At 69.4% G+C, this 55,021-nt stretch carries 53 protein-coding genes, 4 tRNA genes and 2 pseudogenes (1 of these 59 cut by a window edge); 22 read left to right on the top strand and 37 right to left on the bottom strand.

The genetic code is table 11. The features are described from left to right. Positions 1-182, top strand: the end of a protein-coding gene (locus DDF62_RS08570; protein ID WP_116488726.1) for an MFS transporter. It extends 1,078 nt beyond the left edge of the window; only the last 182 of its 1,260 coding nucleotides appear in the window; its start codon lies off the left edge, out of view; its stop codon occupies positions 180-182. Here the strand turns inward: DDF62_RS08570 and DDF62_RS08565 are convergent. The 6 genes from DDF62_RS08565 to DDF62_RS08540 all read right to left on the bottom strand — a co-directional run bounded on the left by DDF62_RS08565 (position 179) and on the right by DDF62_RS08540 (position 4,048). Then, a complete protein-coding gene (locus tag DDF62_RS08565) occupies positions 179-595 on the bottom strand; it encodes a type II toxin-antitoxin system VapC family toxin (RefSeq protein WP_116488725.1) in 417 nt (138 codons plus the stop codon). The genes DDF62_RS08570 and DDF62_RS08565 overlap by 4 nt on opposite strands. Next, on the bottom strand, positions 595-879 hold the full coding sequence (locus DDF62_RS08560; RefSeq protein ID WP_133244902.1) for a type II toxin-antitoxin system Phd/YefM family antitoxin: 285 nt from the start codon (positions 877-879) through the stop codon (positions 595-597). Before DDF62_RS08560 ends, DDF62_RS08565 begins: the two co-directional genes overlap by 1 nt. Positions 880-959: 80 nt before the next feature. Beyond that, positions 960-1,166 (bottom strand): DUF3126 family protein, encoded by a 207-nt coding sequence (locus DDF62_RS08555; RefSeq protein ID WP_101711814.1) that lies wholly within the window; start codon positions 1,164-1,166, stop codon positions 960-962. Between the two features lie 106 nt (positions 1,167-1,272). Continuing rightward, entirely contained in the window at positions 1,273-2,184 is a 912-nt protein-coding gene (locus DDF62_RS08550) for a LysR substrate-binding domain-containing protein (protein WP_116488723.1), read from the bottom strand. A gap of 349 nt (positions 2,185-2,533) precedes the next feature. Further along, the gene (cysE, locus tag DDF62_RS08545) at positions 2,534-3,364 is read right to left on the bottom strand and encodes a serine O-acetyltransferase (RefSeq protein ID WP_101716655.1); all 831 of its coding nucleotides are present in this window, start codon (positions 3,362-3,364) and stop codon (positions 2,534-2,536) included. Between the two features lie 72 nt (positions 3,365-3,436). Next, positions 3,437-4,048, bottom strand: a complete 612-nt coding sequence (locus DDF62_RS08540; protein WP_116488722.1) for an NUDIX domain-containing protein — start codon at positions 4,046-4,048, stop codon at positions 3,437-3,439. A 77-nt stretch (positions 4,049-4,125) separates the two neighbouring features. Between DDF62_RS08540 and DDF62_RS08535 the strand changes: the two genes are divergently transcribed. Further along, positions 4,126-4,740, top strand: a complete 615-nt coding sequence (locus tag DDF62_RS08535) for a nitroreductase family protein (protein ID WP_116488721.1) — start codon at positions 4,126-4,128, stop codon at positions 4,738-4,740. A gap of 145 nt (positions 4,741-4,885) precedes the next feature. Here DDF62_RS08535 and queF read toward each other — a convergent pair whose 3' ends face one another. Then, a complete protein-coding gene (queF, locus tag DDF62_RS08530) occupies positions 4,886-5,341 on the bottom strand; it encodes a preQ(1) synthase (protein WP_101716658.1) in 456 nt (151 codons plus the stop codon). Positions 5,342-5,409: 68 nt separating this feature from the next. On the opposite strand from queF, the gene DDF62_RS08525 reads away from it, so the two are divergent. Together DDF62_RS08525 and DDF62_RS08520 are read left to right on the top strand one after the other, a co-directional pair. Next, on the top strand, positions 5,410-6,231 hold the full coding sequence (locus tag DDF62_RS08525; RefSeq protein WP_165832207.1) for an SDR family NAD(P)-dependent oxidoreductase: 822 nt from the start codon (positions 5,410-5,412) through the stop codon (positions 6,229-6,231). A gap of 248 nt (positions 6,232-6,479) precedes the next feature. Next, the gene (locus tag DDF62_RS08520; protein WP_116488719.1) at positions 6,480-7,172 is read left to right on the top strand and encodes a TorF family putative porin; all 693 of its coding nucleotides are present in this window, start codon (positions 6,480-6,482) and stop codon (positions 7,170-7,172) included. A 78-nt stretch (positions 7,173-7,250) separates the two neighbouring features. Here DDF62_RS08520 and DDF62_RS08515 read toward each other — a convergent pair whose 3' ends face one another. The 11 genes and pseudogenes from DDF62_RS08515 to DDF62_RS08470 all read right to left on the bottom strand — a co-directional run bounded on the left by DDF62_RS08515 (position 7,251) and on the right by DDF62_RS08470 (position 17,240). Further along, a complete protein-coding gene (locus DDF62_RS08515; protein ID WP_116488718.1) occupies positions 7,251-7,904 on the bottom strand; it encodes a cysteine hydrolase family protein in 654 nt (217 codons plus the stop codon). Next, positions 7,901-8,962 carry an LLM class flavin-dependent oxidoreductase gene (locus DDF62_RS08510; protein WP_116488768.1) on the bottom strand — a complete coding sequence of 354 codons (1,062 nt, stop codon included), beginning with the start codon at positions 8,960-8,962 and terminating at the stop codon, positions 7,901-7,903. The genes DDF62_RS08515 and DDF62_RS08510 overlap by 4 nt, the downstream gene beginning before the upstream one ends. Before the next feature lie 78 nt (positions 8,963-9,040). Next, positions 9,041-10,330: an MFS transporter gene (locus DDF62_RS08505; protein ID WP_116488717.1), complete on the bottom strand. Its 1,290-nt coding sequence runs from the start codon at positions 10,328-10,330 to the stop codon at positions 9,041-9,043. Then, the gene (locus DDF62_RS08500) at positions 10,330-12,711 is read right to left on the bottom strand and encodes a TonB-dependent siderophore receptor (protein WP_116488716.1); all 2,382 of its coding nucleotides are present in this window, start codon (positions 12,709-12,711) and stop codon (positions 10,330-10,332) included. Before DDF62_RS08500 ends, DDF62_RS08505 begins: the two co-directional genes overlap by 1 nt. 158 nt (positions 12,712-12,869) lie before the next feature. After that, entirely contained in the window at positions 12,870-13,544 is a 675-nt protein-coding gene (locus DDF62_RS08495; RefSeq protein WP_116488715.1) for an RES family NAD+ phosphorylase, read from the bottom strand. Beyond that, on the bottom strand, positions 13,541-14,065 hold the full coding sequence (locus tag DDF62_RS08490; protein WP_116488714.1) for an MbcA/ParS/Xre antitoxin family protein: 525 nt from the start codon (positions 14,063-14,065) through the stop codon (positions 13,541-13,543). The genes DDF62_RS08495 and DDF62_RS08490 overlap by 4 nt, the downstream gene beginning before the upstream one ends. Before the next feature lie 189 nt (positions 14,066-14,254). Further along, positions 14,255-14,947, bottom strand: coding sequence for a GntR family transcriptional regulator (locus DDF62_RS08485; RefSeq protein WP_116488713.1), 693 nt, complete (start codon positions 14,945-14,947; stop codon positions 14,255-14,257). Between the two features lie 132 nt (positions 14,948-15,079). Further along, positions 15,080-15,234: pseudogene (locus DDF62_RS26625) on the bottom strand (hypothetical protein). Positions 15,235-15,241: 7 nt separating this feature from the next. Continuing rightward, the gene (gene map / locus DDF62_RS08480; RefSeq protein ID WP_116488712.1) at positions 15,242-16,072 is read right to left on the bottom strand and encodes a type I methionyl aminopeptidase; all 831 of its coding nucleotides are present in this window, start codon (positions 16,070-16,072) and stop codon (positions 15,242-15,244) included. 144 nt (positions 16,073-16,216) lie between these two features. Beyond that, entirely contained in the window at positions 16,217-16,930 is a 714-nt protein-coding gene (gene sfsA, locus DDF62_RS08475) for a DNA/RNA nuclease SfsA (protein ID WP_116488711.1), read from the bottom strand. A gap of 13 nt (positions 16,931-16,943) precedes the next feature. Continuing rightward, the gene (locus DDF62_RS08470) at positions 16,944-17,240 is read right to left on the bottom strand and encodes a hypothetical protein (RefSeq protein WP_116488710.1); all 297 of its coding nucleotides are present in this window, start codon (positions 17,238-17,240) and stop codon (positions 16,944-16,946) included. A 162-nt stretch (positions 17,241-17,402) separates the two neighbouring features. On the opposite strand from DDF62_RS08470, the gene DDF62_RS08465 reads away from it, so the two are divergent. Then, positions 17,403-18,164, top strand: coding sequence for a competence/damage-inducible protein A (locus DDF62_RS08465; protein WP_116488709.1), 762 nt, complete (start codon positions 17,403-17,405; stop codon positions 18,162-18,164). Between the two features lie 10 nt (positions 18,165-18,174). On the opposite strand, the gene DDF62_RS08460 is transcribed toward DDF62_RS08465, so the two are convergent. Next, positions 18,175-18,549 carry a helix-turn-helix domain-containing protein gene (locus DDF62_RS08460; RefSeq protein WP_116488708.1) on the bottom strand — a complete coding sequence of 125 codons (375 nt, stop codon included), beginning with the start codon at positions 18,547-18,549 and terminating at the stop codon, positions 18,175-18,177. A 105-nt stretch (positions 18,550-18,654) separates the two neighbouring features. Here DDF62_RS08460 and DDF62_RS26620 point away from each other — a divergent pair. From DDF62_RS26620 to DDF62_RS08440, 4 genes and pseudogenes are all read left to right on the top strand, one after another. Further along, a pseudogene (locus DDF62_RS26620) lies at positions 18,655-18,843 on the top strand (LuxR C-terminal-related transcriptional regulator); the annotation flags it as partial. 160 nt (positions 18,844-19,003) lie between these two features. Next, positions 19,004-19,375: a hypothetical protein gene (locus DDF62_RS26470; protein WP_279629663.1), complete on the top strand. Its 372-nt coding sequence runs from the start codon at positions 19,004-19,006 to the stop codon at positions 19,373-19,375. Between the two features lie 213 nt (positions 19,376-19,588). Next, a complete protein-coding gene (locus DDF62_RS08445; RefSeq protein ID WP_116488707.1) occupies positions 19,589-19,936 on the top strand; it encodes a hypothetical protein in 348 nt (115 codons plus the stop codon). A 73-nt stretch (positions 19,937-20,009) separates the two neighbouring features. Continuing rightward, positions 20,010-20,426, top strand: a complete 417-nt coding sequence (locus DDF62_RS08440) for a hypothetical protein (RefSeq protein ID WP_116488706.1) — start codon at positions 20,010-20,012, stop codon at positions 20,424-20,426. A 5-nt stretch (positions 20,427-20,431) separates the two neighbouring features. Here DDF62_RS08440 and DDF62_RS08435 read toward each other — a convergent pair. The 6 genes from DDF62_RS08435 to DDF62_RS08410 all read right to left on the bottom strand — a co-directional run bounded on the left by DDF62_RS08435 (position 20,432) and on the right by DDF62_RS08410 (position 26,300). Next, positions 20,432-20,518: transfer RNA gene (locus DDF62_RS08435), tRNA-Leu, on the bottom strand. A gap of 45 nt (positions 20,519-20,563) precedes the next feature. Further along, on the bottom strand, positions 20,564-21,328 hold the full coding sequence (locus tag DDF62_RS08430; RefSeq protein ID WP_116488705.1) for an SDR family NAD(P)-dependent oxidoreductase: 765 nt from the start codon (positions 21,326-21,328) through the stop codon (positions 20,564-20,566). A gap of 5 nt (positions 21,329-21,333) precedes the next feature. Next, the gene (gene hisD / locus DDF62_RS08425) at positions 21,334-22,659 is read right to left on the bottom strand and encodes a histidinol dehydrogenase (protein ID WP_116488704.1); all 1,326 of its coding nucleotides are present in this window, start codon (positions 22,657-22,659) and stop codon (positions 21,334-21,336) included. Positions 22,660-22,757: 98 nt separating this feature from the next. Further along, positions 22,758-23,318, bottom strand: a complete 561-nt coding sequence (locus tag DDF62_RS08420; RefSeq protein WP_116488703.1) for a helix-turn-helix transcriptional regulator — start codon at positions 23,316-23,318, stop codon at positions 22,758-22,760. Between the two features lie 198 nt (positions 23,319-23,516). Continuing rightward, a complete protein-coding gene (locus DDF62_RS08415; protein ID WP_116488702.1) occupies positions 23,517-24,572 on the bottom strand; it encodes an NAD(P)-dependent alcohol dehydrogenase in 1,056 nt (351 codons plus the stop codon). A 129-nt stretch (positions 24,573-24,701) separates the two neighbouring features. After that, entirely contained in the window at positions 24,702-26,300 is a 1,599-nt protein-coding gene (locus tag DDF62_RS08410; RefSeq protein WP_116488701.1) for a sensor histidine kinase, read from the bottom strand. A 68-nt stretch (positions 26,301-26,368) separates the two neighbouring features. Between DDF62_RS08410 and DDF62_RS08405 the strand changes: the two genes are divergently transcribed. Next, the gene (locus DDF62_RS08405; RefSeq protein WP_116488700.1) at positions 26,369-26,983 is read left to right on the top strand and encodes a response regulator transcription factor; all 615 of its coding nucleotides are present in this window, start codon (positions 26,369-26,371) and stop codon (positions 26,981-26,983) included. Positions 26,984-27,090: 107 nt separating this feature from the next. After that, entirely contained in the window at positions 27,091-27,480 is a 390-nt protein-coding gene (locus DDF62_RS08400) for a response regulator transcription factor (protein ID WP_116488766.1), read from the top strand. A 183-nt stretch (positions 27,481-27,663) separates the two neighbouring features. Here the strand turns inward: DDF62_RS08400 and DDF62_RS08395 are convergent, their stop codons facing one another. From DDF62_RS08395 to DDF62_RS08385, 3 genes are read right to left on the bottom strand one after another with little or no spacing between them, the layout of a single operon-like run. Continuing rightward, positions 27,664-29,661: a DNA/RNA non-specific endonuclease gene (locus DDF62_RS08395; RefSeq protein ID WP_116488699.1), complete on the bottom strand. Its 1,998-nt coding sequence runs from the start codon at positions 29,659-29,661 to the stop codon at positions 27,664-27,666. Continuing rightward, positions 29,658-32,741 carry an ATP-binding protein gene (locus DDF62_RS08390; RefSeq protein ID WP_244286755.1) on the bottom strand — a complete coding sequence of 1,028 codons (3,084 nt, stop codon included), beginning with the start codon at positions 32,739-32,741 and terminating at the stop codon, positions 29,658-29,660. Before DDF62_RS08390 ends, DDF62_RS08395 begins: the two co-directional genes overlap by 4 nt. Before the next feature lie 47 nt (positions 32,742-32,788). Beyond that, complete coding sequence (locus DDF62_RS08385) at positions 32,789-34,675, bottom strand: trypsin-like serine peptidase (RefSeq protein ID WP_244286754.1); 1,887 nt, start codon at positions 34,673-34,675, stop codon at positions 32,789-32,791. Here DDF62_RS08385 and DDF62_RS08380 point away from each other — a divergent pair. Next, entirely contained in the window at positions 34,674-35,231 is a 558-nt protein-coding gene (locus DDF62_RS08380; RefSeq protein WP_165832199.1) for a DUF1353 domain-containing protein, read from the top strand. The genes DDF62_RS08385 and DDF62_RS08380 overlap by 2 nt on opposite strands. A gap of 351 nt (positions 35,232-35,582) precedes the next feature. Here DDF62_RS08380 and DDF62_RS08375 read toward each other — a convergent pair. From DDF62_RS08375 to DDF62_RS08360, 4 genes are all read right to left on the bottom strand, one after another. Next, positions 35,583-35,659: transfer RNA gene (locus DDF62_RS08375), tRNA-Arg, on the bottom strand. 21 nt (positions 35,660-35,680) lie between these two features. Then, positions 35,681-35,757, bottom strand: a tRNA-Arg gene (locus tag DDF62_RS08370). A gap of 58 nt (positions 35,758-35,815) precedes the next feature. Next, on the bottom strand, positions 35,816-37,132 hold the full coding sequence (locus DDF62_RS08365) for an NCS2 family permease (RefSeq protein ID WP_116488697.1): 1,317 nt from the start codon (positions 37,130-37,132) through the stop codon (positions 35,816-35,818). 3 nt (positions 37,133-37,135) lie between these two features. Further along, positions 37,136-38,194, bottom strand: coding sequence for a purine nucleoside permease (locus tag DDF62_RS08360; protein WP_116488696.1), 1,059 nt, complete (start codon positions 38,192-38,194; stop codon positions 37,136-37,138). A 137-nt stretch (positions 38,195-38,331) separates the two neighbouring features. Here DDF62_RS08360 and DDF62_RS08355 point away from each other — a divergent pair, with 137 nt between their 5' ends. After that, positions 38,332-39,237 carry a 5'-methylthioadenosine/S-adenosylhomocysteine nucleosidase gene (locus DDF62_RS08355; protein ID WP_116488695.1) on the top strand — a complete coding sequence of 302 codons (906 nt, stop codon included), beginning with the start codon at positions 38,332-38,334 and terminating at the stop codon, positions 39,235-39,237. 212 nt (positions 39,238-39,449) lie between these two features. On the opposite strand, the gene DDF62_RS08350 is transcribed toward DDF62_RS08355, so the two are convergent. Further along, positions 39,450-40,412 (bottom strand): ABC transporter ATP-binding protein, encoded by a 963-nt coding sequence (locus DDF62_RS08350; protein WP_116488694.1) that lies wholly within the window; start codon positions 40,410-40,412, stop codon positions 39,450-39,452. A gap of 144 nt (positions 40,413-40,556) precedes the next feature. Between DDF62_RS08350 and DDF62_RS08345 the strand changes: the two genes are divergently transcribed. Beyond that, positions 40,557-40,838: a zinc-finger domain-containing protein gene (locus DDF62_RS08345; RefSeq protein ID WP_116488693.1), complete on the top strand. Its 282-nt coding sequence runs from the start codon at positions 40,557-40,559 to the stop codon at positions 40,836-40,838. A 15-nt stretch (positions 40,839-40,853) separates the two neighbouring features. Then, positions 40,854-41,285 (top strand): acyl-CoA thioesterase, encoded by a 432-nt coding sequence (locus DDF62_RS08340; protein ID WP_101711763.1) that lies wholly within the window; start codon positions 40,854-40,856, stop codon positions 41,283-41,285. Between the two features lie 128 nt (positions 41,286-41,413). Here the strand turns inward: DDF62_RS08340 and ggt are convergent, their stop codons facing one another. After that, complete coding sequence (gene ggt, locus DDF62_RS08335) at positions 41,414-43,171, bottom strand: gamma-glutamyltransferase (protein ID WP_116488763.1); 1,758 nt, start codon at positions 43,169-43,171, stop codon at positions 41,414-41,416. Positions 43,172-43,458: 287 nt separating this feature from the next. Here ggt and DDF62_RS08330 point away from each other — a divergent pair. Together DDF62_RS08330 and DDF62_RS08325 are read left to right on the top strand one after the other, a co-directional pair. Further along, positions 43,459-43,535, top strand: a tRNA-Arg gene (locus DDF62_RS08330). Positions 43,536-43,608: 73 nt separating this feature from the next. Then, on the top strand, positions 43,609-44,076 hold the full coding sequence (locus tag DDF62_RS08325; RefSeq protein ID WP_116488692.1) for a low molecular weight protein-tyrosine-phosphatase: 468 nt from the start codon (positions 43,609-43,611) through the stop codon (positions 44,074-44,076). A gap of 118 nt (positions 44,077-44,194) precedes the next feature. On the opposite strand, the gene DDF62_RS08320 is transcribed toward DDF62_RS08325, so the two are convergent. After that, the gene (locus DDF62_RS08320; RefSeq protein ID WP_116488691.1) at positions 44,195-44,836 is read right to left on the bottom strand and encodes a TetR/AcrR family transcriptional regulator; all 642 of its coding nucleotides are present in this window, start codon (positions 44,834-44,836) and stop codon (positions 44,195-44,197) included. 168 nt (positions 44,837-45,004) lie between these two features. Here DDF62_RS08320 and DDF62_RS08315 point away from each other — a divergent pair, with 168 nt between their 5' ends. From DDF62_RS08315 to DDF62_RS08295, 5 genes are all read left to right on the top strand, one after another. Continuing rightward, on the top strand, positions 45,005-45,184 hold the full coding sequence (locus DDF62_RS08315) for a hypothetical protein (protein WP_101716749.1): 180 nt from the start codon (positions 45,005-45,007) through the stop codon (positions 45,182-45,184). A gap of 58 nt (positions 45,185-45,242) precedes the next feature. Next, positions 45,243-46,418, top strand: coding sequence for an efflux RND transporter periplasmic adaptor subunit (locus tag DDF62_RS08310; protein WP_116488690.1), 1,176 nt, complete (start codon positions 45,243-45,245; stop codon positions 46,416-46,418). A gap of 165 nt (positions 46,419-46,583) precedes the next feature. Beyond that, a complete protein-coding gene (locus tag DDF62_RS08305) occupies positions 46,584-49,769 on the top strand; it encodes an efflux RND transporter permease subunit (protein WP_116488689.1) in 3,186 nt (1,061 codons plus the stop codon). A 146-nt stretch (positions 49,770-49,915) separates the two neighbouring features. Continuing rightward, on the top strand, positions 49,916-51,313 hold the full coding sequence (locus DDF62_RS08300; RefSeq protein WP_116488688.1) for an efflux transporter outer membrane subunit: 1,398 nt from the start codon (positions 49,916-49,918) through the stop codon (positions 51,311-51,313). Between the two features lie 195 nt (positions 51,314-51,508). Beyond that, entirely contained in the window at positions 51,509-52,159 is a 651-nt protein-coding gene (locus tag DDF62_RS08295) for a flavin reductase family protein (protein WP_116488687.1), read from the top strand. A gap of 18 nt (positions 52,160-52,177) precedes the next feature. Here DDF62_RS08295 and DDF62_RS08290 read toward each other — a convergent pair whose 3' ends face one another. Beyond that, a complete protein-coding gene (locus DDF62_RS08290; protein ID WP_116488686.1) occupies positions 52,178-53,350 on the bottom strand; it encodes a carboxynorspermidine decarboxylase in 1,173 nt (390 codons plus the stop codon). Positions 53,351-53,368: 18 nt separating this feature from the next. Further along, the gene (locus DDF62_RS08285; protein ID WP_116488685.1) at positions 53,369-54,574 is read right to left on the bottom strand and encodes a saccharopine dehydrogenase family protein; all 1,206 of its coding nucleotides are present in this window, start codon (positions 54,572-54,574) and stop codon (positions 53,369-53,371) included. Positions 54,575-55,021 lie beyond the last annotated feature (447 nt).

The raw sequence follows: 55,021 nt of genomic DNA, 5'->3' as shown, positions 1-55,021 counted from the left end.
TGTTCGGCTGGATCGCCGCCGGCCACCAGCTGGGCGCGGCGACGGCGGCGGTGGGCGCGGGCATGATCCGCGCCGCCCAGGGCCAGTACGTCCAGGCCTTCGTCATGGCGGGCGTGGCCGCCCTGATCGCGGCCGGCGCCTCGCTGCTGATCCGGCGCGAGGTGAAGGCGATGGCGGTCTAGCCGCTCCAGGGATCGAGCACGGGGCCGCCCCAGGCTTCGAAATCGCGAACGTTGCGGGTGACGAGAGTCAATCCATGCACCTGCGCCGTCGCGGCCAGGAAGGCGTCGATGGAAGGCATGGTCCGCCTGGCGTTCTCGGCGGCGCGACGGATGCGGGCGTGGGCCTTGGCGACTTCGACATCCACCGGCAGAAGCCGATCCGCCAAGTCGACGATCAGCTGATCCCGCCAAATCCTGATGCGATCAGCTTTGCGGCTGGGAGACACCCTTTCCAGCCCATAGCTGATCTCGGCGATGGTGACCGAGCTGACAAACACATGATCCGGCGGGCAGGCGCGGATCCAGGAGAGCACGGCTGCGTCTCCGCGATCCTTGAAGGGTTCACAGATCGCATTGGTGTCGAGCAGAAACATCAGAACTCGATAATCCGCCCGGGGTCCTTGTCTCGGGCGAAAAGTTCGTCAGCCTCTTCGTTGGTCAGAAGTCCACGAATGCTTGGATCCAGTAGAACGTCGATCACGGATCTCGACGAGCGCGGCGCGGCGGCGCGTAGCCGCTCGTACTCCTCGGCCGACAGCACGACGGCGGCGTCCTGACCATCGCGGGTCAGATGCTGCGGCCCCTGCGTGCGAGCGCGCTCGACCACTTCGCCGAACTTGGCCTCGGCTTCGGCCAGGCTCCAGGTCCCGTCAGGCATGACGCCCTCACCAAAGAAAACGACCACCCGGGCAGGATAGCCAGGGTGGTCGTTTTTTCAAAGCCGAAGGCGCTTTGGGCTTAGTCGAGGTCTTCGGCCAGGATGGCCATCTCGAACATGTAGGAGCCGTCCTCGTCCTCGTCCTGGAAGACGACGCCGATGAACTCGCCCTTCACTTCGACCTCGGCCGAGTCCTTTTGCTTCGGACGGGCCTTCACGGCGATGTGCGGGTTGCCGAAGGTGCGCTTCAGGTGGGCTTCGAGCTTGGCGATGGCGGCGGCGTCCACGGGGGGCTCCTGATCTCGTTGTTGGGCTTTCGCCCCCGTGGGGCGGAATGGCGGGAAACTAGAGGTCCACGGCGCAAAGTGTAAGGCCTTTTGCGCGGGCGCCCGATCAGGTCTGTTGAGAAAACGGCGGCGGCGACGCGGCTCGCCCCTGCTCGACCAGCCAGTCGCGAAAACGCCGGGCCCCGCGCGAGGCTCCCGAACGGGGCGTCAGGGCGCAAAGCAAGGTAGGCTCGGGAACCATGCCCAGCGGCGCGACCAGCCGGCCGGCCGCCAGGTCGCGCTCGACGAAGGCGTGCGGAACCATGGCCACGCCCAGCCCCGCCGCCGCGGCCTCGATCATGTAGAAATAGTGGTCGAATTCGCGCACCAGCCCGGCCGGCGGCAAGGCGACGCCCGCACGGACCGCCCACTGGTCCCAGCCGTGCAGGAAGGTGCGGGTATGCAGGCGCGGCAGGGACAGAAGGCCCTCCACGCTGGATGCCTTCGCCGCCAGGTCCGGCGCCACGACCGGACCGACGTGGGTGTCGAGAAAGGCCGTCGCCTCCCCGTCCGGCGACGGCGGACCGTCGGGGTCGCGCATGCGGATGGCCAGGTCGATCCCGTCGGCGCGGAAGTCGAACGGCCCGTTGGACTCGGCCACCCGCACCGGCGTGTCGGGAAAGCGCTCCAGGAAGTCAGGCAGGCGCGGGATCAGCCACTTCATGGCGAAGGTCGGCAGGCACGACACCACGGTCGGACGCGGCTCGTCCTCGGGCGGGCGCGGCACGGACTCCTCGAGGATATCGAAGGCCCGTGTCAGGCCCTGGGCCAGCTTCAGCCCCTGCTCGGTCATGGTCAGGCGGTTGCGCGGTCCTTCGGTCAGGGCGACGCCGAGATGGTCCTCCAGCTGGCGGATCTGGCGGCTGACCGCGCCGTGGGTGACGCACAACTCATCGGCGGCCATGGTCATGCGGCCGCGCCGGCCGAAGGCCTCGAAGGCGCGCAGGGCGTTCAGCGGCGGCAGCGGACGTCGAGCCATGTGACGAAACCTCACAGACCTCGACCGATAAGTCGTTAGCCGCGCCGGGGCAACCGCAGGATAAACGGCGCATGGACAGACAGCGGAAAATCACGCCGGCCCAGTGGGCGGCGGTCGCGGCGCTGTGGGCGCTGGCGGTCTACGGAATGACAGTGAGGCCTGAACCGAGGCTGGAGACGGCGCGGCTGGCGGCGTGTCGCTGAGCATCAACCATAACCGTAAAACCCCCGCGAAAGCGGGGGCCCAGGCTTTTTGTGCAATCAACGGCGCTTGACGATAAAACGCCTGGGTCCCCGCTTTCGCGGGGATTTTACGGAAGAAAAGGACTCTCTACGGGAGGGCGGAGCCCTCAAATCACGTAGTCGTACACCACGTCGGCCAGGGTGTGGTCCATGGTCCGGGCCGGCTCTTCGCAGGTGGGGCAGTTGACGATGCGGGCCGGCACGCCGGCGGCGGTGCAGTGAGCCGGGATCGGCTTGAGCACAACCGAGCCCGAGGCCACCTTGGCGTAGTCGCCGATCTGGATGTTGCCCAGCACCTTGGCGCCCGCGCCCAGCAGCACGCCCTTGCCGATCTTGGGGTGGCGGTCGCCGCGCTCGGCGCCGGTGCCGCCCAGGGTCACGCCGTGCAGCATCGAGACGTCGTCGCCGACCACCGCCGTCTCGCCGATGACGATGCCGGTGCCGTGGTCGATGAACACGCCCGCACCCACGCGCGAGGCCGGGTGGATGTCGACCTGGAAGACCTCGCTGGCGCGGCTCTGCAGGTAGAAGGCCAGGGTCTCGCGGTTGTTCTCCCACAGCCAGTGGGAGACGCGGTGGGTCTGCAGGGCCAGGAAGCCCTTGAAGAACAGGAACGGCTGGACATAGCCCTTGGTGGCCGGGTCGCGCTCGAACACCGCGCGCAGGTCGGCCTCGGCGGCGGCCACCAGGGCCGGATCGCTTTCGAAGGCCTCGGCGGCGAACTCGCGGGCGGTCATGGCCCGCATCTCCTGGTCGCCCAGCTTGCGGGCCAGCTGGAAGGTCAGGGCGTCGGCCAGATTGTCGTGGCTGAGAATGACGGCGTTGAGCAGCGAGGCCAGGGCCGGTTCGGCCTTGGCGGCATGTTCGGCCTGGTTGCGCAGCGCGGCCCAGACGGGCGGCGCGGCCTTATCGGTCACGACTTCAAGAGGCTTGGCCACGGGGCTCTCCCTTCCCAGCGGTGACTAGAGCATATTTATTCAAAACGCTCCAGCCGAACAGACGGCGCGCCGTTAACGCGCCAGGACGAGCGCGGCCAGATCGGCCGGCAACTCGCCCACGACCGCCATATGGTGCACCCGGAGCAGTAACGCCACCGTCAACGAGTCCGGCATTCGCCCAGCGACCGCCGCATCCAGCGCATCGGCGAACGGCACGCGGGCCACGGCCAGGTCCTCGGTGTCGTCCGGCTCGGCTGTGGTGGGCGAGAGATCGAGCGCCAGGAAGCCATGCGCGACCTCGTCGCTGATCGAGTTGGAAAGCTCCATGGTCAGGATCGGGCGCCAGTCGGCCGCCACCAGCCCGACCTCCTCGGCCAGCTCGCGCTTGGCGCCGTCCAGCGGATCCTCGCCCATCGGCGCCCCGCCCTCGGGGATCTCCCAGCTGTAGTTGCCGCGTGGAAAGCGCGCCTGGCCGACCAGCGTCACCGTGCCGTCGGCATGCAGCGGCACGACGCCGATCGCCTGGTTCTTGAAGCTGACCTTGCCGTACAGGGCCGGATGTCCGGTCGGCGCGACAGCCTGGTACTCGGTCACATTGATCCACGGATTGTCGTAGACCACCTTGGCGCTGGTGACGGCCCACGGCTCGCCATGTGGTTTCAGCCAGTCGAATTTCTCGGACATGCGAACGACTCGCGACTTGTGCCGGCCGGGGCGCGGCCATAGGTGACGTGCCTGTAGCGCGCTTTCAGGAGATCGTCTTGGCCGGTTCCATTCCCCCCGCCCCCGAATTCGGCGAGCCGATCGCGATCCAGACGGCGCCCGAGGTCCTGAACTTCCTGGCGCGCCGACGCTCGGCCTCGGCGATGGCGCTGCACGCGCCGGGCCCCAGCGAGAACGAATTGGCCGACCTGCTGCGCCTGGCCGCGCGCGTGCCCGATCACGGAAAGCTCTTCCCCTGGCGGTTCGTGATCCTGCGTGGCGAGGCCAAGGCCGCCTTCGCCGCCAGGATCGCGCCGCTGGCCGCCGACCAGGCCAACCCCACCAAGGCCACGGCCGCCATGCGCAAGCTGACGACCCCGCCCCTGGCCATCGCCGTGATCTCGCGTCCCGTGCCGCACGAGGTGCCCGAATGGGAGCAGGTGATGAGCGCCGGCGCCGTCTGCACCCAGCTGCTGCTGGCCGCCTCGGCCATGGGCTACGGCGCAAACTGGATCACCGACTGGTACAGCTTCGACCAGCGAGCGCTCGACATCCTCGGCGTGGCCGAAAACGAGAAGGTCGCCGGCTTCCTCTACATCGGCACGTCTGCGGAACAGCCGCAGGAACGCGTACGGCCGGACGTGGCGGCGATCACCAGCGAGTGGGCGGGGTAAGCAGATCCTCCCCCCGAAGGGGGAGGTGTCGGCGAAGCCGACGGAGGGGGTAGTGTCCTCCCCCTCAGTACAGTTCGGAACGCCGAAGGGTCTTCCCCCTCCGGCCCTCCGGGCCACCTCCCCCTTCAGGGGGAGGATCTTGAGGTCACCCCCGGCCGCGATACGGCGCCACGCCCTGGTCGGGCACCCACAGGCCTTCCGGCGCGGGGCCGGTCTGCCAGAAGACGTCGATCGGGATGCCGCCGCGCGGGTACCAGTAGCCGCCGATGCGCAGCCAGCGGGGCTTGGCGACCTCGACGATCTTGCGGGCCACCTTGACCGTGCAGTCCTCGTGGAACGAGCCGTGGTTGCGGAAGCTGGTCAGATAGAGCTTCAGCGACTTGCTCTCGATCAGCCAGTCGCCCGGCGCGTAGTCGATGACGAGGTGGGCGAAGTCGGGCTGGCCCGTCACCGGGCACAGCGAGGTGAATTCGGGGGCCACGAAGCGCGCCAGGTACAGCACGTCGTTCTGCGGGTTCGGCACGGCCTCGAGCACGGCCTCTTCCGGGCTGGCGGGAGCGGCGACGGTCTGGCCCAGCTGGGTCACGGAAAGTTCGGTCATGGCCGCGATTTAGGCCCCCGCCCCCGGCGAGACAAGCGCCCGGGCCCTCGCTACGGTGTCGCAAACATCTGTTTGGGAGAGAAACGATGACCGGACGCGACTTCGACGGCTTCACGGTGGTGGTCACGGGGGCCTCGACGGGCCTGGGCCGGGCGATCGCGATCGAGACCGCACGCCGGGGCGCGGGCCTGGTCGTCGTCAACTTCGCCCGCAGCGCCGACGAAGCCGAGGAGACCGCCCGCCAGGTCGAGTCCCTTGGCGCCAAGGCCGTGCTGGCGAAAGGCGACGTCGCCGACGACACCGACTGCCGGAAGATCGTCGAGGCCGCCGCGCCGTCGGGCCGTATCGACGCCCTGTTCAACAACGCCGGCATGACCAAGTTCGCCCCGCAGCACGGCGACCTCGACGCGGTGAACGCCGAAGACTTCCTCAAGCTCTATTCGGTCAATGTCGTCGGCGCCTTCCAGATGGTCCGGGCCGCCCGCAGCCTGCTGGAGGCCGCGCCGCGTCCGGGCGCCGTGGTCAACACCAGTTCGATCGCCGGCGTCATGGGCAACGGCTCGTCGGTGCCCTACGCGGCGTCCAAGGGCGCGATGACCACCATGACCCTGTCTCTGGCTCGCGCCCTGGCTCCGAAGATCCGCGTCAACGCCATCTGCCCCGGCTTCATCGACACCCCATGGTTCGGCAAGGCCATGGACGAGGACCGCGTCGCCCGCCTGCGGGCCGGAGCCGCCGCCGCCACGCCGCTGCAGGTCGCCTCCACCGCCGAGGACGTCGCCGGGGCCGCGGTGTTCCTGGCCTCGCCCGCCGCCCGCCACGTCACCGGCGAGACCCTGCTCGTCGACGCCGGCCTGCATCTGGGCGCCGCGACGTTGTCGATGCGCTGAAGTCGCACGCAAACGCGGATCGACAACTTGACGACAACTGTGGCCGATGCGCCGACATTGCAGCAAATGCGCCACAGTTGCCCAAGTTTTGGGCGATCCATGTTCTTATTGCTGGCGCTGTGCCCCCGCTGATTGCAACTAAAGCATGGCCCGCGGTTAATCCCGGCTTGTGAAGGAACGCGCTTGCAGGCGCCGCACAAGTTGGGACCACACTCCCGGCGGGCTACACAAAAAAGGGGATAACACGGATGAAGATCTTCAAGCTCGCGCTGGCCGCCGCCACCGCCTCGGTCGCCCTCGGCGGCGCCGCGATGGCCCAGGAAGTCAGCCTCTCGTACAATGTCGGCATCGCCAGCGATTACGTGTTCCGCGGCGTCAGCCAAACCAACGAAGACCCGCAAGTGTTCGGCGGCGTCGACCTCGGCTACGGCGTCGGCTACGCCGGCGTGTGGGCTTCGAACGTCGATTTCGGCACCGATGACCCGAGCGTGGAAGTCGACTTCTACGCCGGCGTGAAGCCGACCGTCGGCGACGTGTCGATGGACTTCGGCGTCCTCTATTACGGCTACTCGAAGGACAAGGGCCTGACCCCCGGCAAGTACAGCTACACCGAGCTGAAGGCCGCCATCTCCAAGCCGGTCGGCAAGGCCACCCTCGGCGGCGCCGTCTACTTCTCGCCGGAATGGCCGGGCGACCTGTCGACCGCCGTCTACTACGAAGCCAACGGCTCGATCCCGCTGAACGACAAGTTCTCGCTGAGCGGCGCCCTGGGCAAGCAGACCATCGAGGACGGCGCCGACTACACCACCTGGAACCTGGGCGTCGCCTATGCCCTCAACGACAAGCTCGCCCTCGACGTCCGCTACTGGGACACCAGCGAGCATGACTTCGGCAGCATCTACGACTCGCGCGTCGCCGTGTCGCTGAAGGCTTCCTTCTAAGCCAGGCCCTTCGGGACCAACGAACGAGCCGCCCGGGTCCGCCCCGGGCGGCTTTTTCTTTGTCCGAACCCGCCCCGGCTAGCGCCCAGCCCAGGCCGCCTCGATCTCGGGCGTGTCGACCAGCAGGGCGAAGGACAGGCTCAGGCTCTTCAGCGCGCCCTCGTGCAGGTCGGGCTCATAGGCCGCGCAGGCGTCGCCGGCGACGAAGACGTGATAGTCGCGATGGAAGGCGTCGCGCACCGTGCTGTCGACGCAGCATTCAGTGGTCAGGCCGCAGACCACCAGCGTGTCCACGCCCCGCGCGCGCAGCCGCGCGTCGATATCGGTGCCGACGAAAGCGCTGTAGCGCGGCTTGCGGATCACCAGTTCGCCCGCCTGCGGCGCGGGACCGTGGAAGTCGGCGCCGCGCGTCCCCTTGCGGCAGATCACCCGTTCGACCTCGGGATCACCGCCGCGCCGGCGCATGCGCTCCAGCACCACAGGCGGATCCGTATCAGGCGTCGTCTCCAGACCCACGAACACCACCGGCGCGCCGGCCGCCCGCGCGGCGGCCGCCAGCCGCTGGGCCTGCTCCAGCGCCGCGGCGGCGGCCGACAGGTCCACGCCGAACCGGCCGATGACGCCGTCGGGCGCGGCGAAGTCGACCTGCATGTCGACGATCACCAGCGCCGTCCGCGACGGGGCGATCCAGGCGGCCAGGCCGTCCTGGGCGATGATCGGCGTCGCGTTCATGGATAGGCCTCCCGCAGGCCGGGCAGGATCTCGGCGCCGAACATCGCCAGCCCGGCCTCGTAGTCGGGAAAGATCAGCATCAGCCCGTCCAGCTCGCAGGTTTCGACCAGATCGCGGATCTTGGCGCCGCAGGTCGCCGGCGCGCCGATCACGGTGCGGGTCATGAACGCCCCCTGGCGCGCGGCGGTTTCGGCCAGGCGCTCGGGCGGCACGCCCCAGTTGGACAACATGGTGGTGACCGCGCCCATGTCCACCCCGTCGCGATAGCGGTCGGCCAGGTCCTGCGCCTGCGCATCGGTGTCAGCGTGGACCACCGTGCACATGGCGTAGGTGCGGATCGTCTTGCCCAACTGCGCCGCCCGCGCCTTGGCCCGGCGGCTGGCCTCGCGCAGCGCCGCCTCGTCCTCGCCGCCGATGAAGCAGGCGTCGGCCTCGGCCACGGCGAAGGAAAAGCCGCGCGACGAGACGCCGGCGCAGATCAGGTCCGGGCGCGGCTTGCTGAGCGGCTTGGGCTTGGACTGGCAGTCGGTCAGGGTGAAGAAGCGCCCCTCGTGGCTGACGCTGTCCTCGGTCCACAGGCGCTTGACCAGGCGCGTCCACTCCTCGGCCAGGGCGTAGCGGTCGTCGTGGTCGAGGGCGTCGTCCCAGGCGCCCATCTGGGCGAACTCGTCGCGATAGGCGCCGGCGACGATGTTGAGGCCCGCGCGGCCGCCGCTGATGTGGTCCAGGGTGGAAATTAGCTTGGCCGCCACGGCCGGGTTCTGCAGCAGCGGATGCAGCGTGGCCCAGATCTTCACGCGGCTGGTCGCCTCTGCCAGGGCGGCCATCAGGGTCACCGACTCCAGGGCCGCGCCCCAGTGGTCGGTCTCCCCCCCGAAGCCGCGGAACTTGGCCATCGACATCACGAAGTCGAGGCCGATCTGGTCGGCCAGCACGGCGGCGGCGCGGTTCTGCGGATAGAGGCCGTCAAGCGGCGGCGTGCTGCTGGAGACGATCCAGCCGCCGTTCGCCACGGGCAGGAAGACGCCGAACTCCTTGCGCCCGCCTTCTCGCCCCATCGTCGCCTCCACACCCGCTCGCTCAACTTCGAGTCAGGCGCGACCATAGACCAAAAGGACGACAGCGCGAGGCCGGCCTCAGGCGTCGGCGGCGGCCCCGGCTTCGACATTCGCCGCCGCCGCGCGCGGCTTGGGCGGACGCATCAGCAGCACGGCCACGAACACCACCGCCGTCAGGGCGGCGAACAGCTGGAAGGTCGGGGTGAAGCTGCCCAGGCGGTCGCGCATGAAGCCGCCGATGAACGGGCCCGCCGCCGACACCGCGCCCACCAGACAGACCAGCGAGAACAGCTCGACATTGTTGCGACGGCCGAAGTAGTTCAGCAGCAGCAGGCTGACGGCCAGCACGGTCAGGCCAAAACCCAGGCCCACGCCCACGGCGTACAGCGCCTGCAGCGGCAGGGTGGTGGCGTGCGACAGGGCCAGCAGGCCCGCGACCAGCAGGCCCTGGGCCAGAACCAGCAGCCAGCGCGGATCGATGCGGTCGCCCACCGCGCCGCCGGCCATGCGGGCGGCGACCTGCATCAGGCCCTCGGCGCTGAGCGCCCCGGCCGCGACGACGCCAGCCACGCCCAGTTGCGTCAGATGCGCCTGGGTCAGGCTGGCGGCCGTGACCCCGGCCAGCAGGTGGCTGAAATAGGCCGCGACCAGAATCGCGAACTGCGGGGTGCGCACCGCGTCGCGGACGCTCCAGTCATGGTCGGTGCGGAAGACGCGCGGATGGGCCGGGGCGGCCTTGGCCTCGGCGGCGGTCAGGCGGTCCATGGCCCGGCCGGCCTCTTCCAGCCACTTGGGGCCGCCAACGACGGCGGCGCACAGCAGGCCCAGCAGGCCGATGACCACCGCCTGCAGCGCCCAATAGATCCGCCATTGGCCGTCGAACGCCCCCTGGCTGGCCAGCACCAGCAGCGGACCGGCCACGCCGCCCAGGGCGCCGCTGGTGAAGTAGATCCCGAACGGCAGGGCCCGCTGGCGGAAGATCGCCGACAGCACGTGGGTGCCCGGGATCAGGGCCGCGGCCTGGAAGCCGATCCCCAGCAGGGCCGTGGCCAGGAAGTAGGCCGGCAGGCTCTGCACCTTGGCCAGCAGGGCCAGGCCCGCGGCCATCACGGCAGCGCCCGCCACCAGCGTCGCGCGCACGCCCCAGCGGCGGATCAGGAGGGTCGGCAGCCAGGACGAGGCGCCGGTGGCCACGCCCATGACGGTAAAGCCCAGGAACGCGTTCTGCCAGCTCCAGCCCAGCTCCGGGACCATGGCCGGGATCATCACGCCCAGCGACGAATAGGTCGCCGCCGTGATCAGGAACAGCAGCAGGGAAAAGGCGCCCAGCAGCAGCCACGGACGGTGCTGGATCTGGTGGTCGGTCATCAAAAGCGCCTTGCGAGGGTGATCCGCCACTCGCGCCCCTTGCCGGGCAGGGCGGCGAGGTTGGCGTAGGTGTCGGCGACGGGCGTGAAATAGAGCTCGTCCAGCAGGTTATCGACGTTGAGCGTGGCCGTGTAGGGGCCCTGCTCGTAGGCCAGAGAGCCATTGACCACGCCATAGGCCGGATAGACCACCGCGCCGGGAACCGTGCCCGAGGTCTTGGTCACGTGGGTCACGCCCAGGGTTCCGTAGAGCTTGCCCCAGTCGTGCTGGTCCGAGGCGTAGGCGCCGTACAGGCTGACCACCGATTTCGGGATCAGGGTGTAGTCGTAGTCGCCCGGCCGGATGCTGGCGAAGCTCCACACCACGTACGAGCCGCCGTAGCCCTGCGCGCCCGGCACGCCGGCCGTATAGGTCGGCACGTACTGGAACGAGGTGTCGGGCCCCTTGACCGTGGTGCGCTGCGTGTTGCCCGAGAAGGTGAAGCTGAAGTGCTGGCTGGCCAGCCAGCGAACCTCCAGCTCGACGCCCTTGGAGCGCGTGCCGGCCGGATCGCCGTTGATGCCCATCAGCTGAGTGCGGTTCTGGCGATAGCCGGCCAGCGAGCCGATCAGCGCGCCCTTCAGCCACTGGAACTTCACGCCGGCCTCGGCCAGGTCGCTATCCGACAGCCAGGCGTCGCCCGCGTCGGCCACCAGGCCCGGATTGACGTCGCCAGCCTGGCTCATCTCCAGCGCCGAGGCCTTGGCGTACGACACGTAGGGCATCAGGCCGAAGGGCGCCTTGTAGGTGACGCTGGCGGTATAGGTTCCCTTGCCCTTGGCGTCGCTCTGAACGCCGGGCGTCGTGAAGCTCAGCGAACCGGTGTCTTCCGACGTGACGTCATAGTCGTCGTAGCGGCCGCCCAGCATCAGGTTCAGCTTCTCGCCGACCTTGATGTCGGTGGTGAAGAAGATCCCGGCTTGCGTCCACTTGGTGTGGTTGTCGTTCTCCCAGGTCATCGACGGATCGGTGAACGGGCTGCCGATCAGGTCGGTGGCGGTCTGGCCCACCGACAGGTCGCGGCGGTCCAGCGCGATCAGGCCGCTGTTGTAGCTCTCGCGCCGGCGTCCCTTGAAGCTGCGGTAGGAGGCGCCGACGAACGAGCGGGCGACCACGGCGTCGTCGAGGAAGCGGTTGGCGAATTCATAGGTCGCGCGGGCCTCCCAGACCTTGCTGTCGAAGCGAGCGGGATAGCCGTACGAGACGAAGCGCTTGTTCTCCAGGTCGTCGTAGAACAGTTGCAGCTTGATCGCGCTGTCGGGCGACAGCTTCCTGGCGATGTCGAAATAGAGGGTGTTGGTCGCCGTCTTCGAGAAGTCGGACGCCGAAATGTAGACCGTGCGCGGCGACAGCTTCGTCGCGCCGACGCCCGTGTCCAGGGTGTGGGCCGCGTCGGTGCTCGGGAAGCCGTAATAGGGCAGGTAAAGCGCCCCGCCGATCTCATTGGGGGTCAGGCGGCCGTTGCCGTCGGCGTCGACCAGGCTCGCATCACCGCCCGTGACATAGGTGCGGCTGTCGATCAGGTCCTGCGTCAGGCGGTTCCAGCCGGCGGTCTGCACGTCGCCCTTCGAGCGATAGACCATGCCGCCCAGCGCCGTGCTCCAGCCGTTCCCCAGGTCAAAGTCGGACGACACCTGCAAGGTCTGCCGACGCGGATAGATGCCGCGATAGTAGCTGTGGCTGTCCTCGACCTCGCCATAGACATGCACCCCGCCGACCACGTTCCCGAAATTGGCGGGCAGGCCGATCTGGGCCGTGGCGTTCTTGCGGTTGTAGCTGCCGAAGGTGGCGGTCAGCTCGCCCTCGGGCTCGGTCAGGTAGCCGCCCTCGCCCTTCCCGGACTTGGGAATGAAGTTCAGCATACCGCCGACCTTGCCCGAGCCGTAGATCGGAGTCGGCGGGCCACGGACGATCTGGATCTGGTCAGCCGCCCCGATCGGCGTCGAATAGGTGCCGCGGTTCTCGATGCGCTTGAAGCCGCGGAAGTAGTTCTCGGCCAGGGTGCCGCGGATGTTGAGCGCCCCGGGCACGCCGTAGAAGCTGGCGGTGTAGGTGCCGGGCGACACCGCCGTCAGGCCGTCGATGGTCTCGATGCCGTAGCGCTGCAGCGTCAGGTCCGAGACGAAACTGGCCGAGCGCGGCGTCTCGATCAGCGGCTTGTCGAGGCCGAACACCGTGTCGTTGGGCTGCTTTTCCAGGAGGCCCGCATTGCGGTCGCGGGCGACCACGACCACCGCGTCGACCTCGGCCAGCTGGTCGTCGGCGTGCGCGGCCGAGACGGCGAAGGCGCCCAAGGCGCCCAGGGCAGCGACGTTGGCGAGCAGGACGAGGCGGCGAGACATGCGAGCGGGCTCCGGAGAGCGGGGCCACGGCCCCGCCTCGCCGCACCAAATGGGGATGACTTGACGTTCGTCAAAATCTCTTCTGACATTTTAGAATGGATTGCCAGAGCCTGTGTCGGGAAAGCCTCACAGTTGGCGGGATGTTCCGTCTCGCCAGTTCAGGCCGCCAGCCGCCTAGCCTCGATCCGGCGTGAGGCGGCCTGCACCCGCAGTTCGTAGTGGTCGCCCTGCGTCACGTCTTGAACATTGCGCGGGCGGTGAGCCACGACATTGAGCCCGCCGGCGTGGCGCAGGCTGTCGAACAGGATCCCCGCCCCGCCCGAGGCCCGCACCGCCTCGCCCAGCAACTGCCCGGCGGCGTAGTCGTCGCTGGCATAGACGTCGGGCCGGGCGGCCTGCTGGCCGCGGATGTCGAGATAGTCGCCCTGGAGCCGCGCGGTGTAGACGCGGTACTGTCGGCTGATCGTCTCGACGCCCGTCGCGACCGCCTCGCGGCGCAGGTGGTGGGCCACCTCGGCCACGGCCGTCACCAGGTGCTCGGCGGCGTACCAGGCGCCGAGGTCGGGACCGTTGAAGCGCATGCCTCCCGGCGCCACGTGCAGGAACGAGGCCATGACGATGCTGGCGTTGGGCCGGCCATAGACCCGCTCCTCGGACGGCAGCCGGGCGATGCGCTCGGCCACCAGCCGGTCGTTGGTCCAGCCCGAAAGCTCCATCACCGCGTCGAGGTCGGCCGCCGTCGCCACGGTGTCGAACAGGCCGATCGGCGGGAACCGCGACGGGATCAGGCGAAAGGCCGGCCGGGGCGCGGGCGCGTGCGGCTCATCGCTCACGAGAAGACGATCTCGGCGTCTTCATAAGGGCGGAAGTCGCGGTCGATGTCGCCCGGCGGCATGTAGAGCCCGCCCCGCGCGGCGTCGAGGAAGCGGCGCAGGCTGACCATGCCATCCTGGGTTCCGCAGGTCAGGAGCGCGATCGGCGCGCGGCCGCCGAACAGCGGCGCGGCATGGGGCGTCCGCAGCCAGGCGATCCCTTCGCGCTCGCTGGCATGCAGCACGCCCAAGGCCTGGTGAACGCCCAGCACCGCCGAGATGCGGGTCAGCATGTCGAGGTCTAGGGTGATGTCGCGATGCTCCCGCACCGCCTTGATCCAGTTGTAGTAGGTCGAGCGCGACGGCAGGCCCAGCACCAGCAGGCGCTCGTCCTCGGTAAGGCCCCACAGGTCGGCGATCGACAGGAAGGTGCGCAGGCCCGGGCCGCTCAGCCGCCGGCGGTTGGCGGCCGAGAACCGCGACAGGTCCAGCACGCTGGGACCGGCGGCGACCTCGACGGGTTTGCGCTTGGCGATCGACATGCGGGCCTCCATCCAGATTTATATATAGTCCAAATTTGGACCGGATGGAAGATCACTGGAGAACGCTCCCTTCCCCCTTGATGGGGGAAGGGCCGGGGATGGGGGTGACAGCGGTTCAGGCAAACGCAGAGCGGCCGACGCCGCACCACCCCCACCCAACCCTCCCCCATCGAGGGGGAGGGCTTAAGCTCAAGCCTCGACCGGCGGCCGCTGCACGGCCTCGGGCGTCACGCTCAGCACCCGCATCATCGCGGCCTTCGAGGCCTCGACGTCGCCGCTGGCGATGACGTCGGCGACCTCGCGGTGCTGCTCGATGTCGGCCATCAGCTCGGCCTCAGTCGCGCCGCCGAACGAGAACACCCAGAAGCGGGCGGCCTTGTGTTGCAGCGGAATGAGGATACGGGCCAAAGCGAGGTTGCCCGAGGCGCGGGCGACGGCGGCGTGGAAGCGCTGGTCCATGGCCACCAGGGCCGGCAGGTCGCGGGCCTTGGCGGCGGCCTCGGCGTCGTCGAACACGGCCTTGATGGCGGCGATGTCGGCCTTGGAGGCGTGGCGGGCGGCCAGACCCGCGCAGTGCGGCTCGATCAGGGCCCGGGCCTCGTAGCCCTGGCGCAGATCCACGAGATCCAGCGGCGCCACCGTCGTGCCCGAGCGGGCGCGGCGGATCACCAGCCCCTCCAGCGCCAGGCGGCCCAGGGCGTCGCGCACCCCGGCCAGGCCCGCATCGTAGCGGGCCGCCAGCGACTGCTCGTCCAGACGCGCGCCCGGCGGCAGCTCGCCCAGGATCAGGTCGAGCAGGATCTTCTCATAGACCTTGGCCTTCTGCAGGTCGGGCGACCAGTCCTCCAGGCCCGACGACGAGCAGACGTCCAGCACCAGCATGCGCGAGCGCGCGCCGCCTCCAGCGACGTTGTAGGGGGCGTCGTCAGGGCCCCGAGGGGGCGAAGGCTGGCGCACGAAACCGCTCCGAAGGTTGTCCTCGGACTGATAGGTAGGCTGAAATGTCAGTTTCGCCTAGAGCCTACACGCCCGTAAGGGTGCGTGCGCAGGCCGTGCGTCCTTCGAGGCCCGCTGCGCGGGCGCCTCAGGATGAGGAAGGCAGTGCACCAAGGTCCTCATCCTGAGGTGCGAGCCGCAAGGCGAGCCTCGAAGGACGCAAGACGCTTCAAAACCGCCTTAGGCGCCCTGCATCGGCGGCTGGAACAGGCCGGTCGGCGAGGCCGTGAAGATCTCGCAGCCGTCTTCCGTCACGCCGATCGAGTGCTCGCACTGGGCCGACAGCGACTTGTCGCGGGTCACGGCCGTCCAGCCGTCGCCCAGCACCTTCACCGCCGGCTTGCCCAGGTTCACCATCGGCTCGACGGTGAAGAACATGCCGGCCTTCAGCACCGCGCCCTGGCCGGGACGGCCGAAGTGCAGGATGTTGGGGGCGTCGTGGAACACCTTGCCCAGGCCATGGCCGCAGAAGTCGCGCACGACGCTGCAGCGCTGGGCCTCGACGTAGGACTGGATGGCGTGGCCGATGTCGCCCAGGGTCGCGCCCGGCTTCACGGCCGCCAGGCCGCGGGCCAGGCTTTCATAGGTGATGTCGACCAGGCGGCGGGCGCGCGGGCCGACCTCGCCCACGCCGTACATGCGCGAGGTGTCGCCGTGCCAGCCGTCGACGATGACGGTGACGTCGATATTGGCGATGTCGCCCTCGCGCAGGGTCCAGTCGCCCGGGATGCCGTGGCAGACCACGTGGTTGCGCGAGATGCAGACGGTCTTGGGATAGCCGCGATAGAACAGGCAGGCCGGCAGGGCGCCGTGGTCGAGGATGAACTCGCGGGCCAGCGTGTCGAGATGATCGGTCGAGACGCCGGGCACGACGTGCGGGATCAGCATGTCCAGGCACTCGGCGGCCAGGCGGCCGGCGCGGCGCATGCCCTCGAAGTCTTCGGGCTTGTGGATCTTGATCTGGCCCGTGCGGGTCTCGGTCTCGATCTCGAAGGCGTCGTCGAGGGTCATGGGCGGTTCAATCTCAAACAGGGGCGCGGCCACGCGGCGCGCAGGAAACACAGATGCCGGTCGGGCTTATGTCGCGACCATAGCATGAAATTTCAACCGGTGGCGCCGAGTGCTTCCCTCCCCCATCAAGGATGAGGGAGCGCCTCAGAGCCTCCACACGATCGGCCGCGCGATCCGGATCTCCTGCGTGCTCATGGCGCAGGCCCAGACCATGACCTCAACCCCCGCCTCGGCGGCGCGGTCCAGGCCGGCGGCGAAGGCTGGATCGAGCTCGCGGCAGGCCTGGAACTCTTCGCAGTCCTCGCGCTGCACGACGAACAGCGCCACGGCGCGATGGCCCTCGCGCACCTGGGCGGCGAGGTCCTCCAGATGGCGGGTCGAGCGAGCGGCCTTGCAGTCGGGGAACTCGGCCAGGCCCGGGCTGCGGGAAAGGTGGACGTTCTTGACCTCCAGCCAGCACGGCGGCCGGTCGGGATCGGTGAGCAGAAAGTCGACGCGGCTGGCGGCGGCGTACTTCACCTCGGGCCGGATCGAGGCGTAGCCGGTCAGCTGCGGGATCACCCCGCCGACCAGGGCCTCGGCCACCAGCTTGTTGGGCAGCAGGGTGTTGATCCCCACGAGTCCGGTTCCGTCGGGACCCGCGGCCTCGACCAGTTGCAGCGTCCAGGACAGCTTGCGCTTGGGGTCGTCGGAGTACGAGACCCAAGCCCCCTGCCCCGGCCGGTTCACGCCCAGCATGGCGCCGGAGTTGGGACAGTGGGCGGTGATCTCGCGGCCGTCGTCCAGCACCAGGTCGCAGAAGAACCGCTTGTAGCGCTGGACGATGCGACCGCGGCTCAGCGGTTGCGGAAGACGCACGATACCGAGGGCGTCAGTTCGCGGAGCCGCCGTCGGGGGCGTCGGTGCTGTTGGGCGCGCGGCCCTCGAGCAGGATGCGGGCGGCTTCCTTGTCGGTGTCGCGCTGGGCGGCCGTGGTGCAGACCCGGACCGGACGGTTGCTGCCGACGACGCGCTCGCGACGGCACACGACGCCGGCGTCCTTCTTCTTCTCGGCCTTCTTGTCAGCGGCGGCAGGCGCGGTGGCGGCGTCCGTCGGGGCGACGGTCTGGGCGGCGGCCGAACCGGCCACGGCGATGGAGATCAGGGCGGAGACAACGAAGGCGCGCATCACGGCTCGATGGTTAAGCTGAAAGATGCAGCGATAAGCTGTCACGCCGACCCGGGTGTCAATCGAGGGTTGGGCGCGCGCGAACCGCATCGATCGTACGACGCCGTTGCCCGCCGCCCGGGCTGGCCTTAAGTCCTAGTGGCGACAATAGGAGCGACGCGCATGACGGCCAGCAAGGATCGGGTGACGGCGGCGGTGCTGATCATCGGCGACGAGATCCTGTCGGGCCGCACCCAGGACGTGAACCTCAACGCCATCGCCAAGTACCTGGCGACCTACGGCGTGGATCTGTGCGAAGCGCGCGTGGTCCCCGACGTCGAGCAGGAGATCGTCGAGGCGGTCAACGCCCTGCGGACCAAGTACGACTACCTGATCACCACCGGCGGCATCGGCCCCACCCACGACGACATCACCGCCGATTCGGTGGCCAAGGCCTTCGGCGTCACCGCCCCCGAGCATCCCGAGATCATGGCCCTGCTGCGCGAGCGCTGGGGCGAGCCCAACGCCGCCCGCCGCCGCATGGCGCACGTGCCCGAAGGCGGCACGCTGGTGAAGAACCCCGTGCAGGGCCCGCCCGGCTTCCAGAAGGAGAACGTGTTCGTATTGGCCGGCGTGCCGGCGATCATGCGCGGCATGCTCGACGACGTCGGCCCGCGCCTGCGCACCGGCGCCGTCGTGGTGGCCACGACCGTGCGCGTCACCGGCACGGGCGAGGGCACGATCGCCGCCCCGCTGGAGGCGGTCGCGAAAGCCCACCCGGACCTGTCGATCGGCAGCTATCCGTTCTTCGCCCCGCCGGACCTCTACGGCGCCAGCCTCGTCATCCGCGGCCGCGATCCGGCGCAGGTCGAGGCCGCCGCCGTCGAGCTGGAAAAGACCTTGGCCGACCTCGGCGTTTCGAACGTCGAGCGGCTGGAGGCCTGAGCTCCCGGCCCTACTCCTCGTCGGCCGCCAGCAGCGACTGGGCCAGGCCCAGCAGCGCCCGCTGGGTCTTGGGGCCGGCGGCGGCGTAGGCGTGCAGCAGGTCGAGCGCGCCGGGCAGGGTCAGCGCCGCCAGCATGGCCGAGTCCTCTCCGGACGGCGCGTCCTCGCCCACCAGGGCGGCCACCGTCGTCTCCAGCCGGCCGGCGATGCGCACCAGCATCGAGGCCGAGACGCGGTTCTCGCCCCGCTCGTATTTCTGGATCTGCTGGAAGGTCAGGCCCAGCGCCGCGGCCAGGTCGTCCTGGCTGACCTTCAGATAACGACGACGAATACGGATGCGGGTTCCGACCGCGAGGTCGATGGGATCCGGGCCGGTTGTCGTCATCGATATTATCCGAAGCTCACAGAACTCGGCTATCTATCGACGTAGCCGTCATCGGCCGCAACGCACCTCCCTCTTAGATCGAGTAGTTTCCTCCCGCTCGCCCTCATGCCCGACACGCCCCACATCACCGCCGGCCTCGAACTGTTGACCAAACGCGAACGGGAAGCCCTTCGCCTGGTCAGCGAACACAGGCTTTCCAAGGAAATCGGCCCGCTGATGGGGGTTTCCAAGTCGCGCGCCGACGCCCTGGTCGAAAGCGCCTGCCGCAAGCTTGGCGTCAACGGCCGGCGGGCCGCCGCCCGGGTGCTGAGCGAGCATGAGCGAGTCGCCGGGACCGTGGGATTCGCCGCCGGGGACTATGGGATTCAATCCCACCCCGATCCAATCGGACTGGCGGGCGCCCCGCTCTCCTCGCCACCGTCGGCCTCGCAATCAACCGAGGCCTTCGACCCCAGTGAAAGAGTTTCCCGACAACACCATCCCGCCGCCGGCCAACACGACCTGCCTGCAGGAGCACCGACTGGGCCTGCTGGTCTGGAAGGCCCGCCAGATCCGCCAGGCGGTGACCGCCTTCGAGCAGGCCTGGCCGCCCCTGCCGCCGGAGCCGGCGCTCCCGGCCTTCGGCTGGTCGCAACTCCAGCGCCAGCTGACCGACCTGGCGCCGCCGGAACTGCAGCCGCTGGTGGCCGACCTGGTCTCGGCGATCCGCAAGGAATCGGCGGCCAAGCCGGCCGAGATGGTGCTGAGGGAGATCCTGACCATCACCGCCACGGTGCTGGACGATGGCTTCCGCGAGAAATACGCGGAGGATCCGACCATGCTCTGACCCCCGCCTTCCGCCTCCTGGCCGTCCTGGCCATCGCGCTCGGCTTCGCCATGCTGATCGGCGGGCTGCTCAGCGCGCGCCAGGTGGTCGAGCTCTTCCAGAACCTGCGCCACGGCTGAGGCCGCCTTCCCCCAGGAGGCGCCCGCCGGCGCCTTCGATCACCGTCCGGAGCGCGCCTGCCGGAGCGCCGGACTTCCGAGGGGACACCGCTTCATGAACCGCCGCATCGTCGCCGAGCACCTCGCCACCCGCCTGTTCACCGCCGAAGAGGCCGTGGACAACACCCTGGCCGCCATGGGCGAACTGATCGCCGCCATGCCCCGCGCCCGCCTGCAGGCCAGGGTCGCCGCCGGGGTCGGCCAGCAGGCCGTCGACCACGTGATGGAGGCCGCCTCCGGCCTGGCCGACGTCCGCCGCTCGCTGATCGCCGCCCACGGCGCCCTGGCCGACGCCAAGGACCAGATCGGGCTGCGCCGCGTCACCCTGGTGGGCGGCGGCGACAAGGCCGAGGACGGCGATCCCACCCGCACCGGCTTCCTGGAGGTGGTGAAGTCGGCCTGATCAGGGTCTTCCGCCTCTTCCGACGCCCGCGATTCGTCGCGACAATGGCCCCCGGACACTGTTCGGGGGCCTCATGTTCAGCATCCTGCCGACCCAGCTCGGCGCCGGCGCGATGTTCGTGGTCTGCGGCGTGGCCTTGTGGATGGGCGGCCGGCTCGAGCGCGTGCTGGCCGTCGCCACCATGCTGGCCTGGGTCGGCTCGGCCCTGGCCGAGATCGAGGACAAGAGCCTCACCCAGTGGGGCATCTTCGCCATCGACCTGGTCTATCTCAGCGTGCTGGTCGGCCTGACCCTGTTCGACCGGCGGATCTGGCTGCTGTTCATGACCGCCTTCCAGCTGCTGATCGTGCTGACCCACGTCGCCTTCGCGCTGGACCGCTCGCTGCGCCAGTGGGGCTTCTTCTCGGCCTACTACCTGTGGAGCTACGCCGAACTGGTGGCGTTTGCGGCGGGGCTGGGGATGCTGGCCTGGCGGCGGCGGGCGCGCTGAGCGCCTGGTGCGGGCAGCCGGGGTCGAACCGGCAAGGCCTTGCGGCCGGCGGATTTTAAGTCCGCTGCGTCTACCAGTTTCGCCATGCCCGCACTGGTAAGCGAGGCCTAGCCCAGCTTGCGGGAGGCGTCGAGCCCTCAGTCCACCGTCCAGCCGCCGTCCACCACCAGGGCGCTGCCGGTCATCAGGGCGCTGGCGTCCGAAGCCAGGAACACCACCGCGCCCATCAGGTCCTCGACCTGGCCGAGGCGCCCCAGCTTGATCTTGGAAAGCACGCTGTCGAGGAAGGCCTGGTCCTCGAAGAACGGCCGGGTCAGCGGGGTCTCGATGAAGGTCGGGGCGATGGTGTTCACCCGGATCCCGTGCGGGGCCAGGTCCAGCGCCATGGCCTTGGACAGGCCCTCCAGCCCCCACTTCGACGCGCAGTAGAGGCTGCGCCGCGCGCCGCCGACGTGGCCCATCTGCGAGGTCAGGTTGACGATCGAGCCCCTCACGCCGGCCTCGAGCATCCGCCCGGCCACGGCCTGGGCGACGAAGAAGGCGGCCTTGAGATTGAGGTCCAGCACGGCGTCGTAGTCGTCCTCGGTCACCTCGGCGAAGGGCTTGGGACGGTTGGTTCCGGCGTTGTTGACCAGCACGTCGAAGGCCGGCGTCGCGGCGGTGGCGGCCTTCACCGCCGAAAGATCGCCGACGTCGAGCACAAGCGCCTGCGCCCGCCCGCCCTCGTCGCGGATCGCCTGAGCGGCCGCCTCGATCTCGCCCGCCGAACGGGCCGCCAGGGTCACCTCGGCCCCGGCCTGCGCCAGGGCCGCGGCGGCGGCCAGGCCGATGCCCCGTCCCGCCCCCGTCACCAGGGCCCGGCGGCCATCGAGGCGGAACGAGGGGGTGCGCGGCAGGTCCAAGGCCCCTACTCCGCCGCCAGCACCGGCGAGGCCGCGCCCGCATATGGCACCTCGCGACCGCCGTAGCGGCGCACGCGGATATTGGCCTGCTCGCCGTGGCCGGCGAAGCCTTCCAGGGCGCACAGGCGCGAGCAGTATTCGCCGACCAGGGCCGAGGCCTCGTCGGTCAGCACCTTCTGGTAGGTGCAGGTCTTGAGGAACTTGCCCACCCACAGGCCGCCGGTGTAGCGGGCCGCCAGCTTGGTCGGCAGGGTGTGGTTGGTGCCGATCACCTTGTCGCCGTACGAGACGTTGGTGCGCTCGCCCAGGAACAGCGCGCCGTAGTTGGTCATGTGGCGCAGGAAATAGTCCGGGTCGGCGGTCATCACCTGCACGTGCTCGGAGGCGATCTTGTCGGCGATCTCGACCATCTCGGCGTCGCTGTCGGCGAGGATCACCTGGCCGAAGCTCTCCCACGCGCGACGGGCGATGGCGGCGGTCGGCAGCACCTCCAGCAGCTTCTCGATCCAGGCGATGGTGTCTTCGGCCAGCTTGCGCGAGGTGGTCAACAGGATGGCCGGGCTGTCGGGGCCGTGCTCGGCCTGGCCCAGCAGGTCGGTGGCGCACAGCTCGCCGTCCACCGTGTCGTCGGCGATGACCAGGGTCTCGGTCGGGCCGGCGAAGAGGTCGATGCCCACGCGGCCGAACAGCTGGCGCTTGGCCTCGGCTACATAGGCGTTGCCGGGGCCGACCAGCATGTCGACCGGCGCGATGGTCTGCGTGCCCAGCGCCATGGCCGCCACGGCCTGCACGCCGCCCAGGCAGTAGATCTCGTCGGCGCCGGCCAGGGCCTGGGCCGCGACGATGGCCGGGGCGGGCTTGCCGCCGAACGGCGGGGCGCAGGTGACCACGCGCGGCACGCCGGCCACCTTGGCCGTCAGCACCGACATGTGGGCCGAAGCCAGCAGCGGATACTTGCCGCCGGGCACGTAGCAGCCGGCCGCGCCCACCGGGATGTGCTTGTGGCCCAGCACCACGCCCGGCAGGGTCTCGACCTCGAGGTCGAGCAGGGTCTCGCGCTGCTTCTGGGCGAAGTTCTTCACCTGGGCCTGGGCGAACTCGATGTCGGCCAGGTCGCGGGCCGACAGCTGGTCGATGCAGGCCTGGATCTCGGCCGGCGACAGGCGATAGCTTTCGCGATCCCAGCCGTCGAACTTCACCGACAGGTCGCGCACCGCCGCGTCGCCGCGGGCCGCCACGTTGGCGAGGATGCCCTCCACCGTCTCGCGCACCGCCCGGTCCGCGTTCGCCACCGCCGTCACGTCCGCGCCGGTCTTCAACCACCTGGCCATGGTCTTGTCCTCCTGGGATCTCCCGGAAGGACGTGTGGCCCGGATCGGCGGGGCCGGCGCGCGGTTCGGCGGGAACGGTCGCTGGGTGGAGACGCGCCTCAGGCCGCCATGCGGTTGGCCCGGCGCCAGGCCTGGGGCGCCATGCCGGCCGAGCGGCGGAACAGGCGGCACAGGTGCGACTGGTCGGCGAAGCCGCACTGGTAGGCGATCTGGCTCAGCGGGTCGCGGGTGGCCAGCATCAGGTCCTTGGCCGCCTCCAGCCGACGGCGGGTGATGTAGGCGTGCGGCGTCTCGCCGAAGGTGGCCTTGAAGGCCCGCCCGAAATAGCTGGCGCTCAGCGCCACCAGCTCGCCCAGAGCGGCCGTGGTCAGCGTCCCGTCGAGGTTCTCGTCGATGTGCTTGCGCAGCTTGCGGGCCTGCCAGGGAGCCAGGCCGCCCTGGATCGGCGCGGTCGCTCGCGCATCCACGCCGACGACGATGGCCGAGGCCCGGGCGACCAGGGCGCGGGCGGCCTGGGCGTCCGGCTCCAGCGAGCGCTCCAGCGCCGCCAGCACCTCGCGCAGGTCCTCGAAGGTGCGGGGCTCGCCCGCCAGGTCGCCGGCCATCCGAAGACGCGCGACGGGGGTGGCGGAAACGGTGTCGACGGCGAGGAAGGACATGGTTTCGATCCCTGGCTGGAGCGCCCCCCAAGGGCTCTCTCTTTTCGGGGATCATTGTTCTGCCCGCGACGGCCGCGCCGCCATCGCACCTGGGCTTATCGTCGCGCTCCTTGGGTGTGGCGGCCTCATACCCAGGTATGAGAGCGGTATCGTTGGGGGTGGCCCGCGCGACCTCGACGGACGCGCGGGCCCCGGGTCCTACGCCTTGGCCAGCGAGGCGCTGTCGATCACGAAGCGGTACTTCACGTCGCTCTTCTGCATGCGCTCGTAGGCGGTCTCGATCTGCTGGATGTCGATCTTCTCGATCTCGGAGACGATGCCGTGCCGAGCGCAGAAATCGAGCATCTCCTGGGTCTCGGCGATGCCGCCGATCAGCGAACCGGCGATGGCCCGGCGCTTGAAGATCAGGGCGGCGACGTCGGGGCTCGGGTGAGCATGTTCCGGCACGCCGACCAGGCACAGGGTGCCGTCACGCTTCAGGAGGGCGGTGAAGGCGTCGAGGCTGTGGCTGGCCGAGACGGTGTTGAGGATGAAGTCGAAGGTGTTGGCGTGGGCCGCCATCTCACCTTCGTTGCGCGACACCACGACCTCGTCGGCGCCCAGGTCCAGGGCGTCCTGGCGCTTGGCTTCCGAGGTGGTGAAGGCCACGACGTGCGCGCCCATGGCGTGGGCCAGCTTGACGCCCATGTGGCCAAGGCCGCCGATGCCGACGATGCCGACCTTCTTGCCCGGACCGACGTTCCAGTGACGCAGCGGCGACCAGGTGGTGATGCCGGCGCAAAGAAGCGGGGCCACGGCGGCCAGCTGCTCCTCGGGGTGGCTGATCTTCAGCACGAAGTCGTCCTTGACGACGATCTGCTGTGAGTAGCCGCCCAGGGTGTGGCCGGGGGCGTCGTTGGTCGGGCCGTTGTAGGTGCCGACGAAGCCGTTCTCGCAGTATTGCTCCAGGCCGTCGTCGCACGAGTGGCAGTGCTTGCAGCTGTCGACCAGGCAGCCGACGCCGACCACGTCGCCTTCCTTGAAGCGGCTGACCTGGCCGCCGACGGCTAAGACGCGGCCGACGATCTCGTGGCCAGGCACGCAGGGGTACAGGGTGCCGGCCCATTCCGAACGCACGGTGTGCAGGTCGGAGTGGCAGACGCCGCAGTAGGCGATCTCGATCTGGACATCGTTCGGGCCGACGGCGCGGCGCGTGATGTCCATCGCTTCCAGCGGCTTGTCGGCGGCGAAGGCGCCATAGGCTTTGATGGCCATGTGCAGGATATTCCGATTGGCTTTTTGGGGAGGCGGAGACCCGGGGAGAGGTCTCGCGAAGCCAAACTAGCGCGCGCGCGACAGTAAAATTAGCGGCTCAGATTTGCACGGGCTGATGAGCACATTTCATCAATCTCCCCCTTGCGCACCTCCGACGCAAGGCAGCTTCAGCACGAAGCTCGCGCCCTCGCCCGGCGCGGAAACCACCGCGATCTCGCCGCCATGGGCCTGGACGATCGTCTTGCAGATCGACAGGCCCATGCCCATCCCGCCCGCCTTGGTGGTGTAGAAGGCGTTGAACAGCTGGGCCTGCCGCTCGGGCGGCACGCCGGGTCCGGTGTCGGCGACCGACAGCGTCACCATCGCCTCATCGGCCGATCCGCGGATCGTCAGCACGCGCTCTTGCGCCTCGGCCATGGCCTGGGCGGCGTTGACCATCAGGTTGACCAGCACCTGCTGCAGCTGGACCCGGTCGCCCTCGACCTGCGGCAGGTCGGCGGGGACCTGCACCCGCAGCGCCACGTCGTGCGTGGTCAGCTCTCGCCGCACCAGCAGCACCGAATCCTCGACCAGAGGCCCCAGCGAAAGCCGCGTCTTCTCGGGCTCGCCCTTCACGGCCATGGTGCGGATGCGGCCGATCACGCCCGAGGCGCGGTTGGCCTCGCCGATCATCCGGTCGAAGGCCCGCCCCACCTCCTCCAGGTCCGGCGTCGCGCGCCGCAGCCACCGCAGTCCCGCCTCGCCGTTGGTGACGATGGCCGACAGCGGCTGGTTGACCTCGTGGGCGATCGAGGCGGTCAGCTCGCCCAGGGTCGAGATCCGCGCCGCGTGGGCCAGCTCGGCCTGCACCCGCGCGAGGTCTTCCTGCGCCCGCAGGCGATCGGTGATGTCGATGACGCCCACCAGGGTCGCGCCCTGCGGCAGGTATTCGCGCGGATAGCAGCAGGTGAACAGGCCGTCGAACTCGCGGCCGTCGAAGGTGCGGAAACGCGCCTCGCTCTCGTAGTGCGGCTTCTTCTCCAGCGCGGCGATGACGCTGGCGGCGAAGACGTGCTCGCTGCACGGCGGCCAGAAGCGGTCGACCGGCCCCAGCAGCTGCTCGCGCGTGGCCTCGAACAGCTGCAGAGACTTGTCGTTGACGTCGACGACCTGGCTGGCCTCCATCATCTGCCGCACGAAGCGCGGGTTCTCGGCGATGTGGGCCCGCAGGCTGGTCACGCCCTTGGCGCGAAGAGCCCCGAACATGCCGGCCAGGGCCGAGAAATCCAGCTCCCAGAACGACACGCTCATGGCGTGGAAGACGTTGCGGAAGCGATACTCGCTGCGGCGCAGGGCCTCCTCGGCCTTGCGGGCCTCGGTGACGTCGCGCCCCGTCTCCAGCACCTCGACCCCGCCCGACACGTCGCGGCGCAGCGACCAGCGCAGGGCGATCACCGCCTCGCGGCCGTCGGCCAGCCGCCGCGTGACCTCGCCCTCCCAGCGCCCTTCGGCCATCAGGCGGGCGGTGATCTGGTCCAGCGGCGCGGGAAACACCGTGTTCAGAAGATCCGGCGCCAGCGCGCCTCGCGCGACGTCGCGGCCATGGCCGTACAGGGCCTCGCAGCCCTGGTTCCAGAACAGGATCCGCCCCTCGAGGTCGCGCACGAGGATCGGCTCGTGGGCCGCGTCCAGCAGCCCGGCCAGGCTATTGGCCGATATGTCCAAGACATCGCCCGTACGGTCGTGCATCGAGCTCACCGAAGGATGCGCTCCCCCATTGTTGACGCCGCGCCGGCGGCGGGTCCAGCTATTCGTCCATGTCCAATCCGACGGTGCACATTGTCGACGACGACGGCCCCCTGCGAGAGGCCCTCGACAGCCTGTTCCGATCCGTCGGGCTGGAGACGCGCCTGTTCGGCAACGCCCAGGACTTCTTCCGCTCGGGACATGCGCATGACGCCGGCTGCCTTGTCTTGGACGTTCGACTCCCCGGGGTCAGCGGCCTCGACTTCCAGGCCCAGCTGAACGCCGCCGACATCCGCATGCCGGTGGTGCTGATGACCGGCCACGGCGACATCCCCATGACCGTGCGCGGCATGAAGGCCGGCGCCGTCGACTTCCTGGCCAAGCCCTTCCGCGACCAGGACATGCTCGACGCGGTGATGGCCGCCATCGACCGCGACCACGCCTTGCGAGCCGAGCGCTCGGGCCTGGACGACCTGCGCCGCCGCTACGAAACCCTGACCGCCCGCGAGCGCCAGGTCATGGCGCTGGTCGCCGAAGGGCTGATGAACAAGCAGATCGCCTTCGAGATCGGCCTGTCGGAGATCACCGTGAAGATCCATCGCGGCGCGGCCATGCGGAAGATGCAGGCTCGCTCGGTGGTCGAGTTCGTGCGCATGGCCGAGCAGCTGGGCGCCGCCGCGACCTGACGCCACACACCCGAGTATAGTTCCACGCGCTCGCCGCTTGCGGCAGATAGGAGGCTCGTCGCCGCCGCTCGCCCGTGCGGGCCGCCGGGACCGAAAGGGTCGAGTTGGTGTCGCAAGCCCCGTTGATCGCCGTCGTGGACGACGACGAAGCCATCCGGACCTCGCTGGAGGCTCTGATCCGCTCGCTGGGTCACCGCGTCGCCAGCTTCGATTCAGCCGCGGCCTTCCTGGCCTCCGAAGTCTCGGACGACGCCGACTGCCTGATCAGCGACGTGCAGATGCCCGGCCTTTCCGGCTTCGACATCCAGCAGGCGCTGGGCGAGCGCGGCGTGCCCACGCCCGTGATCCTGATCACCGCCTTCGACGACGATCGCGCCCGCACGCGCGGCCTCGACCTGGGGGCCACCTGCTTCCTGAAGAAGCCGTTCAGCGGCGCCAGCATCATCGGCTGCCTGGAAACCGCCCTGGCCCCGCGCGCGAAATCGCCCGACGCCTGAAGCGCCCGGGCCAGGCAGCCCCGCTCGCCTTAGGTTCTACCCACATTGAGGCTCAGTGCGTGGCCCTCGCCCTTCGACGAGCTCAGGGTGAGGACCATCTACAGACCCAAGCGATAGAAAAACCTCATCCTGAGCTTGTCGAAGGACGAGGTTTTCGTCTCAGCCGATGAATATCGCTACGCCCTAAAGCACCAGGTCCCCGGGCTCGGCCAGGGGCACGAACAGCGGCAGGCCGCTGTCGATGGCCTCCGCGCCGGCCGTGGTCGCGGCCAGCGGGTCGTGGTTCCTGAGATCGTGGAAGTTCATGCCCGTGGCCTCCTCCAGATCCTTGATCGCGATCTGGAAGGTCCGATAGGCGCCGAGTCGGAAGCCTTCGACGGCCTCGCTGCGGTTGCGATCCTCGAGCAGCTTGCGGATGAGGTGGCCCTGGCTCAGCAGATAGGCCGTGGCGTGCAGGGCGTCGCGGCCGTCCTGAGTCTTCACGGCCATCACCGCGACCTTCCAGAACTCCAGCGGCACGCGGACGCCGCCCTCCTCGTCGAGATACTCGTAGTCGCCGTTGAGGACGGGACCGGTGAAGATGCAGGCCCTGAAGCCCTCGGTGCGGCTGTTGTCGAGGATGTAGTTCTCCAGCCCCTGCCACAGGGTCTTGCCCTGGTTCAGCAGCGAGTGCTGCGGCGCCGAGTTCGTGTAGTGGAAGGTGTCGAAGTTGGCCTGCAAGGCGTCGTCGCCCCAGTTGGGGTCTTCGCGGCGGACCATGTGCCCGCGGTCGATGGCCTGATCCGCGTAGTGCTTGGCCGTGTATTGCGAGGCTGGATCTATCCGGGCGTCGACGAACCACTTGTCGTCGCCGCGCTTGATGCGCACGGCCCTGCCGCCGTCGATATTGACCGCCGTGACGGCCGGCAGCTTCAGCGCTTGCGAGAACTGCACGCCGAAATGGGTGTAGCGCAGCTCGTGCGGGCGATCGGCCAGCGCGTCGACGGGCTTGGCCAGCCCCGCCTCGATGGACGCCTCGAGCTTGGGCCAGGGAACGGGCAGGTCCTCGCCCAGGAAGAGCTGCTCGTAGCCTCCGCGGTCCTTCAGGTCCGCCGCCTTGTGAACGCCGTCGGCGGCCTCGACGTGAGTTTCCTGGAACACCGCGCCGGCGACGGTGGTGCGCGAGCCGAAGGCCAGGCGGCGCAGGGTGCCGGCCGAGACCGCGCTGTTGGCCACGCCGTATTCGCCCGCGAAATGCAGGCCCACCACCGCGCGACTTTCCAGGCTGATCAGGGCCGAGCCGGAATTGCCGCCCAGCGAGGTGCAGTCGTGGCTGAGAATGATGCCCGCGGTGGCGGGCCGGGTGATCTCGCCGGGCGCGAAGCGCTTCACGTCGTAGAGGCCCCGGAAATACTGCTCCATGGCCGTGACGTCGTTGCGGGTGTCGTAGGCGGGATAGCCGACGAGGGCCACCAGGTCGCCCTGTGCGGCTTCCTTCTCGGCCAGTTCCAGGCGATCGGGCCACGACCAGTCGACGCCGTTCGGCCGCGCCACGCGCAGCAGGGCGACGTCCGCCTCGGTGTCGTCGGCCAGGTACTCGACGGCGGTGGCGGCCGCGTTGCGGGCCTCGCTAAGCTGGGCCTCGACCTCTTCGTTGAAGTCAATGCTCGCGCCGTAGCGGACGCCGGTGAAGGGCGAGCGGACGAAGACGGCCTTGCCGTCGAGGCTGCGCTTGGCGACCAGCTTGGCCACGTGGCGGTTGGTGACGACCAGGGCGTCATTCTTCGAGCGATCCACGACCCAGCCCGTGCCGCCCCAAGCCATCTCGTGGTTCACGAACTCGATGCGTCCCACCGAGGGGATGGCGGGTTCGGCCCCCTTGATCAACCCGACAATGCTGCTCGGAAAGTCGAGCAGCAGTTCCTTCTCGATGACGACGGCGTTGTTGCGGACCACCAGCGGCGGGCGGCCTGTCAGACGGACGATCGCCTCCAGCGCCATGGGATTGACGCCGACGCTCTCAAGCCTGCCGGGCTTGGCCTCCAGGGCGCGCGCCACGGCGTCGGCGTCGAGAACCGAGGCCCGAAGACCCAGTTTGCGCAGGTTCTCGCCGCCGCCGTTGGCCAGGCTTTCAGCCGCCTTGCCCAGGCGCGGCAGCAGGCTCTCCAGCCTGCCCCGGCTTTCTTCCAACTTGTTGCTCATGACCAGTCCGTCCCTTGAGGTTCGATTGCCAGGATCGCCAACGCGGGCACGAAAGCGGCGGGGATCCAGCGCCGCGAAAGCTTGGAGGCCGCGCGCAGGGCCACCTCGCGAGGCTCCTTGGGCGTCTCTCGAGCAAGGTCGTCTCGCAGCTGGTCGAGCTTGGCGGCCCGCAGGACCCGCGCCGTTCCGGCCTCGTCGCCGGCCCAGGCCGCCAGCTGCGCGCGCGCGGCCTCGCCGGGCGAGCCGCTGTCGAAAAGTTCCTCGAGGCGATCCTCGGTGACGACGTCGAGACCGGTCTCCACGCCCCGCCAGCCGCGCGGCGCTCGCCCATAGCGCCACCAGCCCGCGGCGGTGCTGCGCCAGCGCTCGGCGCCGCGGCCGATCGCCCGCAGGTCCTGATCGCGCAGCAGAAAGCCGGCCGCCGACAGCCATTCGGCCGTGAGCCCCAGCGCCGACAAGGTCGTGGCCGGCGCGGCGGGGTCGTGGCGCAAGGCCGCGAACTCGGAAAAGGCCTCGACCCGCGCGTTCAGCATGTCCCGCAGGCGTCCGTCGCGCCGGTCGCGCAGCAGCCACTCTCCGAGGTCGTCATACGGCGACAGGATGGCCATGGCCTGGGCGTCTCTCGCCCTGGAAAAGAAGGAACGCTTCTCGGCGGCCGCGGTCGGGTCTATGCGCCGCCGCCGCTCCTCGGCGATCGAAAGCGCGGTCGGCAGGTCCTCGCGGGGCGCATCGAGCGACCAAAGCGCCCGGACCGCCGCGGCGGTGTCGGTGCGTTCCTGGAACAGGCGTCTGGGCGCGACGGCGAATCCCAAGGCGCCGGAGGCCAGGTTGGACTTGGAGGCCAGGATCAGCCGCGTCGTCCGATCGAGCCTGTCCTCCTTCCCCTCCTCGCGGAACCAGCGGCGCAGGTCGGAGAACCGGAGCTCGGCCCGCATCTCCAGCCGGACCAGCGCCGCTTCCGGCCAGACGTCGAACAGGGCTTCGTCCCATGGACGAGACCAGGCCCGCTCGTCCGCCAGCCCGCGGGCTTCACGCCAGCGGCCGGCCCGCCAGAGCAGGACCAGCGCCGCCTCGGCCGCTTCGCCGACGGGATCGATGGAGGCGGGCCGAAAGACGTTCTCGTAGAAGGAGATCGCCTCGGTCAGATCGCCCCGGCCGATCAGCATGCGCAGTTCTCCGGCCGCTTCGGCCGAGACCGGGCCCGCCGGCGCCGCCGCGTAGCGTCGCCCCACATGGCTCCGCTCGCCCCGGGCTCTCAGCACCGCGTCGCGGGCGGGCGCGGGCAGATCGTCCAGGTCGTTTCGCGCGAAGGCGATGCCCGCTTCCAGGTTCATGCCCCTCAGCGCGTCGTCCCCCTCCCAGCGCGTGGCCTGAAGCCGGTGGTAAAGGCTCTCGGCGGCCGCCCAGGGCGCGGCCTGACGCGCGAACCACCGGGCCGCGCGTCCATGCAGCTTGTGCGCGAGGCCGGAGCGCTCCTCGTAGAGCCTGCCCGCCAGCCGTCGACGAAGGTCGGGGTGAGGCTCCAGCCAGCCGGCGGCGGACTGCCCCCTGATCAACCAGGTCTGTTCCTTGAGACCTGCCCACAGTTCGGCGGCATCGACCCGGCTCAGGCGTCCCCGGACGACGATCGGCGCGATGACCTCGCCCAGCAGCCGGCTGTCGAAGCGGCGAAACAAGGGGACGAAGCGCGCGATCTTGCCGTAACGGCCGCCCAGGCGTGATTCCAGGCTGCGATAGAGGGTGACGGTCGCGCCTTCGTCTCGTTCCAGGCCGGCCGCGCCCTCGCGCCGGGCGACCGCGCCCAGCAGGCGCAGCCGCATCGGGTCGCCTTCGGCGCGCCGGATGATCTCGTCCCACAGCTGCGGAGGCGTCCCGGACTGCGCAAGCAGGGCCGCGGCGTCGGTCTCCGTCAGACTGTCGAGGGTCAGGGGCACGGCCACCCGGCCCTGGACCGGCTCCAAGGCGTCCCCCCGACCGGCCGCGACCACCACCAGCGGACCCAGGCCGGCCCTACGCAGTTGGTCGAGCCATTCGAACAACTGGCCCGGGTGGGTTTCGCCACGGCCGCGCAGCACCTCCAGCGTGTCCAGCACGATCACCAGCCTGCGGTTGGAATCGTGCAGATAGTCGGAGAGCGCTTCGATCAGGGCGTATGGCAAAAGACCTCGGCCTCTGCCGCCCTTGACCCTGGCTTCCCGCGTGGAGGCGGCCTCGAGACGCGCCGCGCGCAGTTCGGCGGCGATCTCCGGCGCCTGGCTGGCGACCTGCCGCGCCAACTCGAGGCTGAGCCCCAGGCGATCCAGCACATCCAGACAGGCGCGATCGAAATCCAGCCGCGCGACGACGACGTTCACGCCGCTGCCGGCCACCTGCCGCAGGGCATGCTCCAGAAGCGTCGACTTGCCGATCGCCGGCAGGCCGCCGACATAGAGCGCCCGGACCTGGCTTTGCCCATCCTCCGGGGCGCAGATCCAGTCGACCAGCGCCTGGGACAGATCCGCGCGCCCATGGAAGCCGTCCTCCAGCAGCAGGTCTCCGCGACGCTTCTGGTCGGCGCGGCTCAAGGCCGCCTGCACCCGCGCCAGCAGGGACGCCGCCGGGGCGAACCCGCCGCTCCATTCCAGCGCCGCCGCCAGCCTCGGCAGATCGGGCAAGGGCCCGTCGCTCCCCGTCTCCGTCGCCTTCAGCGCGGCCGTCACCGCGGCGGTCGAGAAGTCGCCCCTGCCGTCCAGCGCATCGAGCAGATCGCTCGTCGCTGGATCCACGCCCTGTTTGCGACGCCAAACCTTGGCGACCTCGAGCAGCCCCTGCTCGGAAAGCCGCTTCAGGTCCCAGGCGCGTTCGCTGGCGCGCAGCAGCCACGCTCCCGCCTTTCCGACGCCGGTGTCGCAGGCCGCCGCCAGCGCCGCCGACACCGAGACGGCCAGGTCCAGCGGCCGGTCGGCGCCGAACGCGCCCGCCGCACGCAGCGCGTCGCCCGGCGCGAAGGGCCCCGAAAGGGCCGCGTACTCACGTGCGAACCCGATCGCCTCCTCGGCGCCGGCCTCCATCACCGTCAGCGAAGGCGCCGCCGCGTCCAACTCGGGCAGCGGCTGCTCCAGCTCCGGCGGGGGCGGGTCGGAAACGTTCACGACCCCTCCTCCTGGTCATCGAGCCACTCGGCCAGCCTCTTGCGCACGACGGCCACGATCTCGACGCTGTGGACGATGTCGAAGACCCCGTTCTGCGAGGGTAAGTTCTTGAGCGCCCGGTTCGTGATCTGCCGAACGCCGACGTCCCCCAGGTCCAGCTGCAAGGCGCGTCCCGCGCGCTCGACCAGGATCTCGACCTCGCGGCGCTTGATCTGGCCGACATACTCCACGACCAGGCCCGCCGCCCCCTCCTCGGCGCCCGTCCCGGCGTCGGTGAACTCCTCGCCCGGGGCGCCTATGGTCTCGAAGCCGGCGATCACCATCCGCAGTCGCGGTTGCTGGAGCGCCGCGCCCACGAACGCCTCGAAGGCGATACGTTCGCCTTCAATCAGGCCCGCGGCCGCGTTCTCGAAGAAAAACCACAAGAGCCGGTCGGGCCCTTTGGCCAGGACCGCCTCGTCCAGCGCCTCCGCCAGCCGCCGGGCCTCATCGCAGGCGGCCGCCTCGGGCGTCGTATCGCCGGCCCGCGCCCCCTCCGGCGCCGCGTCGGGCTTCAGCGTCAGGCCCGCCTCGGCGGCGCGCCGGCGAACCAGCTCCAGCAGATCCAGCATGGGCTGGTCGAAGCCCAGGCGGATCAGGACGTGACGGCCCGGGTCACGCTCCAGCACGTTCTCCAGCAGCGCCGCCGAAAAAGCCAAGCCCGCGGTTCCCGCCTTGACGTCCAGGCGGCTGACCCGCAGACCGCGAACGCGCGCACCGGGGCGCGAGGCTTCCGCCACCCCTTCGAAGAAGAGATCGCGGCCGATGACCAACCGGCCATCGAGGGTATCGTTCAGGGACCACAGGAACCGGGGTGCGACGTCGGTCCGCACCTGCTCCATGACCGGCCCGTGGAAGCGTGTCAGCGGCACAAGCCGGCGCGCCAGGGCCCACCGCCCCTGGTGAATGCCCACCAGTTCGTAGCGCGTATTGACGCAGGCCGCCCCGGACGAACCGCCGTCGGTGGCGCTGTCGTGAGGAACGCGGGCCTCGAGGCCGACGATGGGATCGACCCGGCCGATGCCCCAGCCGATTGGACGCCCCTTCGGGAAGTCGAGGACGAATACGTTGGCCTGCGACGGCAGCCTCGGCGCCACGTCCGGCACGCGCAGGAAGTTCAGCCGCATGCCGTCCGGGCGGCTCAGTCGCAGCAACGCCACGTCGTGGCAGTCGACGAAGTCGGCGTCGTTGGCCGGAAACTCGTTGGCGAACTCCGCGATCGTGCAGGGCGACAGGTAGTGGTTGACCTTGAGCACGCTGCGTCGCGTCTGGTCGGCGAGCAGCACGCTGATCGGCTCGCGGATCGGATCGATGGTGTCGGGCCCTCCGCTGGCGATCACGTGCCAGGCCGTCAACACCAGGCTGGGCCCGATCAGGCAGCCCGATCCGGTGATGTTGTCGCCCAGCACGATCCGGCAGGCCGCCGCCTTTCCGACCCGCTCGAAGGCGCTGAAATCAATGACCCGCCGATCCATGGGCGCGGCGGTCTCGCGCCCGGCCAGCGCCTCGCCATAGGCTTCGAGCAGCCCCTGCTTCTCCAGCCGATCAGCCAGCATGCTCGCCAACGACATGCGGCGTTCCTCGGCCACGGGCCTCAGCGCTTCAAGGGTCACGGGAGGCTGGACGCCGCCCTGGATGGCCTTCAGGGCCTGCTCGGCGCGCACGGGATCGGCCCGTATGGCGTCCTCGATATCCGTCCTGCTGACCATCGCGTCCCCCAAGCTCAAGTTTGAGCTTGAATTTCCCGCGACACAACTATGAATTGCCAATGACAATCGGCACACGCCTCGGAGGCGTAACCCGCCGTCCGGGTGCGCCCAGGCCGCGCCGAGGAGAACCGCCATGCCCTTCGTGACGCTCCAGCCACCGGTCGAGAAAGGCCTCGAGGCCTATCCCCAGATGATGCCCAAGCCGCTGGTGGTGGCCGTGCTGGACAGCAAGGACGAGAAGGAAGGGCGCACCTGCGCCATCGTGACCTTCGCCTTCCGCTACATCCATCCGGCCTCAGGCGCGCAGATCGACGTACCCGAGGGCTATGTGACCGACTTCGCCTCGATCCCGGCGGTCGCGCGAGGCGTGTTCCCGCCGTTCGGCCGCCACGCCAAGGCCGCCGTCCTGCACGACTGGCTCTATCTGATCGGCGAGCCCGGACAGCGCGCCTTCGCCGACCGCATCTTCCTGGACGCCATGAAGGACCTGGGCGTCAGCCGGCCGCGTCGCACGATCATGTACCAGACGGTGCGGCTGGGCGGCGGCGGGGCCTACACCAAGGAGACCGCCACCTGGGCCAAGGCTTTCGGGGACTGGCGCACCGGCGATCGGCGCGCCCCGTCGTTCACGGCGGACGCTCACTACCAGCGGCGCTGGCCGGTCCCGCCGCGCCCCGACTACCGCCCCTAGCCGCAGGACCGGGCCGTCGACGTGGACGTCCGGGCCAGAGCGATCTCGGTCGGTTTTAGCTTCGATGAATGGCGGGGTAGCCAGCGAAGCACATCGATCAATTCACGGCGGTTGGCGCGGATGACGGAACGGATCGGCGTCTCTTCGCCAAGGATGGCGAGAACCATCCGTCTTGTTGTGTCGTAGGCCAATTGGGTACGGGGCGACCAATCCCGCGCCGGATCGGCCATATATAGTGTCGTAGACCTCCCGAAGGGTAAGTCTGAATTGTGTAGCAGGCTGGTGCAGCAATCGCCGAAGGACGGTCCCCCGACGGTAAAGCCGCAACGTTTTCAACGATGTCAGGAAAAATGGCGCGCCCGGAACGATTCGAACGTCCGACCCTCAGATTCGTAGTCTGATGCTCTATCCAGCTGAGCTACGGGCGCGCATTTCTTGGCAAGGAGGACTGGCGCACCCGACACGATTCGAACGTGTGACCTTTGCCTTCGGAGGGCAACGCTCTATCCAGCTGAGCTACGGGTGCATCCGCCTTGCGGAAGCGCGGTCTTAGCCGAAAGCCGCGCTCGCGCAAAGGGTTTTGGTCAGCCTTTCGCCAGATAGACGAAGCGGATCACGAACAGCGCCGCGAGGACGACGAGCAGCCAGTCGCCCTTGCGCAGCTTGCCGGTCACGGCCTTGAGCACGGCGTAGCTGGTGATGCCGAACGCCAGGCCGTTGGCGATCGAGAAGGTCAGGGGGATGGTGATCACCGTCAGGAAGGCGGGGATGGCCACGGTGGGGTCAGCCCAGTCCACTTCCGCCAGCGAACCGATCATCAGCGCGCCGACCAGCACCAGGGCCGGCGCCGTAGCGGCGGCCGGGATCGCCTGCACCAGCGGGGCGAAGAACAGGGTGATCAGGAAGAGGATCCCGACCACCACGGCGGTCAGGCCGGTGCGGCCGCCGGCGGTGACGCCCGAGGCGCTCTCGATATAGCTGCACACGGTGCTGGTGCCGGCCGCCGCGCCGATCATGGTGGCGGCGGAGTCGGCGGTCAGGATGCGGTTGAGGCGCGGGATCGTGCCGTCGGGCTCGACGAGGCCCGCCTTCTTGGTGACGGCGACCAGGGTGCCGACATTGTCGAACAGGTCGACGAACAGGAAGACGAAGATGATCTCGAGCAGGGCGACGCCCATGCCGCCCTGCAGGTGCAGGGCCGCGCCGACATCCATCTTGAAGAAGGTCGCCGACAGGTCGCCGAGGCTGTAGGCGCCCGGCGTGAACTTCGACAGGCCCAGCAGCCAGCCGGCGATCGCGGCCAGCAGGATGCCGATCAGGATCGCGCCCTTCACCCGCCAGGCCTGGAGGGCGGCGATGAGGACGAGGCCGATCAGGGCCAGGGCGGCCGAGGGCGTGGTCAGGTCGCCCAGGGCCACGGCGGTGGCCGGGTCGGCGACGATGACGCCGGCGCTTTTCAGGCCGATGAAGGCGATGAACAAACCAACGCCCGCGGCGACCGCCGAGAACAGCGGCCGGGGGATGGCCGCCACGATCATCTGCCGGATGCCCGCCACGGTCAGGATCAGGAAGGCCACGCCCGAGATGAACACGCAGCCCAGCGCCGTTTCCCACGGTACGCCCATGCCCTTGACCACGGTGTAGGTGAAGTAGGCGTTGAGGCCCATGCCGGGCGCGAGCGCCAGCGGGTAGTTGGCGATCAGGCCCATCAGGATCGAGCCCAGGCCGGCGGCGAGACAGGTGGCGGCGGCCACGGCGGCGATCGGCATGCCGGTCTCGCTGAGGATCGCCGGGTTGACCACGACGATGTAGGCCATGGTCATGAAGGTGGTGAAGCCGGCCAGCACCTCGGTGCGGACGTTGGTCCCCAGGGCCTGCAGCTTGAAGAGACGTTCGAGCATGGCTTAGCGGGCTCCGACCTTGGGCAGGGCCAGCGCGCGGCGGTCCCAGTTCTTGACGAGATCGCGGGCGACGACGCCCCCGACCAGGAATTCAGCTTCGAAGGCGGCCTTGGCCCCGTCGTCGTGCAGCACGCGCGGGAAGGTCGGCTCGCCCAGTGGCGGGCGCGTGTAGTTGCTGGCCGTGCGCAGCACCAGGACCCGGCGCCGGTCGATGCGGCCGCTGTCGGCATGGGCGTCGAGCACGTCGAGGATCCCCTGGTCTTCGCAGTCGCTCATGGTGAAGGTCCCCGCGCCGTCGGTCCAGAGCTTCACCCAGTCGCGGGCCCACTGGGTGCGATGCGTGCCGTGCCAGAAGCGCACCGCGCCCAGGGCGTCGCCTTGCAGCACGAACGGCGGGCGCTGGGCCTGCGGCTCCTTTGCATAGCCGGCGCGCAGTTTCTGAAGGTCGGGATTGTCGGGCAGGGCGACGGCCTTGGTCAGGTCGTAGGCCCAGTCGACCAGGCCGCGATCCAGGGTCCAGACCATGGCGCTGGAGCCCTCGGCCTTGCCCTTCACGTTCGGACGGTCGGCGTCGTTGGAATATAGGCCGTAGGGCCAGTCGGCCGGGATCTCGCGGTCGTCGACCTCGTAGATCGGATCGGCGTCGACGACGTAGCGGGCCCAGGCGGCGCTGCCGACAGAGGCGGACGCAGGATCGACGCCGGCGATGCCGCTGACGATCCAGTAGGCCTTGGAGAGGTCGAACTGGCTGGACAGGATCAGCGCCGCGACGCTTTCACGGGTGCGGCCGCGCATGTCGCTGACGATGGCCAGCACGCCGTCGTCGGAATAGCGGGCGACGTGGCGGATGCCCGGCACCTTGATCTCGCGCTTCAGCGGCCAGCCTTCGACCCAGGGCTGGAACTCGCCGGCCACGTCGCCGGTGTCGGCGCCGATCTCGAAGGTGGTGACGACGACCACCTTGATCGGGATGGGCTTGGTCGCCGCCTGCGCCAGCCCAGGAAGGCTTGCGCCGATGACGGTCGCCAGAACGACCAATGTTCTCAAGATCCAAGCCCGCATGCCTGCCCCGCTACTTCAAAAACGGCGCGAAAATCGTCGGAAGCGGCGGAGGATGCAACAGCTTCGCCGCCGGGCCTTCCTGCGTCGGCGCACGGGGGGCTAGGGTGCGCGCGAATCGACCACCGGAAGCCCTCGACATGCGTATCGTCCCGACCCTCGCCCTGACCTGCGCCGCCCTGCTGGCGCCCCTGGCGGGCCAGGCCGCCGAACGCTTCGACGCCGCGCCGCGCACCGCCGTGGTCAGCGCCTTCCCGCCGGAGATGGCGGCGCTGGAGGCGGCGACCACGGGCAAGAAGGAATTCACGGCCGCCGGAACGCGCTTCGTCACCGGCACGCTGGAGGGCAAGCCGGTGGTGCTGTTCCTGTCAGGCATCAGCATGGTCAACGCCGCCATGACCACCCAGGCGGCGCTGGATCGCTTCCACGTCAGCCGCATCGTCTTTTCCGGCGTGGCCGGCGGGGCGGATCCCGAGTTGGAAGTCGGCGACGTGGTGGCGCCGGAGACCTGGGCCCAGACCTCGGAGATGGCCTATGCCCGCGAGGTTCCGGGCGGTTTCGCGCCCACGCCGGGCCTGGTCAGCGACCTGCCCAATTTCGGCATGATGCATCCGCGCGCGGTGACGGTGGCGCAGGATCCGGCCAAGCCCGAGGACCGGCTGTCGTTCACCGCCGATCCCGAGCTGATCGCCCTGGCCCGCAAGTCGGTGGAGGGCCTGGCCCTGAAGCGCTGCGCGGCCGACCAGTGCCTGACCAAGCCGCCCAAGGTGGTGGTTGGCGGGGGCGGCGGCTCGGGCCCGGTGTTCGTCGACAACGCCGCCTTCCGCGACTACGCCCACAAGACCTTCGGCGCCCGCGTGCTCGACATGGAAAGCGCCGCCGTGGCCCAGGTGGCCTACGTCAACAAGACCCCGTTCATCGCCTTCCGCAGCCTGTCGGACCTGGCCGGCGGCGATCCGGCCACCAACCAGTTCCCGGTGTTCCTGCGCCTGGCGGCGGACAATTCGGCGACCGTGGTGCGGGCGTTCGTGAAGGCGTTGCCGTAAGGCGGAGTGACCCTTCACGCCCAGGAAAACCTCTCCCAGAGGGAGAGGGAGGGGCCCATGCGCAGCATGGGAGGGTGAGGGGTTTCGGACTCTCCGGACGGGGGGAGGGACTTGAGGTGACGGGACCGCCAACGGTTTACTCCCTCACCCTCCCACGCCTTCGGCGCGGGCCCCTCCCTCTCCCCATGGGAGAGGTTTTCCGTAGACGAACCTTACGTCTTCAGCGGATCCTTGGCGTTCGGGTCGCCGTAGGTCAGCGACACGAACACATCCTCCAGGTCAGGATCTTCCGTCGCGATGTCCTTGATCGACACGCCGGCCGCGCGCACGGCGGCCAGCACGTGCTCGACGCTGGACTGGCCGGTGCGGTAGCTGACCGAGAAGGCGCCGCCGGCGCGGCCCTTGGTCTCGAAGCCCTCCAGCGCCGGGGGCGTCGCCAGCGGGCTCTCCGGGGTCACCACCACGTTGCGGATGTCCATCCGGCCCAGCAGCGTCGGGGTCGGTTCGCACACCACCACCTCGCCGCGGTTGACGATAGCGATCTGGTCGCACAGCTCCTGGGCCTCTTCCAGGTAGTGGGTGGTCAGCACGATGGTCACGCCCAGTTCGTGCAGGCCCTTCACATATTCCCACAGCTGGCGGCGCAGTTCGACGTCGACGCCGGCGGTCGGCTCGTCGAGGATCAGCACCGGCGGCTGGTGGACCATGGCTTTGGCCACCATCAGGCGCCGCTTCATGCCGCCCGACAGCTGGCGGACATAGGCGTTGGCCTTGTCGCCCAGGCCCAGGGCGTTGAGCAGTTCGTCGGTGCGGCGCTGGTTCTTGGGCACGCCGTAATAGCCGGCCTGCACTTCCAGCGACTCGCGCGGGGTGAAGAAGACGTCGGCGGCCAGTTCCTGCGGCACCACGCCGATGGCGGCGCGGGCGTCGCGCGGGCGCTCGTCGATGTCGCGGCCCCAGATCTTCACCGTGCCGCTCGACTTGCGGGTCAGGCCCGCCAGGATGTTGATGAAGGTCGACTTGCCCGCCCCGTTCGGACCCAGGAGACCGAAGATCGAGCCGCGCGGCACCTTCAGGTCGATGCCGTTCAGCGCGCGCTTTTCCGGCGCGGTCTTGGTGGCGGGATAGGTCTTGAACAGGCCCTCGGCTTCGATCGCGTAGGCAGGCAGGTCCATGAAGCGTCCAATCGGGGGCGGAAGGCCTTGAAAACAGGGGCGTGCGCGGCTTCGTCGAATTGACGCGGCGCCGACGCGTCGCATAGGTATGCCTCGTTCGCCGCCTAGCCAAGGCCGCGCTCAGAATTCGAAGGTAGTTCCCCCATGGCCAAGGCCAAGTCCGAAGCTCCGACCGCCCCCACCGCCATGGACGTCGCCGTCAGCGCCGGCCCGGCCCCGGAGATCGTGCACGTCCATTCGCACCGCATCGCCTGCGACGGCGTCGGCGGCGCGCTGGGCCACCCGCGCGTGTGGCTGGAGATGGGCGCGGCCGGCTCGGTCGACTGCCCCTATTGCGACCGCCGCTTCATCGCCGCCGAGCATGCCGGCCATGACGAGGACGAACGCCTGGCTCCCGGCGTCTACGAAGGCCCGAGCGGCCACTAAGGCCGACTAGCCCAGATGGACGATTCCTCGCTCTCCGGCCCGCGCGCCGAGACCCTCGCCAAGGCGTGGGAAGCCGCCGAGTGGCCGCACGATCCGCCGGTCCTGCGCGCCATCGCCATGCCGTCCGACACCAACCCCGAAGGCGACATCTTCGGCGGCTGGCTCTTGTCGCAGATGGACCTGGCCGCGGCCTCGATCGCCTTCCACCGGGCGGCCGGCCGCTGCGCCACCATCGCCGTCGACGGCATGGTGTTCATCAGCCCGGTGTTCGTCGGCGACGAGGTCAGCCTTTTCGCCCGCATCGTCCATACGGGGCGCACCTCGCTGAAGGTCGAGGTCGAGGCCTGGCGCCGCCGCCGCGACGGCGAAAAGGCCCACAAGGTGACGCAGGGCGTGTTCACGTTCGTCGCCATCGGCGAAGACCGCAAGCCGCGCCCGCTGCCTTGATAAGATGCTCCCCCTGAAGAGGGAGCTGTCGCGAAGCGACTGAGGGGGAAGTGATCGCGGCGCATCAGTAGCCCCTTCCCCCTCCGGCCCTCCGGGCTGCCTCCCCCTTCAGGGGAGGATTTCAAAAACTACTCCAGCCCCTTGGCCACGCCCTCGCGACGCGGATCCGCGCCGCCCTCGAGCCTGCCGCCAGCGCGCACGATCACCCCGTGCAGGCCCGAATTCTCGTTCTGGCCTTCCTTGACCATCACGCCCCGCGCCTGCAGGGCCGCGGTAAGCTCGGGGCCGAAGCGGTTCACCTCCCCCGAGAACGTATCCCCCCGCGCCACCAGGTTCGGCAGCGCCACGGCGTCCTGCATCGACAGGCCCCAGTCGAACACGCCCACCATGGCTTTGAGGTTGTAGGACAGGATGGCCGAGCCGCCCGGCGAGCCGACCGCGGCCAGGAACTTGCCCTTGTCGTCCAGCACCACCACCGGCGACATCGACGAGCGCGGGCGCTTGCCCCCGGCCACGGCGTTGGCGCCGGGCAGGCCGTCCTTGTCGGTCGGCGCGAAGTTGAAGTCGGTCAGCTGGTTGTTGAGGAAGAAGCCGCCGACCATCCGGCCCGAGCCGAAGATGCTCTCGACCGTGGTGGTCATCGACACCACGTTGCCGGCCGCGTCGACGATCACGAAATGGGTCGTGCCGCCCGGCTCGATCGTCGAGTCCGGGCCGACCTTGGGCGCGCCCTTGGGCAGGCCGAAGCTCGGGGCCGGGCCGGCCGTCTCGCCGATCAGCTTGGCGCGTTCCTTCACATAGGCCGGCTCCAGCAGGCCCTCGACCGGCACGCTGACCTTGCCCGGGTCGCCGACATAGCGGTCGCGGTCGGCGTACATGACCCGCTCGGCCTCGGCGATCTGGGTCCAGGCGATCGGGTCGTTCTGGTTGCGCTTGGAAATGTCGGTGTGCTCGAGCATCAGCAGCGCCTGCAACAAAGAGACGCCGCTCGACGACGGTTTGGGCACGCAGACGCTGTAGACCTTCCACGGACGGCACAGGGCGTCGGCCGAGCGTGGCTTATAGGCCTTCAGGTCGGCCAGGGTCATGGCCGAGGGACGCTCGCCCTCGTGCAGCTTGGCGACGATGGCTTCCGCCAGCGGGCCTTCATACAGCGCCGACGGCCCCTCGGCGGCCAGGCGGCGCACGGTGGCGGCGTAGGCCGGGTTCTTCAGCGTCTCGCCGGCCTGGTAGCGCCGACCGTCCGGCTTGGTGAAATAGGCCGCGGCATCAGCCGTCTGGCCCTGGGGCGAGCGGCCGTTGATCATCGAGGCCAGGCGCGGGCTGACGACAAAGCCCTGGTCGGCCAGCTTTTCGGCGTCGAGGAACAGGCGGTCCCAGCCGATGGCGCCGTGCTCCTTCTGGGCCTGGGCCAGCATGGCCACCGCGCCCGGCACGCCGGTCGAGCGGCCCGACAGCACCGCGGCGATGAACGACACCGGCTTGCCGTCCTCGCCCAGGAACAGGGCAGGCGTCGCGCCAGCCGGAGCGGTCTCGCGGCCGTCATAGGCCGTCACCTTGCCGGTCTTGGCGTCGTAGAAGACCATGAACGAACCGCCGCCCAGGCCCGAGCTCTGCGGCTCGACCAGGCCCAGCACCGCCTGCACGGCCACGGCGGCGTCCACCGCCGAGCCGCCTTCGCGCAGCACCCGCAGGCCCGCTTCCGTCGCCAGCGGATTGGCCGAGGCCACCATGCCGCGCGGGCTGTAGGCGGCGGCCGCGCCGGCGGTGGCCGGGGCGGTTCTGGGGACGGTCGCCGCCGCCTGCGGCCCCATCGCGGTCGCGCAGCCGGCGATCCCTCCGCAAGCGGTCAGGACGGCGAGGGCGGCGAGAACGGGCAGGCGCATGGGCGGATCCTTCAGGCGGGCGGACATCGGGCGCGAAACGGGTCGCCCGTGGCGTCGGAAAGCCGACTCGGACGACGGGGATTCGACGAACCATGCCCCCGACGCCGCCACCACGCTCGCGAAAAATCGCCGCCGCACGCCCCTGCGACATCTTTTTCACGCCCAGAAATCCTTATGCGCCAAGGGATCGCGCAGTTATCCACCGAACTTGGCGACTTTCTTGCGACAAGACGCTTGCGCACCCCAGGGGTACGGGGTATCTCCCCCGCCTCGCCGCAAGGCAGTGCGCGCCCGTAGCTCAGCTGGATAGAGCATCAGACTACGAATCTGAGGGTCGGACGTTCGAATCGTTCCGGGCGCGCCATTTTCTTTTCCTTGAAGAATCTCCTGAAAATTCCGGGTTGTCGGCGCGGCGGGTTTGGCCGTAGCGCTGGGCTATGACCGTTTCCGTACTCTTCGTCTGCCTGGGCAACATCTGTCGCTCGCCGTTGGCCGAGGCCGCGTTCCGGCTGGAGGCGCAGCGGCTGGGGCTGGATGTCGTGGTGGATTCGGCGGGGACGGGCGGCTGGCACGCGGGCGATCCGCCGGATCGGCGGGCGCAGGCGACGGCGCGGCGGCATGGGGTGGAGATCGGGCATTACGCGGCGCGGCAGGTGACGGCGGCCGACTTCGAGCGCTTCGACCACGTGGTGGCGCTAGACCTGGACAATCTGCGCAACCTGCGACAGCTGGCGCCGGCGGGAAGCCGGGCGCGGCTGAGCCTGCTGCTGGATCACGTGGACGGGCGCGCGGGCGAGGCCGTGGCCGATCCCTACTATGGCGACGAGGCCGGGTTCGAGGTGACCTGGGCCGACGCCGTGGCTGGCGCGCGCGGGCTGGCGGCCAAACTGAGGCCCTCTCCCTGAAGGGAGAGGTGTCGCCGAAGGCGACGGAGAGGGAAGGAACGTCCAAGTTCAGCGGAAGCTGAAAACGCCCCCCCCTCCGGCCCCTTCGGGCCACCTCCCCCAGAAGGGGAGGACCTTTCTAGCCCAGGTGCACGCGGATGAGACTGCGGGCGGCGCGGGCCACCGAGCGGGCCGGGCCGTCGGCGCCGAGGGTGACGCGGGCGGTGTAGGAGCCCTCCATCAGCAGCATCAGGGCGTCGGCAAGCTCGTCGTCGGTGGTTCCGGCGCGGCGGCACAGGTCGATCAGCCGGCCGTGCAGCGAGCGCTTGTAGTTCACCGACACCTGCTGGGCCGGGTGGTTCTCCTCGTGCAGCTCGATGGCGGCGTTCGACAGCGGGCAGCCGTGGACGTTCATGTCGCAGGCCTTGGTCTCGAAGGCGTCGAAGATCGCCTCCAGCTGGGCGCGCGGATCGGTGCAGCAGCAGGCCGTGACGCCGTCCCACCAGGCCCAGTATTCGCGTTCCTGCTCGCGCAGCACCTCGGCGACCAACTCGTCCTTCGAGGGGAAGTTCCGGTACAGCGTCATCTTGGTGGCCTCGGCCTCGGCCGCGATGGCCTCGACGCCGACGGCCCGGATGCCGTGCTGGTAGAAGAGCTCGCGGGCCGTCTCGAAGATCCGGTCGCGGGCGGGCCTCTTGGACGCCGGCGGGCCGTCCGGCGCGCACGCCGTCCCGGCTCCCAGCTCCCCCGAGCCGACCTCCCCAGATTTTCTCGCAGCCATTTTCGTAGCACCTCGCCTTGACGTGAGAGTTACCGGTCAGTATCTCTCCGCCAGGGAGTGATACCGAACGGTATCGTCACATCCTAAATCGTCATTCCGCCGAGCCAAGTCAAGCAACAGACCCTGCGACATTTCTCACCCTCTTACCCTCTGAACGGAGCGCAAGCCATGCCGAACGCGAGCGACATCACCGCCGCCCCCGAAGCCGCCGCGGCCTGCCTCTCCACGGGGTGGCTGGCCAGCGCGGCCCGTCACGGCCGGTCGATCCAGCGGTGGATCGGCAAGGCCGCCGCGCCCAAGCCCCGCACCCGGTCGTCGCGGCCCTATCGCCCGCCGACCTGGGAATAGTCCGAGCGTCCCCTCCCCGTCCGCTCCTCCCCGAGCGTCTCTTTCGACAGGTCTTCCGATGCGCCAAGCCATCAACACCTTCGCCGGCCTCGCCGCGCTGGCGGTCCTTTCCGCCTGCAGCGCCCAGGCCAAGCCCGAACAGGGCCCCGCCCCCGCCGTGCAGGTCACCGTCGCCGACGTGGCCTTCAAGTCGCTGCGCCAGTGGGACGACTTCACCGGCCGGCTGGAGGCGGTCGACACCGTGGACATCCGCCCCCGGGTCGGCGGCTATGTGAACAGCGTGCGCTTTTCCGAAGGCGCCTATGTCCGCAAGGGCCAGGTGCTGTTCGAGATCGACCCGCGCCCGTTCCAGGCCGAGGCCGCCCGCGCCTCGGCCGAAGTGGCCCGCGCCAGGGCCGGCCTCGATCTGGCCGTCGTCAACCGCGAGCGCGGCCAGCGGCTGATCGACCAGAACGCCCTGGCCCGCAGCGAATTCGACCGCCTGGCCTCGGAAGAGAAGGCCGCCCAGGCCAATCTGGCCGCCGCCCAGGCCGCCCTGCAGACCGCCCGCCTGAACCTGGAATGGACCCGCGTGACCTCGCCGATCGACGGCCGGGTCTCCAAGGCCCTGATCACCCGCGGCAACCTGGTCACCCAGGCCGACATGCTGACCACGGTGGTCTCCGACGCGCCGATCTACGCGGCCTTCAGCGCCGACGAGCAGACTTTCCTGAAGTACGCCGCCGCCGAGCGCGGCAAGGAAAGCCCGGTCTATATGGGACTGATGACCGAGGACGGCTATCCGCACGAGGGCAAGCTGTCGTTCATCGACAACGCCCTGGACGCCAAGAGCGGCACGATCAGCGGCCGGGCGATCTTCGCCAACGCCGACGGCAAGTTCACGCCGGGCCTGTTCGCCCGCATCCGCCTGGTCAGCGCCGCCAGCCAGACGGTGGCCCTGGCCCCCGACCGCGCCATCGCGACCGACCTTGGCAAGCGCTACGTGATCGTCGTCGACCAGGCCAACAAGGCCCAGTACCGCCCGGTCGAGGTGGGTCCGCTGGCCGGCAACCTGCGCGTCGTTCGCCAGGGCCTCAAGCCCGGCGACCGGGTGATCGTCGGCGGCCTGCAGAAGGTCAAGCCGGGCGACACGGTCGCGCCCGTGGCCGTGAAGACGCAGGCGGCCGATCTGGGCCAGCTGGAAGTCGGCCCGCGGAAGGTGGCCGCCGTGGCCACGAGCACGAGCCAGAACTAACGCCCTCTCCCTTCCCCCTCGATGGGGGATGGGCCGGGGATGGGGGTGACAGCGCGTCAGGATAAGGCGCCAGCCCCACCGCCGCAGACACCCCCACCCTAGCCCTCCCCCATCAAAGGGGGAGGGAACGACCTCTTACGTCCCTCTCCTCCCCGGACGCTCCCCATGAACTTCGCAAAATTCTTCGTCGGACGACCGCGGTTCGCCGCCGTGCTGTCCATCGTCATCTTCATCGCGGGGCTTGTCGCCCTGCCCAACCTGCCGATCAGCGAGTACCCCGAGGTGGTGCCGCCGACCGTCGTCGTGCGCGCGGCCTATCCCGGCGCCAACCCGTCGGTGATCGGCGAGACCGTGGCCGCCCCGCTGGAGCAGGCCATCAACGGCGTCGAGGGGATGATCTACCAGTCGTCCCAGTCGGCCTCGGACGGGGCCATGATCCTGACCGTGACCTTCGCGCTCGGCACCGACCTGGATAAGGCCCAGGTGCAGGTGCAGAACCGCGTGGCCCAGGCCCTGCCGAAACTGCCCCAGGAGGTGCAGCGCATCGGCGTGACCACCAACAAGGCCTCGCCCGACCTGACCCTGGTCGTGCACATGATCTCGCCCAACAACCGCTACGACATGCTGTATCTCAGCAACTACGCGCAGCTGAACGTGCGGGACCGCCTCAAGCGCATCGACGGCGTGGGCGACGTGCAGATCTTCGGCGCCGGCGCCTATTCCATGCGGGTGTGGCTGGATCCGGAGAAGGTCGCGGCGCTGGGCATGACCGCCGGCGACGTCGTCCGCGCCCTGCGCGAGCAGAACGTCCAGGTCGCCGCCGGCCAGCTGGGCGCGCCGCCCAACGCCGGCTCGGGCGCCGACTTCCAGCTGTCGATCAACGCCCCCGGGCGCCTGACCGACGAAGACCAGTTCCGCGACGTCATCATCCGCTCGGGCGCCGACGGCCAGATCACCCGCCTGGGCGACGTGGCCCGCGTCGAGCTGGGCGCCAACAACTACGCCCTGCGCTCCTTGCTGGACAACAAGTCGGCCGTCGCCGTGCCGATCTTCCAGCGCCCCGGCTCCAACGCCCTGGAGATGGCGGCCGAGGTCAAGAAGACCATGAAGGAGCTGAAGAAGGACTTCCCCGAGGGCGTCGACTACGAGATCATCTACGACACCACGGCCTTCGTGCAGGAAAGCATCGACTCGGTGGTCCACACCCTGATCGAGGCCATCATCCTGGTGGTCATCGTGGTGGTGATCTTCCTGCAAGGCTGGCGCGCCTCGGTGATCCCGCTGCTGGCCGTGCCGGTGTCGCTGATCGGCACCTTCGCGATCATGCTGCTGCTGGGCTTTGGCCTCAACGCCCTGACCCTGTTCGGCCTGGTGCTGGCCATCGGCATCGTCGTCGACGACGCCATCGTCGTGGTCGAGAACGTCGAGCGCCACATCGAGAACGGCCTCTCGCCGCCCGAGGCCACCCGCAAGGCGATGAGCGAGGTCACCGGCCCGATCATCGCCGTGGCGCTCGTGCTCTGCGCGGTGTTCATCCCCACCGCCTTCATCACCGGCCTGTCGGGCCAGTTCTACCGCCAGTTCGCCCTGACGATCGCCATCTCGACGATCATCTCGGCCATCAACTCGCTGACCCTGTCGCCGGCCCTGGCCGCCGTGCTCCTGAAGTCGCACCACGCGCCCAAGGACCGCTTCCAGAAGCTGATCGACCGCCTGCTGGGCTGGCTGTTTGTTCCGTTCAACAAGGTCTTCCACCGCGCCTCGAACGGCTATGTCCGCGGCGTGAAGGCGACGCTGGGCCGTTCGACCGCCTCGCTGTTCGTCTATGGCGGCCTCTTGCTGCTGACGGCGCTGGCCTTCGCCCGCACCCCGTCCGGTTTCGTGCCGCAGCAGGACAAGGCCTATGTGGTCGCCGTCGTGCAACTGCCCGACGCCGCCTCGCTGGACCGCACCGAGGCCGTGATCAAGCAGATGGGCGACATCGCCATGAAGACCCCGGGCGTCGAGCATTCGGTGGCCTTCCCGGGCCTGTCGGCCAACGGCTTCATCAACAGCCCCAATTCCGGCGCGGTGTTCTTCCCGCTCAGCGACTTCAAGGACCGCAGGAGCAAGGACCTCTCGGCCGGCGCTATCGTGGGCCAGCTGAACCAGAAGTTCGCCGCCATCCCCGACGCCCAGATCGCGGTCTTCCCCCCGCCGTCCGTGCAGGGGCTGGGCACCATCGGCGGGTTCCGCATGCAGATCGTCGACAAGGCCGGCCTCGGCTCGGACGAGCTCTACAAGCAGACCCAGGCGATCATCGCCAAGGCGCAGAAGGATCCGGCCCTGGCCGGCGTCTTCTCCAGCTACCAGGTCAGCGTGCCCAAGATCCAGGCCGACATCGATCGTGAAAAGGCCCGGGCCCAGGGCGTGTCGCTGACCGACCTGTTCGAGACCCTGCAGGTCTATCTGGGCTCGCTGTACGTCAACGACTTCAACCGCTTCGGGCGGACCTACGAGGTCAACGTGCAGGCCGACCAGGACTTCCGCCTGCAGCCCGAGCAGATGCTGCGCCTGCAGACCCGCAACGGCGACGGCCAGATGATCCCTCTGGGCGCCTTCGTCAGCTTCAAGGAGGCCACCGGTCCCGACCGCGAGATGCACTACAACGGCATGCTGACCGCCGAGATCAACGGCGGCCCGGCTCCCGGCTTCTCGACCGGCCAGGCCCAGGCGGCGCTGGAGAAGATCGCCGCCGAGGAACTGCCGGGCGGCATCGGCTTCGAATGGACCGAGCTGACCTACCAGCAGATCCTGGCCGGCAACACGGCGATCTACATCTTCCCGCTGTGCGTGCTGCTGGCCTTCCTCGTGCTGGTCGCCCAGTACGAAAGCTGGAGCCTGCCGCTGGTGGTGATCCTGATCGTTCCGATGACCCTGCTGTCGGCCCTGGTCGGCGTGCTGGTGACCGGCGGCGACAACAACATCTTCACCCAGATCGGCCTGATCGTGCTGGTGGGGCTGGCGTGCAAGAACGCCATCCTGATCGTCGAGTTCGCTCGCGAACGCGAGATCGAGGGCGACACGCCGCTCCAGGCGGTGCTCGAAGCCTGCCGCCTGCGCCTGCGTCCCATCCTGATGACCTCGATCGCCTTCATCATGGGCGTCTGGCCGCTGGTGGTGTCGCACGGGGCCGGGGCCGAGATGCGCCGGGCCATGGGCGTGGCGGTGTTCTCCGGCATGCTGGGCGTCACCGTCTTCGGCCTGATCCTGACGCCGGTGTTCTACTACGTCATCCGCCGGCTCTCGGGCCGCAAGTCGCTGGCGACCGTCAAGACGGCCCCGCCGGCGGTGGAGGCGCAGGCGCACTGACCCAACCGCTCCCCTCCCCCTCGATGGGGGAGGGGCAGGGGTGGGGGTGAAGCGGCGTCGGCCGGCTCCCCATCCTGAAACGCTGTCACCCCCATCCCCGCCCCTTCCCCCATCAAAGGGGGAAGGGAGACCTTCCGAGGTTTCCCATGACCTTTCTTAAAGTCGCTCTCGTCGCCGGCGTCTCGCTGCTGGCCACGGCCTGCGCCGTCGGCCCGACCTACAAGGCCCCGGCCACCGCCCCCGTCGCGCTCCAGAACGCGACGCCCGCCGTCGTCTCCACCATCGCCAATCCCGAGGCCCAGTGGTGGAAGGCGTTCGGCGACCCGACGCTAGACGCCCTGGTGTCCCAGGCCCTGGCCGCCAATCTCGATCTCAAGGTCGCCGTGGCCCGCGTCGACGAGGCCCGCGCCCTCTTCAAGGACGCGCGCCTGGACCAGATCCCGCGCGTCACCGCCTCGGGCGGCTATACCGACACCAAGCAGCAGCAGCCCGGCTTCTCCGACCAGCGGGTCGAGGTCGAGAGCTATCGCGCCGGGCTCGACGCGGCCTGGGAGATCGACCTCTTCGGCCGCGTGCGCCGCGGCGTGCAGGCCGCCAGCGCCGAGGCCGGCGCGGCCCAGGCCGACCTGCATGATGTTCAGGTGAGCGTCGCCGCCGAGGTGGCCCGCAACTACCTGGAACTGCGCGGCGCCCAGGCTCGACTGGCGGTGGCCCGCCGCAACCTCGAGACCCAGCGCGACACCCTGCGCCTGACCCGCGTGCGGTTCGAGGCCGGGGCCGGCGGAGCCATCGACGTCGCCAGCGCCGAGGCCCGCCTCAACGCCACCGAAGGCACGATCCCCGACCTCGTCACCGCCGCCACACGCGCCAACTACCGCCTGGCCGTGCTGACCGGCCAGCGCCCTGGCGCGCTCGACGCCCAGCTGGCCCCGCGCGCCGAGGAGCCCGCCCCGCTGGTCGCCGCCCTGCCGATCGGCGAGGCGTCCGAGTTCCTGCGCCGTCGCCCCGACGTGCAGGCGGCCGAACGGCGCCTGGCGGCCCAGACCGCCAAGGTCGGGGTGGCCACCGCCGACCTCTTCCCGCGCGTGCGGGTGACCGGCTTCGTCGGCTTCCTTTCGGGCACGTCGTCGGGCTTCGGCAACAGCGCCAGCCAGGCCTGGTCGGTCGCCCCGGCGGTCAGCTGGCCTGCGCTCGACCTCGGCGGCGCCCGCGCGCGGCTGAAGGCGGCGGAGGCCCGCAACGACGCGGCGCTGGCGGCCTATGACCAGACCGTGCTGGCGGCGATCGAGGACCTGGAGACCGCGCTCGTCTCCTACGCCCAGCGCCAGGCCCGGCTCAAAAGCCTGGCCGACCAAGCCGCCGCCTCGCGCCGCGCCGCCGAGCTGGCGCGCATCCAGTATAAGGAGGGCGGCATCGACTTCCTCGTGCTGCTCGACGCCGAACGCACCCTGCTGGCGGCGGAGGATTCGCTGACCGTCGCCGAGACCGGCGTGAACACCGACGTCGTGGCGATCTACAAGGCGCTGGGAGGCGGGTGGAGCTAGAAAGATCCTCCCCCTCCGGGGGAGGTGGCGCGAAGCGCCGGAGGGGGGCGTTTTCAGCTGCCGCCGCATTAGCCGGTTTCGCAGTCACTTCCCCCTCAGTCGCTCCGCGACAGCTCCCCCTTCAGGGGGAGCATCTTGTTGCCGAACCCCTCCCCCGTCCCTACCTGCACGAGGCTCCACCGAGGATCCCACTGCATGGCCGCCGCCGACGCCTACGTCTACCACCCCCGCGACGGCCACGGCCTGGCCCACGATCCGTTCAATTCCATCGTCGGCCCGCGCCCGATCGGCTGGATCTCGAGCGTCGACGCCCAGGGGCGGCGCAACCTCGCGCCCTACAGCTTCTTCAACGCCTTCAACTATACCCCGCCGATCGTCGGCTTCGCCTCGACGGGCTGGAAGGACACCATCGCCAACATCCAGGCCACCGGCGTCTTCTGCTGGAACCTGGCCACGCGCGAGCTGGCCCAGGCGATGAACATGACCTCGGCCCCCGCCGCCCCCGGCCAGGACGAGTTCGAGCTGGCCGGCCTGACGCCGGTCGACAGCACGCTGATCGCCGCGCCGCGCGTGCTGGAAAGCCCGGTGAACTTCGAGTGCCGAGTCACCCAGTCGTTCCAGCTGACCACGGCGGCCGGCGAGACGGTGGAGACCTGGATGACCTTCGGCGAGGTCGTGGCCGTCCACATCGACCGCCGGCTGATCCGTGACGACCGCGTCTACGACGCGCCCGCCGGTCGGCCGATCCTGCGCTGGGGCGGCCGCGGCGACTATGTCGCCGTCGACCCCGCCGCGATGTTCGAGATCTTCCGCCCCACCAAGGCCGACATCCCGCCGGCCGGCTAGCGCCTCAGGCCGACGCTATCAGGAAAGCCGGTCGCGGAACGCGGCGTAGTCGAACGCCCGGACCTGCCGCAGCACGTCGGTGTCGCTGTTCCACAGCGCGATCGCGGGCAGCGGCACGCCGTTGAAGGTGTTGGTCTTGACCATCGAATAGTGGGCCTGGTCGAGGAACGCGATGCGCGTTCCCGGCGCCGGGCGCTCGGCGAAGACGTAGTCGCCGATGATGTCGCCGGCCAGGCAGGACGGGCCGCCCAGGCGCACGGCGACGCCTTCGGTCGGCTCCTTGAGCATGGCGGGACGATACGGGGCCTCGATCACGTCCGGCATGTGGCAGGTGGCCGAGATGTCGGTGATGGCGATGGGCATGCCGTTGTCGAACACGTCCAGCACCTCGCCGACCAGGATGCCGGCGTCCAGCGCCACGGCCTCGCCCGGCTCCAGATAGACCTGCACGCCGTGGCGATCGGCCACCTCGTTGAGGAACGCGACCAGCCGGTCGGTCTGGTAGTCGGCGCGGGTCACGTGGTGGCCGCCGCCGAGGTTCAGCCACTTCACCCCGCCCAGCAGCGGAGCGAGCTTGGGCTCGACCGCCGCCCAGATGCGGGCCAGCGGCTCGAAGTCCTGCTCGCACAGGGCGTGGATGTGCAGACCATCGACGCCCCGCATGTGCTCGGGCCGCAGCTGCGACACCGGGAAGCCCAGGCGCGAGCAGGGCTGGGCCGGATCGTACTTGGCGACCTCGCCCTCGGAATGTTCGGGGTTCAGCCGCAGGCCGATCTCGAACACCTCGCCCTCGGCGCGGGCCTTGGCGATCAGGTCGGCGAAACGCGCCACCTGGTCGGGCGAGTTGAAGATCACGTGGTCGGACAGCCGCAGGATCTCGGGCAGGTCTTGGGCCTTGTAGGCCGGCGAGTAGGTGGTCAGCTCGCCCTTGTAGAACTCGCGCGCCAGCCGCGCCTCCCACAGGCCCGAAGCGCAGACGCCGTCGAGATATTCCCCGACGACGTCCGCCAGCGACCACATGGAAAAGGCCTTCAGGGCCAGCAGCACGCGGGCGTTGCCGCGATCGCGCACGTCCTTGAGGACGGCCAGATTGCGCCGCACCGCGACCTCGTCCACCACGAAGGCGGGCGAGGCGACGCGGTTCAGGTCGAAATGCGCGAAGGCGCCCGGATCACCGGCCCTGGTTTCCATGGGTCTCGTTCTTGGTCCTTAGAAAGCCAGCGGAGCCGCCAGATCCTCGACCGTCCAGGGCAGGCCGTGCTGGTTCAGCATGTCCATGAACGGATCGGGGTCGAGCTGCTCCATGTTGAACACGCCCGCGCCCCGCCACTTGCCGGTCAGCATCATGGCCGCGCCGATCATGGCCGGAACGCCCGTGGTGTAGCTGACGGCCTGGTTGCCGGTCTCGGCGTAGGCTTCCTCGTGATCGCAGATGTTCTTGACGTAGACGGTGCGGGCCTTGCCGTCCTTCTCGCCGGTCGCGATCGTGCCGATGTTGGTCTTGCCCTTGGTCAATGGACCCAGCGACGACGGCTCGGGCAGCAGCGCCTTGAGCAGCTCCATCGGGATGATCTCGCGGCCCTGGAACATCATCGGCTCGATGCTGGTCATGCCGACATTGCCCAGCACTTCCAGGTGCTTGAGGTAGCTGTCGCCGAAGGTCATCCAGAAGCGGATGCGCTGGATCTCCGGATAGAACTTGGCCAGCGACTCCAGCTCCTCATGGTACATGAGGTACATGTTCTTGGGGCCGACGCCCTCGAAGTCGAACACCTGCTTGTGGCTGAGCGCCGGACCCTCGATCCACTGGCCGCTTTCCCAGTGGCGCGACGGGGCGGTCACTTCGCGCAGGTTGATCTCGGGATTGAAGTTGGTGGCGAACGGCAGGCCGGTGTCGCCGCCGTTGCAGTCGAGGATATCGAGCGTGTCGATCCGGTCCAGCAGGTGCTTCTTGGTGTAGGTCGCGAACACCGAGGTCACGCCCGGGTCGAAGCCGCTGCCCAGCAGCGCCATCAGGCCGGCGTCCTTGAAGCGGTCCTGGTAGGCCCACTGCCAGCTGTATTCGAACTTGGCCTCGTCGCGCGGCTCGTAGTTGGCCGTGTCGAGATAGTTCACGCCGGACGCCAGGCAGGCGTCCATGATCGCCAGGTCCTGGTAGGGCAGCGCCAGGTTGACCACCAGGGCCGGCTTTACCGACTTGATCAGCGCGGTCGTGGCGGCGACGTCGTCGGCGTCGATCGCCGCGGTGTCGATGGTCACGCCCGTGCGCTCCAGCACCGACTTGGCGATGGCGTCGCATTTGGACTTCGTGCGACTCGCCAAGGTGATGTGCGAGAAAATATCCGTGTTCATCGCCATCTTGTGGACAGCGACCGAACCAACGCCACCTGCGCCGATAACCAGCACCCTGCTCATTTTTGGCTTCTCCTAACGCCTACCGCCCCGCCCTCGGCCTGATTCTGGGGGGCGGGCCTCTTATCACGTGGACCAGGTCTTCGATAGGAACGATCGGCCTCCGCATTCGAAGGCCGCATGAACCCGGCAAGACCTGAAAGATCCTGAACCATTACACGAGCTTGATGGCGGGCGCGTGTCTGACTTGCGCGCGCCTCGTCCAGGCGGATCGTTCGGAGAGGCGCGCGCCGCCCTTCCCGCGCCCGCAGGTTGGACGCGGCGCGTTTTCCACCTGAGGGATTTTTCCCTAAACGAAAATGTCGAGCCGCCGACCTAGGGCATAGGCGGGCATTGTGCGCCCGCATCGTCGCATCTAGGGGCGGATGATGGTTGCTGTGGTGGCTGGCGCGGGCCTTGGGCTGGAGCGCAGTTCGGGTTTCGTCCTGGGAAGCAACGGGCAGCTGGGCC

The sequence above is a fragment of the Caulobacter radicis genome, from assembly GCF_003094615.1.
In the GTDB taxonomy this organism is placed as follows: Bacteria; Pseudomonadota; Alphaproteobacteria; order Caulobacterales; family Caulobacteraceae; genus Caulobacter; species Caulobacter radicis.
Note: the sequence above shows the minus strand (reverse complement) of the source record. Positions and strands in the feature narration are given on the sequence as shown.

What these genes read in the sequence shown, in the direction of transcription:
- DDF62_RS08565 (WP_116488725.1), bottom strand. Translation starts at nt 595, where the DNA reads ATGTTTCTGCTCGACACCAATGCGATCTGTGAACCCTTCAAGGATCGC.
- DDF62_RS08560 (WP_133244902.1), bottom strand. Translation starts at nt 879, where the DNA reads ATGCCTGACGGGACCTGGAGCCTGGCCGAAGCCGAGGCCAAGTTCGGC.
- DDF62_RS08550 (WP_116488723.1), bottom strand. Translation starts at nt 2,184, where the DNA reads ATGGCTCGACGTCCGCTGCCGCCGCTGAACGCCCTGCGCGCCTTCGAG.
- DDF62_RS08540 (WP_116488722.1), bottom strand. Translation starts at nt 4,048, where the DNA reads ATGTCCGAGAAATTCGACTGGCTGAAACCACATGGCGAGCCGTGGGCC.
- queF (WP_101716658.1), bottom strand. Translation starts at nt 5,341, where the DNA reads ATGACCGAACTTTCCGTGACCCAGCTGGGCCAGACCGTCGCCGCTCCC.
- DDF62_RS08520 (WP_116488719.1), top strand. Translation starts at nt 6,480, where the DNA reads ATGAAGATCTTCAAGCTCGCGCTGGCCGCCGCCACCGCCTCGGTCGCC.
- DDF62_RS08515 (WP_116488718.1), bottom strand. Translation starts at nt 7,904, where the DNA reads ATGAACGCGACGCCGATCATCGCCCAGGACGGCCTGGCCGCCTGGATC.
- DDF62_RS08510 (WP_116488768.1), bottom strand. Translation starts at nt 8,962, where the DNA reads ATGGGGCGAGAAGGCGGGCGCAAGGAGTTCGGCGTCTTCCTGCCCGTG.
- DDF62_RS08505 (WP_116488717.1), bottom strand. Translation starts at nt 10,330, where the DNA reads ATGACCGACCACCAGATCCAGCACCGTCCGTGGCTGCTGCTGGGCGCC.
- DDF62_RS08500 (WP_116488716.1), bottom strand. Translation starts at nt 12,711, where the DNA reads ATGTCTCGCCGCCTCGTCCTGCTCGCCAACGTCGCTGCCCTGGGCGCC.
- DDF62_RS08490 (WP_116488714.1), bottom strand. Translation starts at nt 14,065, where the DNA reads ATGTCGATCGCCAAGCGCAAACCCGTCGAGGTCGCCGCCGGTCCCAGC.
- DDF62_RS08485 (WP_116488713.1), bottom strand. Translation starts at nt 14,947, where the DNA reads ATGCTGGTGCTGGACGTCTGCTCGTCGTCGGGCCTGGAGGACTGGTCG.
- map (WP_116488712.1), bottom strand. Translation starts at nt 16,072, where the DNA reads ATGACCCTCGACGACGCCTTCGAGATCGAGACCGAGACCCGCACGGGC.
- DDF62_RS08470 (WP_116488710.1), bottom strand. Translation starts at nt 17,240, where the DNA reads ATGCGCGCCTTCGTTGTCTCCGCCCTGATCTCCATCGCCGTGGCCGGT.
- DDF62_RS08465 (WP_116488709.1), top strand. Translation starts at nt 17,403, where the DNA reads ATGACGGCCAGCAAGGATCGGGTGACGGCGGCGGTGCTGATCATCGGC.
- DDF62_RS08460 (WP_116488708.1), bottom strand. Translation starts at nt 18,549, where the DNA reads ATGACGACAACCGGCCCGGATCCCATCGACCTCGCGGTCGGAACCCGC.
- DDF62_RS08445 (WP_116488707.1), top strand. Translation starts at nt 19,589, where the DNA reads ATGAACCGCCGCATCGTCGCCGAGCACCTCGCCACCCGCCTGTTCACC.
- DDF62_RS08440 (WP_116488706.1), top strand. Translation starts at nt 20,010, where the DNA reads ATGTTCAGCATCCTGCCGACCCAGCTCGGCGCCGGCGCGATGTTCGTG.
- hisD (WP_116488704.1), bottom strand. Translation starts at nt 22,659, where the DNA reads ATGGCCAGGTGGTTGAAGACCGGCGCGGACGTGACGGCGGTGGCGAAC.
- DDF62_RS08420 (WP_116488703.1), bottom strand. Translation starts at nt 23,318, where the DNA reads ATGTCCTTCCTCGCCGTCGACACCGTTTCCGCCACCCCCGTCGCGCGT.
- DDF62_RS08415 (WP_116488702.1), bottom strand. Translation starts at nt 24,572, where the DNA reads ATGGCCATCAAAGCCTATGGCGCCTTCGCCGCCGACAAGCCGCTGGAA.
- DDF62_RS08410 (WP_116488701.1), bottom strand. Translation starts at nt 26,300, where the DNA reads ATGCACGACCGTACGGGCGATGTCTTGGACATATCGGCCAATAGCCTG.
- DDF62_RS08405 (WP_116488700.1), top strand. Translation starts at nt 26,369, where the DNA reads ATGTCCAATCCGACGGTGCACATTGTCGACGACGACGGCCCCCTGCGA.
- DDF62_RS08395 (WP_116488699.1), bottom strand. Translation starts at nt 29,661, where the DNA reads ATGAGCAACAAGTTGGAAGAAAGCCGGGGCAGGCTGGAGAGCCTGCTG.
- DDF62_RS08380 (WP_165832199.1), top strand. Translation starts at nt 34,674, where the DNA reads ATGCCCTTCGTGACGCTCCAGCCACCGGTCGAGAAAGGCCTCGAGGCC.
- DDF62_RS08385 (WP_244286754.1), bottom strand. Translation starts at nt 34,675, where the DNA reads ATGGCGGTTCTCCTCGGCGCGGCCTGGGCGCACCCGGACGGCGGGTTA.
- DDF62_RS08365 (WP_116488697.1), bottom strand. Translation starts at nt 37,132, where the DNA reads ATGCTCGAACGTCTCTTCAAGCTGCAGGCCCTGGGGACCAACGTCCGC.
- DDF62_RS08360 (WP_116488696.1), bottom strand. Translation starts at nt 38,194, where the DNA reads ATGCGGGCTTGGATCTTGAGAACATTGGTCGTTCTGGCGACCGTCATC.
- DDF62_RS08355 (WP_116488695.1), top strand. Translation starts at nt 38,332, where the DNA reads ATGCGTATCGTCCCGACCCTCGCCCTGACCTGCGCCGCCCTGCTGGCG.
- DDF62_RS08350 (WP_116488694.1), bottom strand. Translation starts at nt 40,412, where the DNA reads ATGGACCTGCCTGCCTACGCGATCGAAGCCGAGGGCCTGTTCAAGACC.
- DDF62_RS08345 (WP_116488693.1), top strand. Translation starts at nt 40,557, where the DNA reads ATGGCCAAGGCCAAGTCCGAAGCTCCGACCGCCCCCACCGCCATGGAC.
- DDF62_RS08340 (WP_101711763.1), top strand. Translation starts at nt 40,854, where the DNA reads ATGGACGATTCCTCGCTCTCCGGCCCGCGCGCCGAGACCCTCGCCAAG.
- ggt (WP_116488763.1), bottom strand. Translation starts at nt 43,171, where the DNA reads ATGCGCCTGCCCGTTCTCGCCGCCCTCGCCGTCCTGACCGCTTGCGGA.
- DDF62_RS08325 (WP_116488692.1), top strand. Translation starts at nt 43,609, where the DNA reads ATGACCGTTTCCGTACTCTTCGTCTGCCTGGGCAACATCTGTCGCTCG.
- DDF62_RS08320 (WP_116488691.1), bottom strand. Translation starts at nt 44,836, where the DNA reads ATGGCTGCGAGAAAATCTGGGGAGGTCGGCTCGGGGGAGCTGGGAGCC.
- DDF62_RS08315 (WP_101716749.1), top strand. Translation starts at nt 45,005, where the DNA reads ATGCCGAACGCGAGCGACATCACCGCCGCCCCCGAAGCCGCCGCGGCC.
- DDF62_RS08310 (WP_116488690.1), top strand. Translation starts at nt 45,243, where the DNA reads ATGCGCCAAGCCATCAACACCTTCGCCGGCCTCGCCGCGCTGGCGGTC.
- DDF62_RS08305 (WP_116488689.1), top strand. Translation starts at nt 46,584, where the DNA reads ATGAACTTCGCAAAATTCTTCGTCGGACGACCGCGGTTCGCCGCCGTG.
- DDF62_RS08300 (WP_116488688.1), top strand. Translation starts at nt 49,916, where the DNA reads ATGACCTTTCTTAAAGTCGCTCTCGTCGCCGGCGTCTCGCTGCTGGCC.
- DDF62_RS08295 (WP_116488687.1), top strand. Translation starts at nt 51,509, where the DNA reads ATGGCCGCCGCCGACGCCTACGTCTACCACCCCCGCGACGGCCACGGC.
- DDF62_RS08290 (WP_116488686.1), bottom strand. Translation starts at nt 53,350, where the DNA reads ATGGAAACCAGGGCCGGTGATCCGGGCGCCTTCGCGCATTTCGACCTG.
- DDF62_RS08285 (WP_116488685.1), bottom strand. Translation starts at nt 54,574, where the DNA reads ATGAGCAGGGTGCTGGTTATCGGCGCAGGTGGCGTTGGTTCGGTCGCT.